Origin of the sequence: Pseudomonas reinekei (genome assembly GCF_001945365.1) — a bacterium.
In the GTDB taxonomy this organism is placed as follows: domain Bacteria; phylum Pseudomonadota; class Gammaproteobacteria; order Pseudomonadales; family Pseudomonadaceae; genus Aquipseudomonas; species Aquipseudomonas reinekei.
On the sequence record NZ_MSTQ01000014.1, the window covers coordinates 1 to 57671 of the forward strand.

The 57671-nt window shown below is 61.5% G+C and carries 27 protein-coding genes and 1 pseudogene; 15 read left to right on the forward strand and 13 right to left on the reverse strand.

What is annotated here, in order from left to right; all coding sequences use genetic code 11:
* Positions 1–1417 (reverse strand): annotated as a pseudogene (locus BVK86_RS20755) (type IV secretion protein Rhs); the annotation flags it as partial.
* Positions 1418–1661: 244 nt separating this feature from the next.
* On the opposite strand from BVK86_RS20755, the gene BVK86_RS20760 reads away from it, so the two are divergent.
* The 5 genes from BVK86_RS20760 to BVK86_RS20780 all read left to right on the forward strand — a co-directional run bounded on the left by BVK86_RS20760 (position 1662) and on the right by BVK86_RS20780 (position 27317).
* The gene (locus BVK86_RS20760; RefSeq protein WP_075948194.1) at positions 1662–2354 is read left to right on the forward strand and encodes an HAD-IA family hydrolase; all 693 of its coding nucleotides are present in this window, start codon (positions 1662–1664) and stop codon (positions 2352–2354) included.
* Between the two features lie 99 nt (positions 2355–2453).
* Positions 2454–3188, forward strand: a complete 735-nt coding sequence (locus BVK86_RS20765; RefSeq protein WP_075948195.1) for a thioesterase II family protein — start codon at positions 2454–2456, stop codon at positions 3186–3188.
* 243 nt (positions 3189–3431) lie between these two features.
* Positions 3432–14426: a non-ribosomal peptide synthetase gene (locus BVK86_RS20770; RefSeq protein WP_075948196.1), complete on the forward strand. Its 10995-nt coding sequence runs from the start codon at positions 3432–3434 to the stop codon at positions 14424–14426.
* Complete coding sequence (locus tag BVK86_RS20775; RefSeq protein WP_075948197.1) at positions 14426–26188, forward strand: amino acid adenylation domain-containing protein; 11763 nt, start codon at positions 14426–14428, stop codon at positions 26186–26188. The genes BVK86_RS20770 and BVK86_RS20775 overlap by 1 nt, the downstream gene beginning before the upstream one ends.
* A gap of 172 nt (positions 26189–26360) precedes the next feature.
* Positions 26361–27317 carry an alpha/beta hydrolase gene (locus BVK86_RS20780; protein WP_075948198.1) on the forward strand — a complete coding sequence of 319 codons (957 nt, stop codon included), beginning with the start codon at positions 26361–26363 and terminating at the stop codon, positions 27315–27317.
* Positions 27318–27897: 580 nt separating this feature from the next.
* On the opposite strand, the gene BVK86_RS20790 is transcribed toward BVK86_RS20780, so the two are convergent.
* The 5 genes from BVK86_RS20790 to pvdM form a co-directional block, all read right to left on the reverse strand.
* A complete protein-coding gene (locus BVK86_RS20790) occupies positions 27898–30375 on the reverse strand; it encodes a TonB-dependent siderophore receptor (RefSeq protein ID WP_075948200.1) in 2478 nt (825 codons plus the stop codon).
* Between the two features lie 239 nt (positions 30376–30614).
* Positions 30615–32264, reverse strand: coding sequence for a cyclic peptide export ABC transporter (locus BVK86_RS20795; RefSeq protein WP_075948201.1), 1650 nt, complete (start codon positions 32262–32264; stop codon positions 30615–30617).
* Positions 32265–32481: 217 nt separating this feature from the next.
* The gene (pvdO, locus tag BVK86_RS20800) at positions 32482–33360 is read right to left on the reverse strand and encodes a dihydropyoverdine dehydrogenase (RefSeq protein ID WP_075948202.1); all 879 of its coding nucleotides are present in this window, start codon (positions 33358–33360) and stop codon (positions 32482–32484) included.
* Positions 33361–33514: 154 nt separating this feature from the next.
* The gene (gene pvdN, locus BVK86_RS20805; RefSeq protein WP_075948305.1) at positions 33515–34795 is read right to left on the reverse strand and encodes a pyoverdine-tailoring periplasmic protein PvdN; all 1281 of its coding nucleotides are present in this window, start codon (positions 34793–34795) and stop codon (positions 33515–33517) included.
* Positions 34796–34824: 29 nt separating this feature from the next.
* Complete coding sequence (gene pvdM, locus BVK86_RS20810) at positions 34825–36174, reverse strand: pyoverdine-tailoring dipeptidase-like protein PvdM (protein WP_075948203.1); 1350 nt, start codon at positions 36172–36174, stop codon at positions 34825–34827.
* A 252-nt stretch (positions 36175–36426) separates the two neighbouring features.
* On the opposite strand from pvdM, the gene pvdP reads away from it, so the two are divergent.
* Positions 36427–38046, forward strand: coding sequence for a pyoverdine maturation tyrosinase PvdP (pvdP, locus tag BVK86_RS20815; RefSeq protein ID WP_075948204.1), 1620 nt, complete (start codon positions 36427–36429; stop codon positions 38044–38046).
* 60 nt (positions 38047–38106) lie between these two features.
* On the opposite strand, the gene BVK86_RS20820 is transcribed toward pvdP, so the two are convergent.
* Genes BVK86_RS20820 through BVK86_RS20830 form a run of 3 tightly spaced genes read right to left on the reverse strand, consistent with a single transcriptional unit; the run spans position 38107 to position 42655 of the window.
* Positions 38107–39501 (reverse strand): efflux transporter outer membrane subunit, encoded by a 1395-nt coding sequence (locus BVK86_RS20820; RefSeq protein WP_075948205.1) that lies wholly within the window; start codon positions 39499–39501, stop codon positions 38107–38109.
* A 7-nt stretch (positions 39502–39508) separates the two neighbouring features.
* The gene (locus tag BVK86_RS20825; protein WP_075948206.1) at positions 39509–41482 is read right to left on the reverse strand and encodes a MacB family efflux pump subunit; all 1974 of its coding nucleotides are present in this window, start codon (positions 41480–41482) and stop codon (positions 39509–39511) included.
* Complete coding sequence (locus BVK86_RS20830) at positions 41483–42655, reverse strand: efflux RND transporter periplasmic adaptor subunit (RefSeq protein ID WP_075948207.1); 1173 nt, start codon at positions 42653–42655, stop codon at positions 41483–41485.
* A gap of 274 nt (positions 42656–42929) precedes the next feature.
* Between BVK86_RS20830 and BVK86_RS20835 the strand changes: the two genes are divergently transcribed.
* The 7 genes from BVK86_RS20835 to BVK86_RS20865 all read left to right on the forward strand — a co-directional run bounded on the left by BVK86_RS20835 (position 42930) and on the right by BVK86_RS20865 (position 51864).
* On the forward strand, positions 42930–43412 hold the full coding sequence (locus BVK86_RS20835; protein WP_075948208.1) for a sigma-70 family RNA polymerase sigma factor: 483 nt from the start codon (positions 42930–42932) through the stop codon (positions 43410–43412).
* A 149-nt stretch (positions 43413–43561) separates the two neighbouring features.
* Positions 43562–44899: a lysine N(6)-hydroxylase/L-ornithine N(5)-oxygenase family protein gene (locus BVK86_RS20840; RefSeq protein ID WP_075948209.1), complete on the forward strand. Its 1338-nt coding sequence runs from the start codon at positions 43562–43564 to the stop codon at positions 44897–44899.
* Between the two features lie 262 nt (positions 44900–45161).
* On the forward strand, positions 45162–45575 hold the full coding sequence (locus tag BVK86_RS20845; protein WP_075948210.1) for a chemotaxis protein CheY: 414 nt from the start codon (positions 45162–45164) through the stop codon (positions 45573–45575).
* A gap of 110 nt (positions 45576–45685) precedes the next feature.
* Complete coding sequence (locus tag BVK86_RS20850; protein ID WP_075948211.1) at positions 45686–46312, forward strand: response regulator transcription factor; 627 nt, start codon at positions 45686–45688, stop codon at positions 46310–46312.
* Positions 46313–49558 carry a transporter substrate-binding domain-containing protein gene (locus tag BVK86_RS20855; protein WP_075948212.1) on the forward strand — a complete coding sequence of 1082 codons (3246 nt, stop codon included), beginning with the start codon at positions 46313–46315 and terminating at the stop codon, positions 49556–49558.
* Between the two features lie 239 nt (positions 49559–49797).
* Positions 49798–51240, forward strand: a complete 1443-nt coding sequence (locus BVK86_RS20860) for a mechanosensitive ion channel family protein (RefSeq protein WP_075948213.1) — start codon at positions 49798–49800, stop codon at positions 51238–51240.
* A 183-nt stretch (positions 51241–51423) separates the two neighbouring features.
* Positions 51424–51864 carry a carboxymuconolactone decarboxylase family protein gene (locus BVK86_RS20865; RefSeq protein ID WP_075948214.1) on the forward strand — a complete coding sequence of 147 codons (441 nt, stop codon included), beginning with the start codon at positions 51424–51426 and terminating at the stop codon, positions 51862–51864.
* A gap of 23 nt (positions 51865–51887) precedes the next feature.
* On the opposite strand, the gene BVK86_RS20870 is transcribed toward BVK86_RS20865, so the two are convergent.
* From BVK86_RS20870 to BVK86_RS20885, 4 genes are all read right to left on the reverse strand, one after another.
* Positions 51888–53480 carry a DHA2 family efflux MFS transporter permease subunit gene (locus BVK86_RS20870; protein WP_075948215.1) on the reverse strand — a complete coding sequence of 531 codons (1593 nt, stop codon included), beginning with the start codon at positions 53478–53480 and terminating at the stop codon, positions 51888–51890.
* Positions 53477–54598 carry an HlyD family secretion protein gene (locus BVK86_RS20875; protein ID WP_075948216.1) on the reverse strand — a complete coding sequence of 374 codons (1122 nt, stop codon included), beginning with the start codon at positions 54596–54598 and terminating at the stop codon, positions 53477–53479. The genes BVK86_RS20870 and BVK86_RS20875 overlap by 4 nt, the downstream gene beginning before the upstream one ends.
* A 205-nt stretch (positions 54599–54803) precedes the next feature.
* Entirely contained in the window at positions 54804–55058 is a 255-nt protein-coding gene (locus tag BVK86_RS20880) for a hypothetical protein (protein ID WP_075948217.1), read from the reverse strand.
* A gap of 37 nt (positions 55059–55095) precedes the next feature.
* Positions 55096–55458, reverse strand: a complete 363-nt coding sequence (locus BVK86_RS20885; protein WP_075948218.1) for a DUF6124 family protein — start codon at positions 55456–55458, stop codon at positions 55096–55098.
* Between the two features lie 408 nt (positions 55459–55866).
* Between BVK86_RS20885 and BVK86_RS20890 the strand changes: the two genes are divergently transcribed.
* Together BVK86_RS20890 and BVK86_RS20895 are read left to right on the forward strand one after the other, a co-directional pair.
* The gene (locus tag BVK86_RS20890) at positions 55867–56463 is read left to right on the forward strand and encodes a helix-turn-helix domain-containing protein (protein ID WP_075948219.1); all 597 of its coding nucleotides are present in this window, start codon (positions 55867–55869) and stop codon (positions 56461–56463) included.
* Positions 56456–57328, forward strand: coding sequence for a queuosine precursor transporter (locus BVK86_RS20895; RefSeq protein ID WP_075948220.1), 873 nt, complete (start codon positions 56456–56458; stop codon positions 57326–57328). Before BVK86_RS20890 ends, BVK86_RS20895 begins: the two co-directional genes overlap by 8 nt.
* Positions 57329–57671: the final 343 nt, after the last annotated feature.

The following is a 57671-nucleotide window of genomic DNA, read 5'->3' on the forward strand; positions in this document are numbered from 1 at the left end:
ATGGCAGCACACCATCCAGAAAACCATCGGTCAGGGTCAGCAGTTCTTCGCCGGTGACCAGCGACACCGGGCAGCCGTGGGTGGCAGTGCGCTCGGCGGAATCGGCGCTGTCGCCGTTGGGGTTTTTTGCCTGGGCCGGGGTATCGTCGAAGGGTTCATGCCGGCCCAGCCGTGTTTTTGCCTCGGACTTGCTCCGAGCAATCGCCAGCGGATTGTCCACCCGGACATCCGCCGCGCCTGCCTTGCTGATCTGCAACGAAACCGCGGGCGCAGGTCTCAACGCCGCGCTTTGCGCATTGATCAGCAACGGTTTGAGGGTGTTCGCGTGGGCGCTAAGGTCAGACCGGCCCGTCAATTGCGCCAAGCGTAAACTTGCCGCTGCCAGCCATCGTCGGGCGCGTTCGGACTTGATCTTGTTGAGCACCTTGGCGCTCATGCCTAACTTCAGGCCCGTAGGACCCAACAAGCGCACCAGCAGGAAACTGATCAGCAGCTCTGTACGAATTTCCGCTACGACTTCAGCCATGTACTGCGGCGGCAGCATTCGCAGCCAGCTGGTGAAAGCCGCCAGATGAATGAACACCAACGGTTCGTCGCTCAACACCAGCAGCACGTTGGCGATGGCTTCGGCCGAAGCGTTCAGGAGCTTTTGCAGTTCAGCTTCGGTCAGGTACGCAAGGAGCTTCGCGCTGTTGGCCTGCAGGTCGGAGATCAGGCCGTAGAGCTGCTTTACGTCATCCCACAAACCGTGAAGGGCGTTGTCGACACCCCGCCAATCCGCGCGTTGCAACATGCCATAGCGTTCAGTGAAATCCGCTTCGGCAAACCCGGCCCACAGCGGTTGAAACTCGCTGTTCCACTCGTTACGCAGCCAGCCTTCCAGCTCACTCAGCACGCCTTGATAGGAGTCGTAGAGCGCCGTGATGTGCGCGGTGGTGACGTTGGGATAGAAGGTGATGCGATAGCGATTGCCGCGCCAGCATTCGGGAATCTCCAGGATGCCGCCGAGGCCGATGGTTTTGTGGATGGGATCGCCAAATGTGGGACCGCTTCGGTCCTCTGTCAGTAGCGGTTCAAGCGTCACTGGCGTGTTGCCGATCGGCACGAAGCGCGCGGCTTCAAACAGATGCACCAGCGTCAGCGGACCGCTGGCGGGGCAGGTGGCGACGGTGGAACTGATGGGCGAAGTCGAATGCTTCGGCGCAGTGAGGCGCACGTCGTTGCCGACCTTGAACACTTGCTCGACATCCAGCGTCCCGCCGGACCAGAAGTTTTCCGCCCAGGTGTCATAGGAATTGAGGCTGAGGCGAAAATCGCTGAGCAGCGCTTCGATGTCCGGCTGCTGCGGGTTCAACGCCGCCATCACCAGCAAACCGATGGTGTTGTTCAGGGCTAGCAGCTTGTCGGGATCAAACATTCGCGCAATTTCGCCTGGTTGAATGGGCGAGAAACTGTGCGTTGGATCGGTCGAGAAAGAAGTCGGGAAAGGAGGTGTTTGCTGTAGGGCGAATCGCTAAACCATCGACGTCACTTCGTCATCGGGCGGGTTTTGCCCGTTGCTCTTGGGCTGCGGTGCTCGCTATGCTGCTGAAACCTTTAATCCATCACGGAGCCGGCCGCGCCTGAGCCGCCTGGATTTCGTTTAATACGGATCAGATGCGATGAATGCACCGCTGAAATTCGGCCCGATCAAGGCCGTGATTTTCGATATGGACGGCTTGTTGCTGGACACCGAGGGCATTTACACCGAAGTCACGGCAACGATTGCCGCTCGCTACGGGCGCACGTTCGACTGGAGCATCAAACAGAACATCATCGGTCGTGGGGCCGGTGACCTCGCGCGTTACGTGGTTGAGGCGCTTGATCTGCCGATCAGTGCCGAAGAGTTTCTGGTGATCCGCGAACCGCTCATGCGTGAGCGCTTTCCTACAGCGCAGGCGATGCCTGGCGCACAGCAGCTGGTTCGGCATCTGAAGGCTCACAACATCCCGATTGCAGTGGGCACCAGTTCTTCGAGCCTGTCGTTTGGTCAGAAAACCACGTTGCACCGCGACTGGTTCGCCTTGTTCGACTTCGTCGTGACTGCCGATGACCCGGAAGTGGGTGCGGCCAAGCCAGCCCCGGATATCTTCCTCACCGCCGCGCGGCGCCTGGGTATTGCCCCTGAGGATTGCCTGGTGTTCGAAGATTCACCGTTCGGCGTCACGGCGGCGAAAGCGGCAGGGATGACGGCGATTGCGATTCCGGATGCGGCCATGGCCGACGAAAAATACGCACACGCCGATGGCATTCTTCGTACGCTCAAAGCCTTCACGCCAAGCGCGTTTGGCCTGCCGGCGCTGGAGTGGGCCTGACGAAAGATGTGCTGAGCAAATGTCTTCTCATTTGATCGGCGACTAATTCAAGACGTACTTCATCCGTTCTCTTTACAGACAACTTTTGAGGTGCGTCCGGTGACCCCGCTGACATTGCTGTGCCTGCCTTACTCTGGCGCGAGCGCCATGGTCTACAGCCGCTGGCGGCGCAAGTTGCCGGAGTGGATCAAGTTGCAACCGGTGGATTTGCCGGGACGTGGCGCGCGTTACGGCGAGCCTTTGCACACCGACATGCGCCGCCTGGCGCTGCAACTGGCCCACGAACAAAAAGCCATGCTCAGGGCGCCTTATGCAGTGTTCGGCCATAGCCTGGGCGCATTACTGGCCTGCGAGATGGCCCATGCGTTTCGCTCGCTGGGCGTTCCGGAGCCGGTGGCGCTGTTCGCCTCGGGCACCGCCGCGCCGACCATGCGCCTGGACTACGACCGCGGTTTTGCCGATCCGAAAACCGATGCCGAACTGATCGAGCAGCTGCGCATCCTCAACGGCACCAGCGAGGAAGTGCTGGCCAACGAAGAGCTGATGAGCCTGACCCTGCCGATCCTGCGCGCCGACTTCCAGTTGTGCGGGCGCTTCGAGCCTGTCCAGCGCCCGCTGCTCAAATGCCCGGTGCACGTACTGGGCGGCAAGGCCGACCGCGCCACCAGCGAACAATTGATCGGCTGGAGCCAGGAAACCCACGGCAGCTTTTCCGTGGACATGTTCGCTGGCGGGCACTTCTTCATCCATGAACATGAAGCCAGGGTGCTGCGGGTGATCAAGGATCAGCTGGAGGTTCATCATCGGCGGCACGCCATGGTTGCTGTGGGATAACCCCATCTCAAATATCACTCAATCCCTGTGGGAGCGAGCCTGCTCGCGATAGCGGTGTGTCAGACAACATTGATGTCGACTGACACTGCCTCATCGCGAGCAGGCTCGCTCCCACAGTGGTTTTCAGCGTTCTGAAATCTCCCTTCTGATAGTTGTTCTCATTCGCTAATTTTTCCGGCCTGCATTCGTTTTATAGGGACGACGTGCCTTTGTGCTTCCCGCCACTGATCCGGATACCCAGAAATGAATGCTGAAGACTCCTTGAAACTTGCTCGCCGGTTTATCGGGTTGCCCTTGGAAAAGCGCCAGGTGTTCCTTGCGGCCTTGCACAAGGAGGGCGTTGATTTCGCGCGGTTTCCCATCCCTGCCGGCGTCGACGCCGAAGATCGCCAGGCGCTGTCGTACGCCCAGCAACGGATGTGGTTTCTCTGGCAAATGGACCCGCAAAGCGGCGCCTACAACTTGCCCGGTGCGGTGCGCCTGACCGGTCGTCTGAACCTGCCGGCGCTGGAACAGGCCTTCGCCAGCCTCGTGGCCCGTCACGAAACCCTTCGCACCGTGTTTGCGTCTCAGCCTGACGACACCTTGCTGCAAGTGCCGGCCTCGGCGCCGCTGGTGATCGAACACGTCGACTTCAGCGCCTTGCCCGCCAGCGAGCGCGAGCAGGCCGTGGCCCAGGCGGCCGAGCAGCAATCGGTGTTGCCGTTCGACCTGGGGACCGGGCCACTGCTGCGCGTCACCTTGCTCAAGCTCGCCGAGCAGGAACACGTGCTGCTATTGACCCTGCACCACATCGTGTCCGACGGCTGGTCGATGAACGTGCTGATCGACGAGTTCATCCGCTGCTACGACGCCTTCGATGCCGGTACGCCACCGCAGCTCTCGCCGTTGCCGATCCAGTACAGCGACTACGCCTTGTGGCAGCGTCGCTGGCTGGAGGCGGGCGAGCAGGCGCGGCAACTCGAATACTGGCAAGCGCAGTTGGGCGACGAGCATCCGGTGCTGGAACTGCCACTGGATCATCCGCGCCCGGCGATGCCGAGTTATCGCGGCACCCGCTACGAATTCGCGGTCGACGGGCAACTGGCCGAGCAACTGCGCGCCACCGCTCAGAAGCACAACGTGACTTTGTTCATGCTGCTGCTCGGCGCGTTCAACGTGCTGCTGCACCGTTACACGGGGCAGAACGACATCCGCGTCGGCGTGCCGATTGCCAACCGCAACCGCGGGGAAATCGAAGGACTGATCGGTTTCTTCGTCAACACCCAGGTGCTGCGCACGCAACTGGACGGCCAGACCCGCGTCGATGAGCTGCTGCGTCGCATCAAGGAAACCGCGCTGGGCGCCCAGGCCCATCAGGATCTGCCATTCGAGCGCCTGGTCGAAGCCTTGAAGCTGGAACGCAGCCTCAGTCACACGCCGCTGTTCCAGGTGATGTACAACCACCAGCCGCAGGTCGCGGACATTTCCACGGTGACCACGGCGTCCGGCCTGGCGCTGGGCATGATCGAGTGGCAAGGCCGAACCACCCAGTTCGACCTGACCCTCGATACTTACGACCTCAACACCCATGAGAAACGCGGCAAGCTGCACGCCGCGCTGACCTACGCCAACGACCTGTTCGACGCCACGACCATCGCGCGCATGGCGCAGCACTGGACGCATTTGCTGCAGGGCATGGTGAGCGATTCGCAGCAGCGCCTCAGTGACTTGCCGATGCTGGAGCAGGGCGAATATCAGCGCATCGTCCACGACTGGAACCGCGCCGATGACAGCTTCGCGCAGGATCTGTGCATTCATCAGTTGATCGGCCAGCAAGTGGCTGCGAGCCCTGATGCACTGGCCGTGACCTTCGCGGATACCCAACTGACTTACCGCGAACTCGACCGGCAAGCCAATCGCCTGGCGCACAAGCTGATCGAGCTGGGTGTCGGCCCGGAAGTGCGGGTCGGCGTAGCCATGCAGCGCTCCGAGCAACTGCTGGTGGCCTTGCTCGCGGTGCTCAAGGCTGGCGGCGCCTACGTGCCGCTGGACCCGGATTACCCGGCCGAGCGCATCGCCTACATGCTCGAAGACAGCTGCGCGCTGCTGCTGATTACGCAGCAGGAGGTCGCAGAGGCGTTGAATGTGAGCGCAGGCACCCAAGTCCTGCTGCTGGACGACATCCAGTCGCTCATCGCCTACCCGCCAAGCGCCCCGGTCACCCGCGTCACGCCGGACAACCTCGCCTACGTGATCTACACCTCCGGTTCCACCGGCAAGCCCAAGGGCGTGGCCATCGCCCATCGTAACGTGCTGGCGCTGATCGACTGGTCGAAATCGGTGTACAGCCGCGGCGACATTCAAGGCGTTCTGGCTTCTACATCGGTGTGCTTCGACCTGTCGGTGTGGGAGCTGTTCGTGACCCTGGCCAATGGCGGTTCGCTGATCATCGCCCGCAACGCCCTGGAGTTGCCGCAACTGCCGGCCCGGGATCAGGTGCGGTTAATCAACACCGTGCCCTCGGCGATCAATGCGCTGCACCGCGACGGGCAGATTCCTCCCGGCGTGCGCATCATCAACCTGGCCGGTGAACCACTCAAACAGAGCCTGGTTGACACGCTGTATCAGCAAGCGACCGTCGAGCACGTCTTCGACCTGTATGGCCCGTCGGAAGACACCACCTATTCGACCTGGACCCGCCGCGAAGCGGGAGGCCACGCCAACATCGGCCGCCCGCTCAAGCACACTGCCAGCTATCTGCTCGATGCCGACCTGCAACCGGTGCCGCAAGGCGTGTCCGCCGAGCTGTACCTCAGCGGTGCCGGGATCACCCGTGGTTACCTTGCACGCCCCGGCCTGACCGCTGAAAAATACGTCCCCAACCCTTTTTCCAGTACCGGCGAGCGCCTGTATCGCACCGGCGACCTGACCCGTTATCAGGCCGACGGCACCCTGCAATACGTGGGTCGCATCGACCATCAGGTCAAGGTCCGTGGCTTCCGCATCGAGCTCGGTGAAATCGAAGCGCGGCTGTTGCAGCAGGACGCGGTGCGCGAACTGGCGGTGCTGGCCCAGGACGGCGCCAGCGGCCAGCAGCTGGTGGCGTACATTGTGCCGAACGATTCGGCGCTGTTGGCCGATGCCGACGCGCAGGCCAACCTGCGGGAAGCTCTCAAAGGCGCGCTGCGTCAGCATTTGCCGGACTACATGGTCCCGGCGTTTTTGCTGTTTCTCGAACATCTGCCGCTGACGCCCAACGGCAAACTTGACCGCAAGGCCCTGCCGGCGATTGATGGCGCTACGCAACAATGCGAACACGTCGCGCCGCGCAGCGGCCTGGAAAAATCCCTCGCCGCGATCTGGCAAGACGTGCTGGCCGTCGACTGCATCGGTCTGGAAGACAACTTCTTCGAACTGGGCGGCGATTCCATCGTTTCGATGCAAGTGGTCAGCCGTGCGCGGCAGGCCGGGATCGTGCTCAGCCCCAAGGACCTGTTCCAGCACCAGACCATTCGCAGCCTCGCCCAAGCGGCGCGCACGGGCGGGCAATCGCAAATCGATCAAGGTCCGGCGGTGGGCGCGGTGGCGCTGGCGCCGGTGCAGCTGTGGTTTTTCGAACAGGCGATTCCTGAACGTCAGCACTGGAACCAGTCGCTGTTGCTGGTGCCCCGCGAGGCGTTGAACGTCGAGGCGCTGGAGCGAGCCCTGGAACAATTGCTGACCCAACACGACAGCCTGCGCCTGAGTTATGCACAGGCAGAAAACACCTGGCAGCAGACTTACGCCGCGCCGACCACGGAGTCGGTTTTGTGGCAGCGCCAGGCGCAAACGGTCGGGGAGCTGAAAACCTTGTGCGACGAGGCCCAGCGTAGCCTCGATTTGCACAACGGTCCGTTGCTGCGCGCAATGCGGGTGGCGATGGCCGACGGCTCGGAACGTTTGCTGCTGGTGATCCACCACCTGGCGGTGGACGGTGTTTCCTGGCGCGTACTGCTGGAAGATTTGCAGCACTTCTACACCGGCGGTACGGCGCAAGCGAAGACCAGCAGCTATCAGCGTTGGGTCGCACGCTTGCACGATCATCTACCAGCTTTCGAACACAACCTCGGCCACTGGCAGAGCCAGTTGCAAGACGCGCCAGACAACCTGCCGTGCGAGCGACCGAACGGTGCGCAGGAAAACCGCTTCGAGGAGAAACTCGAGCTCAAACTCGACACCGAGCAAACCCGCCAGCTGCTGCAACAGGCTCCGGCGGCTTACCGCACCCAGGTCAACGACCTGCTGCTGACCGCTCTGGCTCGTGCCGTTTGCCGCTGGAGCGGGCAGGGCAGCACGCTGATTCAGCTCGAAGGCCATGGCCGCGAAGACCTGTTCGATGACATCGACCTGACCCGCACCGTCGGCTGGTTCACCAGCCTGTTCCCGGTCAACCTGACACCCGCCGCCGACCTCGGCGCATCGATCAAATCCATCAAGGAGCAACTGCGCAACGTCCCGGACAAAGGCCTGGGCTACGGCGCGCTGCGTTACCTCGGCACAGCGCAGATTCGCACCGGACTGGCGGCGTTGCCGCAACCGCGCATCACCTTCAACTATCTGGGCCAGTTCGACCGTCAGTTCGATGAGGACGCGCTGTTCACGCCCTCCACAGAAGGTAGCGGCGTGGCGCAGGACCCATCGGCGCCGCTCGGCAACTGGCTGGTGGTCGAAGGTCAGGTTTACGGCGGCGAATTGTCCCTGAGCTGGGGGTTTAGCCGCGAGATGTTCGACACCGCGACCATTGAGCGCCTGGTCGATGAATACGCGCTGGAACTCCACGCGTTGATCGACCACTGCTGCACCCTTGAAGTGACGCGAGCCACGCCGTCGGACTTTGCATTGGCGCAGATCGATCAGGCGCAACTCGACGCGTTGCCGTTGGCGGTCTCGACGCTGGAAGACCTGTATCCACTGTCACCGATGCAGCAGGGCATGTTGTTCCACACCCTGCACGAGCCGCAGGTCGGCGCCTACATCAGCCAGTTGCGCCTGGACATCGGCGGTCTCGACACCGAGCGTTTCACCCGCGCCTGGCAGGCTGCGGTCGAGCGTCACGACATCCTGCGCAGCAGTTTCCACTGGCGGGGTCTTGATGTCGCGCATCAGGCGATTGCCCGTCAGGTGACCCTGCCGCTGCAAGTGCTTGAAGCCACCGACACCGATGCACTGGCCGATGCCGAACGGGCCAAAGGTTTCGAGCTGGGCCGCGCGCCGCTGTTCCGCTTGAAACTGGTACGTACCGGCGCTGACGCCTGGCACCTGATCTACACCAGCCATCACATCCTGATGGATGGCTGGAGCAACGCGCAGTTACTCGCCGAAGTGATCCAGCACTACGCCGCCGGGCAATCACGGCCGGCGCCGACGGGGCAGTACCGCGATTATCTGAGCTGGTTGCAACAGCAATCGGCCGTCGCTGGCGAGCACTTCTGGAGAGCCACACTGGCGCCGCTGCAAGCACCGACAATGCTGGCCGAAGCCCTGCGTCCGCCGGTCGGTGCGCAAGGCAGCGAGGAACTTCGCGTCGCCCTCGACTGCCCCGCCACCCGGCGTCTGGCCGAGTTCGCCCGCCAGCAAAAAGTTACCCTCAACACCGTGCTGCAAGCGGCGTGGAGCCTGTTGCTGCAACGCTACACCGGCCAGGATTGCGTGGTGTTCGGCGCCACCGTGGCCGGGCGTTCGGCACCGCTGCCGGGGATCGAAGCGCAACTGGGGCTGTTCATCAACACACTGCCGCTGGTGTGCTCGATGCGCCCGGACCAGAGCGTCAGCCAATGGCTGGGCGAGTTGCAACGTTTGAACCTGGCCCTGCGCGAATTCGAGCACGTGCCGCTGTACGACATTCAGGGGTGGGCGGGGTATCAGGGATCGTTGTTTGACAGTCTGCTGGTGTTCGAAAACTTCCCCGTCGCCGAAGCGCTGAAGCAGGGCGCGCCGGCCGGGTTGTCGTTCGGTAACCTGCACAACCACGAACGCACCCACTATCCGCTGACCCTTGGCGTCGAGCTGGGCGAAGCGCTGAGTTTCGATTTCAGCTACGACGCGGCGCGTTTCAGTGCGGCTCAGGTCGCGCAGCTTGCGGCCAATTTGCAGTACCTGCTGACGCAGTTCGTAGCCTCGCCCGAGGCTGCACTGGGCGGGTTGGAACTGCTCGATATCGAAGGCAAGCACGCGGTACTCGCCATCAGCCAACCGGCCACGGTCGAGTTATCCACACGTCTTTTGGTTCACGAGCGGATCGCCGAGCAAGCTGCCGCTACCCCCGATGCCCTGGCGTTGCAGGTCGACGGCCAGCGCCTGAGCTACGGCGAACTCAATGCCCAAGCCAATCGCCTGGCCCATCACCTGATCCACCACGGCGCCGGTCCCGGCAAGCGTGTCGGCCTGGCGCTGCGTCGAGGCCCGCAGTTGATTGCCAGTCTGCTGGCTGTCCTGAAAAGCGGCGCGGCCTATGTGCCGCTGGACCCGAAATACCCGAGCGAGCGCCTCGCCTACATGATCGAGGACAGCCGTCTCGATGTGCTGCTGTGCGAGTCCGGCCTGCTGCAAGACTTGCCGCTGCCGGTGCACCTGCGCCTGTTGGGCCCGGATGAAGCCGTCGGCTACTCCGACAGCAATCCGCCAAGCCACGCCGTGGCCGAAGACCTGGCCTACATCATCTACACCTCGGGCTCCACCGGTCAGCCCAAAGGCGTGGCCATCGATCACGGCGCGCTGCGTGAGTTCTGCCAGAGCGCTGCCGACTATTCGGTGCTGTCGGCCGATGACCGCGTGCTGCAGTTCGCGACCTTCAGCTTCGACGGTTTCGTCGAGCAGTGCTACCCGGCGCTTTGCGTCGGCGCGGCGTTGATCATGCGTGGCGATGACCTGTGGGACGCCGGCCGACTGGCTGCACAAATCGTCGACCAAGGCGTGACCGTGGCCGACTTGCCCGCCGCTTACTGGTTCCTGCTGGCCCGTGAATGCGCCAGCGGCGTGGTGCGCCACCTTGGCGATTTGCGCCAGGTGCACGTCGGTGGCGAGGTGATGTCGGTGGAAGGTTTGCGCCTGTGGCATCAGGCCGGTTTGAGTCACGTACGCCTGCTCAACACCTACGGCCCGACCGAAGCGACCGTGGTGTCCAGCGTGCATGAGTGCCAACTGCAAGATGCCAGCGATGCGTTCGGCATCCCGATTGGTCGCGCCATCGCCGGCCGAGCGCTGTATGTGCTGGACTCGGCCGGTCAGTTGCTGTCCGCCGATGGCGTCGGCGAGTTGTGCATTGGCGCCCCGGCTTGCCTGGCGCAACGCTATTTCGACCGTCCGGCGCTGACCGCCGAACGCTTCCTGCCGGACCCGTTCGCCCGTGAGCCGGGCGCACGCCTGTACCGCAGCGGCGACCTGGCGCGCTACAACGCCCGGGGTGATCTGGAATACGTCGGGCGTATCGATCATCAGGTAAAGATTCGGGGTTTCCGTATCGAAATGGGCGAGATCGAAGCCTGCCTGCAAGCCCGGGACGAGGTGCGCGAAGCCGCTGTCACCGCCCAGGACGGCACGCAACTGGTGGCGTACATCGTCGCCAGCGGCGTGGTGAATTCCGAGGCTGACTACGTTGAAGGTCTCAAGGCCGTTATGCGCCAAGCGCTGCCGGAATACATGGTGCCAAGCCATCTGATTCTGCTGGCGAAACTGCCGCTCAACAATAACGGCAAACTCGACCGCAAGGCCTTGCCACGCGCAGAAGGCGGCGCTGTACAACAGACGTTCGTCGCTCCACTGGAAGGGCTGGAATCGCAGCTGGCGCAGATCTGGCAGCACGTGCTGCAGGTTGAACAAGTGGGGCGTGACGACAACTTCTTCGAGTTGGGCGGCCACTCGTTGCGGGTGCTGCAAGTGATCTCGCGGGTGCGTCAGAAACTGAACATCGAACTGTCGGTCAGCAGCTTGTTTTCCGCTGCGAACCTGGCGCAATTCGCTTCCCGCGCAACACTGGCCGAAACCAGCGTGCAGCCAACACTGCAACGTGCGACGGAGGATCAACCGCGAGTGCTGTCCTACGCCCAGCAACGCCAATGGATTCTCTGGCAACTGGACCCGCAGAGCAGCGCCTACAACATCCCGGCCGCGCTGCGTCTCAAGGGGGTGTTGGACCGGGAGGCGCTGCGTCAGGCCTTCCTGCAATTGCAGGCCCGTCACGAAACCCTGCGCACGACTTTCGAACAGGACGGCCAGCAGGCGCGACCATGGGTGCACGCCGAACTGCCGTTGCAGTTGTGCGAGCGGCCAGTTACTGAGTCGTCGATCAACGATGCCGTGGCCGAAGAAATCGCCCAGCCGTTCGACCTGCGCAACGGTCCGCTGTGGCGCGCGTTGCTGCTGCAAGTCAGCGCCGAGGAGCATGTGCTGGTGCTGACCGTGCACCACATCGCCGCCGATGGCTGGTCGATGCAGGTCATGGTCGATGAGTTCAGCGCGCTGTATCAGGCCGCCATCGAGGGCCGCGCGGCCAGCCTCGACAACTTGCCGGTGGCTTACAGCGACTATGCACGCTGGCAGCGCGACTGGCTGGAGGCGGGCGAGGGCGCGCGGCAACTGGCGTGGTGGCGCACTCAACTGGACGGCAGCCAGGCACCGCTGGAACTGCCGAGTGAGCTGACCCGTCCGACTCGCCGTAGCGAGCGCGGGGCGAGTCTGTCGCTGAACGTGGATCGCGAACTGCTGGCCGGTTTGCGTCAGCGCGGACAAGAACAGCAAGTGACCCTGTTCATGCTGTTGCTGGCGACTTTCCAGACCTTGCTGCACCGTCAGAGCGGGCAGTCGCGCATCAGCGTCGGCGTGCCGAGTGCCGGCCGCTCGCGCCTGGAAACCGAAGGCCTGATCGGCTTCTTCATCAACACCCAGGTGCTGCGTGCCGAGATCGACGGCCAGCAACCGTTCAGCACCTTGCTGCAACAGGTCAAGCAAACCGCATTGTCGGCGCAGGCCCATCAGGACTTGCCGTTCGAGCAACTGGTCGATGCCTTGCAACCCGACCGCAGCCTCAATCACAGCCCGTTGTTCCAGGTGCTCTTCAACCACCAGCAGCCGTTGGGCGCGAGCGTCGAGCGGGTCGTTGCCGGTTTGCAGGTCGAGCGTATGCACTGGCAGCAGCACACCGCGCAATTCGATCTGGTGCTCGACACCCAGGAGCAGGGCGACACCCTGGACGCCAGCCTGAGCTACGCCACCGATCTGCACGACGAAGCCTCGATGCAGCGTTTCGCCGGGCAATGGTTGAACCTGCTGCGCGCCGTGGTCGCCGATCCGCACCAGCGCGTCGCCGAACTGCCGTTGCTGCAAGCGTCGCAGTACGACGGTTTGATCCGGCACTGGAACCCGGTGTTCCAGGCGCAAGCACCGTCGCCGACTTTGCCTCAACTGTTCGAAGCCCAGGCCGCGCAACGACCGAACGCGGTGGCCCTGGTCTACGAAGGTGAACAGCTGACCTACGCCGCACTCAACGCCCAGGCCAACCAACTGGCGCGCAAACTGCGCGAGCAGGGTGTCGGCCCGGAAGTGCGCGTCGGCATCGCCACCGAGCGGGCGATGCCGCTGGTGGTCGGTCTGCTGGCGATTCTCAAGGCCGGTGGCGCCTATGTGCCGCTCGACCCGCAATACCCGGCCGAGCGCTTGAGCTACATGATCGACGACAGCGGCATCGCGCTGCTGTTAACCCAATCTCACTTGATCGACGGTTTGCCGGCCCGCGATGGCGTGCAGGTGCTCGACCTGAGTTCGATGCAACTTGAGGCCTACAACGCCGACAACCTGACGCCGCAGGCGACGGCGGACAATCTTGCCTACGTGATCTACACCTCCGGTTCCACCGGACGCCCGAAAGGCGCATTGCTCAGCCACGGCAACGTCGGCCGCTTGCTGACGGCCACCGCTGGACAGTTCAACTTTGGCGCGGACGATGTCTGGACCCTGTTCCATTCCTACGCCTTCGATTTCTCGGTGTGGGAGCTGTTCGGTGCGCTGTGCACCGGCGGGCGCCTGGTGATCGTGCCGTATTACATCAGCCGCGAGCCGCAGCAATTCCACCGCTTGCTCTGCGATGAAGGCGTGACGGTGTTGAACCAGACCCCGACCGCGTTCCGGCAACTGCTGCCGATTGCCTGCGCCAGCCCGCGCAATATGGCGCTGCGCCAGGTGATCTTCGGCGGCGAGGCGCTGGAAGTGGCGAGCCTGCGTCCATGGTTCGAACGCTTCGGCGATCAGCAGCCAACGCTGGTGAACATGTACGGCATCACCGAAACCACGGTGCACGTGACCTACCGCGCCATTCGCCTGGCCGACCTCGATGGCAAGGCCCGGAGCCCGATTGGCCTGCCGATCCGCGACCTGCGCTGGTACTTGCTCGACAGCCAGTTGCAGCCGGTGCCGGTGGGTGTGGCGGGCGAGTTGTACATCGCCGGCGCCGGTCTGGCGCGGGGTTATCACGGGCGCTTCGACTTGACCGCCGAGCGCTTTGTGCCGAGCCCGTTCGATGCTGCCCAGCGCCTCTATCGCAGCGGCGACCTGGCGCGCCAGCGTGCCGACGGCAGCATCGACTACCTCGGGCGCATCGACCAGCAAGTGAAGATTCGCGGGTTCCGCATCGAACTGGGTGAAATCGAAGCCGCGCTGCTGGCGCAACCGGGCATACGCCAGGCGGTGCTGAGCGTGTATGCCGCCGACGTCGGGCCACAGTTGTGCGCCTATGTCGTCGCCGAACAACCCCCGCACGACCCGATCGCCTGGCGCGACAACCTGCGCGCCGCGCTCAAGGTCGACTTGCCGGATTACATGGTGCCGAGCCACTGGCTGCTGCTCGATGAACTGCCGCTGACCCGCAACGGCAAGCTCGACCGCAAGGCCTTGGCGCTGCCGGATGCCGAGGACTGGCAACGACCGTTCGAAGCCCCTGAAGGCGAACTCGAACAGCAACTGGCGGCGATCTGGGCCGACGTGCTGGGCGTGGCGCAGATCGGCCGTCGCGACAACTTCTTTGAATTGGGCGGGCACTCGCTGCTCGCCGCCCAGGCCAGTGCCCGCGTGGAACTGGAACTGGGCATCGAGCTGCCGCTGCGTGCGCTGTTCGAGAGCCACGACCTTCAGGCTTATGCCGCCACCGCCCGGCAACAAGCCCCGACTGACAACGATGCACGTCTGGAGGCGCTTGAGTCGCTTCTCGACGAGATGGAGACCAACTGATGGAACACACCACCGCCATGCGTATCGCCACGCGCTTCGCCGGCCTGCCCGCCGACAAGCGCGGTGAGTTTCTGACAAAAATGCAGGAGCAGGGTGTGAGCTTCGGCCAACTGCCGATTCCAGCCGCCGCCGAGCCGCAAGCAACCTTTGAGCTGTCCTACGCGCAGCAACGCCAATGGTTCCTCTGGCAGCTCGATCCACAGAGTTCGGCGTACAACATTCCAGCGGTGCTGCGCCTGCACGGTCGGCTAAATGTCGCGGCGCTGCAGCAGAGTTTCGATGTGTTGCTGGAGCGGCACCAGAGCCTGCGCAGCCGTTTCGTCGAGGATGACGGCCAGGTGCTGCAAACGCTGGCGGCGTTCACTTCGCTGTCCATCGAACAGCACGATTTGCGCGACGAGCCTGTCGCACAGCGCTTCGAAGCCGCGATGAAAAAGGTCGAGCAGCAGATCGCCCGGCTGTTCGACCTGCAGCACGGCCCGCTGCTGCGCGTCAGCCTGCTGCAACTGGATGCCGAGGACCACGTGCTGGTGCTGACCCTGCACCACATCGTCACCGATGGCTGGTCGATGGGTGTATTGGTCGAAGAATTTTCCCGCCTCTACGCCGCCCATTGCCAAGGGCAGAACGCTGCGCTGGAGGCGCTGCCGATCCAGTATTCGGATTACGCCGCATGGCAACGCCGCTGGATGGAAGCGGGTGAGCTGGAGCGTCAACTGAACTGGTGGCGCGAACAACTCGGCAGCGAACAACCACTGCTGGAACTGCCGACGGATCGCCCGCGCCCGGCACAACCAAGCCAACGCGGTGCGCGCCTGGATTTTGCCCTCGACGCGGATCTGTCCAGCGGTTTGATGGCTTTGGCCAAGCAGCGAGGCGTGACGCCGTTCATGTTGTTGCTCGCCAGTTTCCAGGCCTTGCTCTATCGCTACAGCGGTCAGGCTGATCTGCGTATCGGTGTGCCGATCGGCAATCGTAATCGCGCCGAATCCCGTGGCCTGATCGGCTTCTTCGTTAACACTCAGGTGATGCGCGCCAAACTCGACGGGCGCCTGCCGTTCAGTCAGTTGCTGGAACAAACCCGCGTCACTTCGCTGGGTGCCCAGGATTACCAGGACTTGCCGTTCGAGCGTCTGGTGCAGGCGTTGCAAGGCGAACGCAGCCTCAGCCACAGCCCGTTGTTCCAGGTGATGTTCAACCACCAGCAAGCCAGGCCGGCGGCGGTCAGCGGTTTGCTGGCGGGGCTGCGGGTCGAGGCGCTGAATGCCACAGCACAGACCACCCAGTTCGACCTGCAACTCGACACCCAGGAAGAGGGCGACAAACTGTTCGCCAGCCTGACCTACGCCACCGACCTGTTCGACGCCGAGCGCATCGAGCATCTGGCCCGGCATTGGCGCAACCTGTTGGCCGGGGTGCTGGCGAACCCGCAAACCCCGCTGGCCGAACTGCCGCTGCTGGATGCCGACGAGCGTCTGCGCATGCTCGATGACCTCAATGACACGGCGCAGGTCTATCCGGGCGAAGTTTGCGCGCAGCGACATTTCGAAGCGCGGGTGCGGGAAAATCCCCAGGCAACCGCGTTGGTGTTCCAGGGCGAATCCCTGAGTTATGCACAGCTGAACCTGCGCGCCAATCGCCTGGCCCATCACCTGCGCGCGCAAGGTGTCGGCCCGGACGTGATCGTCGGGATCGCTTGCGACCGTTCGTTCGAAATGGTCGTCGGCCTGTTGGCGATTCTCAAGGCTGGTGGCGCCTATGTGCCGCTGGACCCGGAGTATCCGCTGGATCGCCTGAGCGACATGATCGAAGACAGCGGCATTGCGCTGTTGCTGACCCAAGCGCATTTGCTGGCGCAACTGCCGACGCCGGACAGCGTGCGCACCTTGTGCCTGCATGCCGATGCCGATTGGCTCAGCGACCTGCCGGGCAGCGATCTGCCGAACCTTGCTGTGGCAGAAAACCTTGCCTACATGATCTACACCTCCGGGTCGACCGGTAAGCCCAAGGGCGCGGGCAACCGCCATGTGGCGTTGCACAACCGCATCGAGTGGATGCAGCAAGCCTACAACCTGCTGCCATCGGACCGCGTGCTGCAAAAGACGCCGTTCAGTTTCGACGTGTCGGTGTGGGAGTTTTTCTGGCCGTTGATGAAAGGCGCCACGCTGGTGATACCCGCACCGGGCGAGCATCGCGACCCGCAACGCCTCGCCGCATTGATCGTCGAGCAGTCGGTCACCACGCTGCACTTCGTGCCTTCGATGCTCTCGGCGTTCATCGGCGCTGACGAAGCACAGGCCTGCACCTCGCTGACCCGGATTATTTGCAGCGGTGAAGCGCTGCCGATGGAACTGCAACGCCAGACCCTGCGCAGCCTGCCGCAAGCCCAGCTGTACAACCTGTATGGCCCGACCGAAGCGGCCATCGACGTGACGCACTGGACCTGCGTGGAAGAAGGGCGCGACAGCGTGCCGATTGGTCGTCCGATCGCCAACCTGCGCACCTGCATCCTCGACGATGAACTGCAAGTATTGCCGCTGGGCGCGGTGGGCGAGTTGTACTTGGGCGGCATCGGTCTGGCCCGGGGTTATCACCGTCGTAGCGCATTGACTGCCGAGCGTTTCGTGGCCGATCCGTTCGGCAGCGGCGAGCGTTTGTACCGCACCGGCGACCTGGCGCGTTATCGCGCTGACGGCGCCATCGATTACTGCGGACGCATCGACCACCAAGTGAAGATCCGCGGCCTGCGCATCGAACTGGGGGAAATCGAAGTACGCCTGCAAGAACATGCCGACGTGCAGGACGCCGTGGTCCTGGCCCTCGACGGGCCGAGCGGCAAGCAACTGGTGGCCTACATCGTGCCGCAGGATCGCGCGTTGGTCGGCGCCGATGCCGACCGGCAAGGCGCGTGGCGCGAAACCCTGAAAAGCCATTTGCTCGGCAGCCTGCCGGATTACATGGTGCCGGCGCAGACCTTGCTGATTGAGCACATGCCGCTGAGCCCCAACGGCAAACTGGACCGCAAACGCCTGCCGGCGCCCACCGCTCAGGTCAGCCAGCGCGCATTCGAAGCTCCGCGCAGCGCCCATGAACAGGTGCTGGCACAGATCTGGCAGGACGTGCTGGGTATTGAACAGGTTGGGCGGCAGGACAACTTCTTCGAACTGGGCGGCGATTCGATCATCTCGATTCAAGTGGTCAGCCGCGCCCGTCGCGCCGGCCTGAGCCTGCAACCGCGCGACCTGTTCCAGCAGCAGACCCTGCAAGCCCTGGCTGCCGTGGTGAAAGAGCAGGCGGCACCGCTGGCGCAACAAGGTCCGGTGGATGGCGTGCAAACACTCACGCCGATCCAGCGCTGGTTCTTCGAAGAGCCGATCCCGCAACGCGCGCACTGGAACCAGGCGCTGTTGCTGACACCGCGCGAAACCCTCGAATTGCCGCGTCTGCAAGGCGCCTTGCAACGTGTGCTCAAGCAACACGATGCCTTGCGTTTGCGCTTCAGTCAGGTTGAAGGCCAATGGTCGGCGCGCTACGTCGGCGCCGACAGTGCCGACGTCATCGACATGCTCTGGACCGCTCGCGTCGCCTGCGATGCCTCGCTGGAAGCTGTGTGCGAAGAAGCCCAGCGCAGCCTCAGTCTGCAAGACGGGCCGCTGCTGCGGGTGGCGCTGATCGCCCGGGCCGATGGTTCGCAGCGTTTGCTGCTGGTGATCCACCATTTGGCGGTGGACGGGGTGTCGTGGCGGGTGTTGCTGGAGGATCTGCAGGCCGCCTATCAAGGTGAAGAACTGCCGCCGAAGAGCAGCGCTTTCCAGGCCTGGGCGGACAAGCTCGACGCTTACGCACGCTCTGAAACTGCCGCCAGCGAATTGAACGGGTGGCAAGCGCAACTCGCCGGGGCCAGCGATACACTGCCGGTGGCCAACCCGCAAGCGAGTCAGGCCGGGCATTTACGTCAAAGCGTGAGCATCGGCCTGGACCGCGAGCAGACCCGCCAATTGCTGCAACAAGCGCCGGCGATCTACCGCACCCAGGTCAACGACCTGCTGCTGACCGCATTGGCCCGTACGCTCAGCCGCTGGACTGGCCACCCATCGGCGCTGATTCAGCTCGAAGGTCATGGCCGCGAAGAACTGTTCGACGACATCGACCTGACCCGCACCGTCGGCTGGTTCTCCAGCCTGTTCCCCGTGCACCTGACACCGACCGCCGAGCTCGGTGCTTCGATCAAGGCCATCAAGCAACAACTGCGCGACATTCCCGGTAAAGGCCTGGGCTATGGCCTGTTGCGCTACATGGGCGATGCGGCCGCGCAAACGGCATTGGCCGCTTTGCCGCAGGCGCGGGTGACGTTCAACTATCTCGGCCAGTTCGACCAGAGCTTTGCCGAGGACGCACTGTTCACCCCGGCCAAGGAGTCCAGCGGCGCCGCGCAATCGACGGACGCGCCGCTGCCGAACTGGCTGTCGGTGGACGGCCAGGTCTATGGCGGCGAGCTGAAACTCGACTGGACCTTCAGCCGCGAATGCTTCGAACTGCGCGAGATTGAAGCCCTGGCCATCGATTTTCGCGCTGAACTGTTGGCGCTGATCGACCATTGCTTGAGCGACGGCGCTGGCGGTGTGACCCCGGTGGACTTTCCGCTGGCGCGCCTGAGCCAGGCGCAACTGGATGGGCTGCCGGTGCCACCGGCGCAGATCGAAGACGTCTATCCGCTGTCGCCGATGCAGGCCGGTTTGCTGTTCCACAGCCTCTACGAGTCGGCGTCCGGTGCGTACGTGAATCAACTGAGCGTCGAGGCCCGTGGCCTCGATGCCGAACATCTGGGCCGAGCGTGGCAAGCGGTGCTCGACAGCCACGCGATCCTGCGCAGCAGCTTCCACTTCCCGCAAGGTTTTGAAGCGCCGGTGCAATTGGTGCACCGCCATCTGCAATTGCCGCTGACCTGCCTGGACTGGCGCGGGTGCGACGATCAGGCACACGCGCTGGCGCAGTTGATCGACAGCGAACGCCTGCAACTCGATTCGACCCAAGCGCCGCTGATGCGCCTGACGCTGGTGCGTCTGGACGACGAGCGTCAGCAACTGATCTACACCCACCATCACCTGTTGCTCGACGGCTGGAGTAACTCGCTGTTGTTGAGCGAAGTTCTGCAGCGTTACGCCGGACAAGAAGTAAAAGCGCCCAGCGGACGTTTCGCCGACTACATCGGCTGGCTGCAACGTCAGGATGCCGACGCGGACGAGGCTTTCTGGCGCGGGCAACTGGCGACGCTGGACAACCCGACGCTGCTGGCCCAGAGCCTGGCCCATGTCGGGGTCAAGCATCCGTCGCAGGCGCAGTTTGCCGACCATCGCCAGACCTTCGATGTCGCCACCAGCAAACGCTTCAGCGACTTTGCCCGCCAGCAGAAAGTCACGCTCAACACCTTGGTGCAAGGTGCGTGGGTACTGCTGCTGCAACGCTACAGCGGCCAGCGCAGCGTAGCGTTTGGCGCGACTGTAGCGGGGCGTCCGGTGGACTTGCCGGGGGCCGAAAACCAGCTCGGTCTGTTCATCAACACCTTGCCGGTGATCAGCCGCCCGGACGCCGTGGAAAGCGTCGAGCAATGGCTGAGCCGTTTGCAGGCGCAGAACCTTGAACTGCGCGAACACGAATTCACCGCCCTCGGTGACATTCAGCGCTGGGCCGGGCGTGCCGGAGAGCCATTGTTCGACAGCCTGCTGGTGTTCGAAAACTTCCCGGTGGCCGAAGCCCTGCAACAAAGTGCGCCGGCCGGGTTGAGCTTCTCGATCCCGCAGAACCACGAACGCACCAACTTCCCGCTGACCCTGGCAGCCACCGCTGAAAATCAGCTGAGCCTGAACTGGAGCTACCAGTGCAGCCACTTCAGCAGCACCGCCATTGCGCGCATGAGTGAGCATCTGACCGCGTTGCTGATGGCGATGGTCGCCGCGCCTCAAGCGGCGTTGAGTGAACTCGACCTGCTCACCGCACCGGAGCGCGCCCAGCAATTGCTTGAGTGGAACCCGCCGTTCACCGTCGCGCAAAACCCGCTGTGCGTGCATCAATTGATCGAGGCCCAGGCCGTTGCCCGACCGGACGCCACGGCGCTGATCTTCAATGACGTGGCGCTGAGCTTCGACGAACTCAACCGCCGCGCCAACCGCTTGGCCCACCACTTGCGCGGGCGCGGTATAGGTCCGGAAGTGCGGGTTGGCCTGACCATGCAGCGTTCGCCGGACATGATCGTCGGCCTGCTGGCGATCCTCAAGGCGGGTGGCGCCTACGTGCCGCTCGACCCGGCGTACCCGGCTGAACGCCTGAGCTATCTGATGGACGACAGCGGGATTTCGCTGCTGATCAGCCAATCCTGGCTGCGGGAAAAACTGCCGTTGCCGCAGGGCCTGGCGGTGCTGGAAATTGACCGTGAACCGCTGGAACGGATGGCGGACAGTAACCCGGTCAACCTGACTTGCGGGGAAAACCTGGCTTATCTGATCTACACCTCGGGCTCGACCGGGCGGCCGAAAGGCGTGAGCGTGGCCCACGGCCCGCTGGCCATGCATTGCGTGTCGATCGGCGAGTTGTACGGTATGACCCCGGACGACCGCGAACTGCAATTCGCCTCGATCAGCTTCGACGGCGCCCACGAACGCTGGCTGACGCCGCTGGTGTTCGGCTCGGCGGTAATGCCGCGTGACGACGAACTGTGGAGCGTGGAACGCACCTGCGCCGAGATCGAAAAACACGGCATCACCATCGCCTGTTTCACCCCGAGTTACTTGGCGCAGATTGCCGATTACATGGGCGAAGCCGGGCGCGATCTGCCGATCCGATCCTATACGCCGTGCGGTGAAGGCATGGCCAAGCATGCGTTCGACGAGGTGCAGCAGGTCCTGCAACCCAAGCGCCTGATCAACGGCTACGGCCCGACCGAAACGGTGATCACGCCGCTGATCTGGCTGGCCTATCCGGATACCGAATTCGACTCGGCGTTCATGCCGATTGGCCGGCCGGTGGGCAACCGCAGCGCCTACATTCTGGACGGCGGCTTGCAGCCGTTGCCGGTGGGCGTAGCGGGTGAGTTGTACCTGGGCGGCGAAGGTGTGGCGCGGGGTTATCACCAAAGGCCGGACCTGACCGCCGAGCGTTTTGTGCCGGACCCCTTCGTGCCGGGGGCGCGTTTGTATCGCAGCGGCGACCTTGCACGGTTCCGCGCCGATGGCGTGGTGGAATACCTCGGCCGTATTGACCAGCAAGTGAAGATTCGCGGTTTCCGTATTGAACTCGGCGAAATCGAAGCGTGCCTGATGGAGCACGCAGGTGTGCGTGAGGCGTTCGTCATCGACCGCGACGGCCCGACCAGCCGCCAGTTGGTCGGCTATGTGGTGCCGCGCGATCCGCTGGCCGACGAACAGGACCTGCGTGACGCACTGACCGCGCACCTGCGCAGCCGCTTGCCGGCGCACATGTTACCGGCGCACCTGATGTGCCTGGCCGCGCTGCCGCTGACGCCGAACGGCAAGCTGGATCGTCAGGGCTTGCCGGCGCCAGAGGCCTCGCGTCAGAGTCACGATCAAGTGGCGGCTGCGACGCCCGCCGAGGCGCTATTGGTGGAGATCTGGCAGGAGCTGCTGGGCCTGGATTCGGTGGGCGTCACCGAGAATTTCTTTGAGCTGGGTGGTGATTCGATTATTTCCCTGCAAGCGGTCAGCCGTGCCGGGCAGCGCGGGTTGCTGTTCAGTCCCAAGCAACTGTTCGAGCAGCAGACCATCCGCGCACTCGCCACCGTGGCCAGCCACCGTGAAAATACACGGGTCCAAGCGCCGGGCGTCGAAGCTTTCGCCCTTGTGCCGCACATTGATCTGACGGCGCGTGAAGGGCTGCAAGACCTCTATCCGCTGTCGCCGATGCAGCAAGGCATGCTGTTCCATTGCCTCGATTCGCCGGAGCTCAACCCCTACGTCAACCAGTTAAGCGTGGCGGTCGACGGTTTGCAGGTGCCGCGTTTCCGTGCGGCGTGGCAGGCCTTGGTCGAGCGTCATGAAGTGCTGCGCGCGGCTTTCCGTTGGCGCGATGGCCTGGCCGATCCGCTGCAAGCGGTGTTCGCCGAAGTCGAGCTGCCGATCGAAGAGCTCGACTGGCGCGAGCGCAGCGACACTGAACAGGCGCTGAGCGAACTGGCAGCTGCCGAGCAGGCCAAGGGCTTCGACCTGAGCTGCCCGCCGCTGATGCGTTTTGTGCTGGTGCGCCTGGGCGAAGACCGCTACCAGATGATCTGGATCTACCACCACCTGCTGCTGGACGGCTGGAGTGCGTCGCGTCTGCTGGGCGAGATGCTGCGCCTGTACCACCACGACAGCCTGCCGGCGCTGACCGGTCGCTACGCCGACTACATCGGCTGGTTGCAACGTCAGGACGATGCGCAAGCCGAAGGCTTCTGGCGCGAGCGCCTGGCGTTGCTGGAGGCGCCGACCATTCTGGCCAAGGCCTCCGGTGCCGCAGGTTCCGGCCATGGCGTGTTGTACAGCGACCTCAACGCCGAGGCGACACGCAAGTTGCATAGCTTCGCCAAGCGTCAGCGCGTGACCCTCAACACCTTAGTGCAAGGCGCCTGGCTGTTGCTGTTGCAGCGCCATAGCGGACAGCGCAGCGTGGCCTTCGGTGCGACAGTGGCGGGGCGTCCGACCGGTTTGGCCGGTGCCCAGGAAATGCTCGGCCTGTTCATCAACACCTTGCCGGTGATCCAGACGCTCGACCCGCAACAACCGCTGGGCGAGTGGCTGCGCGAGTTGCAGGATTACAACCTGGCGGTGCGCGACTACGAACACACGCCATTGTCCGACGTCCAGCGCTGGGCCGGGCAGGGCGGTCAAGGCCTGTTCGACAGCATCATCGTGTTTGAAAACCATCCGGTGGACCGCGCCCTGCGCGGTGGCGAGGAAGGTGAGTTGCGCTTTGCCGACGTCGGCAGCGGCGGTGTCACCCACTTCCCGATGGACTTGATGGTCAGCGCCAACGATGAAGGCCTCGAAGTCGAATACTTGTACCTGCGTGATCGCTTCAGCGACGTCGAAGTGGAGCGCATTCGTGCTCAGCTTGAGGGTTTGTTGCGTGCTCTGCCTGAAGATGCCGACCGCCTGCTCGGCAACATCGGCCTGCCCGAAGCGCGTTTGAGCCTGCCGCAAGCGTCCACCGATAACGCTGATCTGTTGCTCGCGTTCAATCGGCACGTGCGCAATCAGCCGCAGAAAACCGCCTTGTTCTGCGAGGATCGAGAGGTCAGCTATGCCGATCTCGATGCACGAGCCAATGGCCTTGCACAAAAACTCATCGCTCGCGGCATCGGTGCCGAAAGCCTGGTGGCGGTGGCGCTGCCGCGTTCCGAACGGACCATTGTCGCGTTCCTCGCGGTCCTCAAGGCGGGCGCCGCGTATCTGCCGCTGGACCTCGCGTACCCGGCCGAACGACTGGCGTACATGCTCAGTGATTCGGCGGCGAGCCTGCTGCTGTGCGACAGCGATCTGGGTGAACGCCTGACATTGGCCGACAGCCCGCCGCGTTTGCTGCTCGATCAACTGACCGTGGTGGGCAGCAGCGAATGCCCTGTTGTTGAGCCGCTGCCGGGGCACTTGGCGTACCTGATCTACACCTCCGGCTCCACCGGACAACCGAAAGGCGTGGCCGTGTCGCGTGGCCCGATTGCCCGGCATTGCCGCGGCATCATCGACCTCTACGAACTGGCGCCGCGCAGCCGTGAATTGCACTTCATGTCGTTCGCCTTCGACGGTGCCCAGGAACGTTGGTTGAGCGTGATGCTGGCCGGTGGCAGCCTGGTGATTCGCGAGGACAGCTTGTGGACCCCCGAGCAAACCCTGGAAGTGCTGCATCGCCACAACGTCACCGTCGCCTGCTTCCCGCCGGCGTACCTGCAGCAGATGGCCGAAGTGGCCGAGCGCCTGGGCAATCCACCGGCGGTCGAGGTCTATTGCTTTGGTGGCGATGCGGTGCCGGACGCCAGTTTCGAACAGGTCAAGCGCGCCTTGCGTCCGCAGCGTCTGGTCAACGGTTACGGCCCGACCGAAACCGTGGTCACGCCGCTGCTGTGGCGTGCCGAGGCCAGCGAGACCTGCGCTGCGGCCTACGCGCCGATTGGTCGCGGCGTAGCGGGGCGCGGCTTGTACGTCCTCGATGCCGACCTCAACCCGTTGCCGGTGGGCGTCAGCGGTGAGCTGTACCTGGGCGGCGAATGCCTGGCGCGGGGTTATCACCAGCGTCCGGGCATGAGTGCCGAGCGCTTCATTCCCGATCCGTTCGAGGCCGGTGGCCGCATGTACCGCACCGGCGACCTGGTGCGCCAGCGTGAGTGCGGCCTGATCGACTACCTCGGTCGCCTCGACCAGCAAGTGAAGATCCGTGGTTTCCGCATCGAACCGGGCGAAATCGAAGCGCGTTTGCGCGAATGCGCAGGGGTGCAGGATGCCGCCGTGGTGGTGCTCGACACGCCGACCGGCAAACAGTTGGTCGGTTATGTGGTGGCTGGCGCTGCTGCCGGGCTGGATCGTTGCTTGAAGGTCGAGCTGCAAGCGCAAATGCCGGATTACATGGTGCCGGCGCGGATCCTGGTGCTGGAGCGTTTCCCGCTGTCGGCCAACGGCAAGCTCGACCGCCGCGCACTGCCGTCGCCGGAATGGACGCTGGGTGGTTTTCGCGCCCCGCGCAACGCACTGGAACAGGCGCTGACTGCCATCTGGCAAGACGTGCTCGGCGTGCCACAGGTGGGCATCGACGACAATTTCTTTGAACTCGGTGGCGACTCGCTGCAGGTGCTCAAAGTCATCTCGCGGGTGCGCAGTCAACCGCAACCGGGCTTCGAATTGAAGCTGCGGGATTTGATGCAGAAACCGTGTATCGCTGAACTCAGCGGTTATCAAGCAGCCGAGCCAGGGAAAGCGCCTGACCCATTGCTGGCGTTGAATGGCCGGGTCGCGAATGTCCCAGCGCTGTTTTGTCTGCACGCCGGGTTCGGCACGGTGTTCGACTACGAACCGCTGGCCCGGCGTCTGGAAGGTCGGCGTACGGTGTACGGCCTGCAATGCCGCATGCTGCTCGATCCGCAGTGGCAGGACGCGTCACTGCTGGCGATGGCCCAGGCTTACACCCAGCGGATTCGTGCGCAGCAGCCGCAAGGCCCGTATTACCTGCTGGGCTGGTCGTTGGGTGGTGCGTTGACGCAACTGGTCGCCCATGAACTGGAGGCCCAGGGGCAAGCGGTCGCGTTTGCCGGACTGGTCGACAGTTACGTGGCCGGCACAGCCGAGGCGGGTGACTGGCGCGAAGATTTGGCGGATTTCCTGAAGTTTGTCCTCGGTCAACCGTCTGAAGAAGCAGAGACGCTGATTGCCTCGAAAACCGTCGGCCTCAGCGAATGTGAAGGCGCAGCAGCGGTGATCGAAGCGGCGATGCACGGTTCCAATGACCACGCGGCGTTAGGCGCGAGCGAACTGACGCAGATCTTCGCCACTGGCGCATCGCTCAAGCAACTGGCGCTGGCGCAACGACAATTGCCGAAGGTGCAGGTGGCGGCGCATCGCTGGTGGGTGGCCGAACGTGATGACGAACGCCGGGTGTTCGAGGCACAGGTCGGCCAACACGGCATCGATCGCCTGGTGACGGGTGGACATTACGAATTGCTGCGCAGCGATGAGTTGCTGGATGAGCTGGAAGAGCTGTTGGAGCGCCGCATGGTCACTGCCTAAAAAGTAAGCGCGATGAATGACTTGTGGCGAGGGCGCTCGCTCCCGCTGGATTGCGCAGCAATCCCTCTATTGGGGCCGCTTCGCAGCCCAGCGGGAGCAAGCTCCCTCGCCACAGGTTCGTCGGTCGCTTCAAGATTGATTTTTGACCTCTTTGCGTAAAAGGACTCGTCCCATGGCTGTGTTGCCAGAACTTGAAGCTTTCCTCGAACTCGCCGAGTTCGGCCGCCTGACCGGTAAAAGTCGCGCGATGCACGAGCAGACCCCGCAACAGGCGCGGATCGACTTCGAAGCGTCCTCGACGTTTCTCGATGTGCCACTGGACAACATTGCTTGCGAGGATTTCACCATTGCCGCGCGGGACGGTCACAGCCTGGCGGCGCGGCTGTATCGCAACGGGCAGGCGGTCGACGGCCTGCAACCGGTGATGTTGTATTTCCACGGTGGCGGCTATGTGGTCGGCAGCCTCGATTCCCACGATGCGTTGTGCCGTCGTCTGGCGGCGCAAGGTGGTTTTGCCCTGTTGACCGTGGATTATCGACTGGCGCCGGAATGGCGTTTCCCGACCCCGGTGCAGGACGCGTGCGATGCCGGCAACTGGCTGGTGCGCGAAGGCGCGGCCCGTGGTCTGGACGCTTCACGGGTGGCACTGGCCGGTGACAGCGTCGGCGCGACCCTGGCCACCGTGTTGTCGTTGATGGCCGTGCGTGAACCCGAAGAACTGGCGCTGAAACCCAAGGCGCAATTGCTGGTGTACCCGGTCACCGACGCCACCACTTACCGCGCTTCCCATCGCGAATTTGCCGAAGGATACCTGCTGGAAACCCCGACCCTGGACTGGTTCTACGCCCACTACGGCCGCACCCCGGCAGACCTGGCGGACTGGCGCTGCTCACCGCTGCTGGCTGAAGACCTGTCCGGCATGGCCCCGGCGCTGGTGTACCTGGCCGGGCATGATCCACTGCACGACGAAGGCCTGGCCTATGCCGAACGCTTGCGCGCGGCCGGCAACGACGTGACCTTGCTCGAACAATCGGGCATGACCCACGACTTTTTGCGCATGGCGGGGTTGTTGAGTGAGGTGGAAGGGATTCATGTGGAAGTGGCGGGGTGGGTGCGTTCGCGGTTTTGAGCTGAATGAAAAAAACCGCCATGCCTTTGAAAGGGGATGGCGGTTTTTTTTGAGCTATCGTCCCGGCAAATACAGATAACGCGAAACCCTTGGAAGACGGCTTGCTGGCGATAGCGGCGTGTCAGGCACAGCGATGTCGTCTGAACGGCCGCCATCGCCAGCAAGCCGGCTCCTACAGGGGGAATGCGTGCGAGCTGGCGACCAGGCCGGCGGGCCCACGGAGCAGGACCGGAGCGAGGGCATGCCGAGCCTAGGCGAGGCACCGAACGAAAGGGGCAAGAGCCCTTTGGTTACTTTGGGGCTTTTCCAAAGTGACCCGCTGTAAGAGCGGAACCCTAAGCAGCCGTTACCTCAGCAATGGATATGTACACGCTCAAAAAATACCGAGACTCACACACCACCATCGCCAGCAAGCCGGTTCCTACAGGGGAATGCGTGCGAACGATTAAACAGGCGGCTTCTACCAGGGCGCGCGGTGGGGAACGCATCAACGAATATGCAGGTGCTTGATCGGGATATCGCGGGCAAAAAAAATGCCCGCCTCTCACGACACGGGCATTTTTCAGGTCAGCTCAACGGTTCAGAAATCGTACTTCGCCGTGAGTTGGAAGTTGCGCGGCTCGCCGTAGAAGGTGGTGCCGAAGTTGCCCAGGCCTGTCAGGTACTTCTTGTCGAAGACGTTGTAGGCGTTGGCGGTGAAGCTCAGGTGTTCGTCGTACTGATAGCGGGTCATCAGGTCCACGAGGGTGTAGCCGCCTTGTTTGAGTGACGTGCTGCCGCCTTCACCGTTGCCGACATTGGGGCTGTAGCTCTGACCGTAGAACGCGCTCTGCCAGCTCACACCGCCACCGACGGTGACCTGGTCCAGGGCGCCGGGCAGGCGGTAGGTGGTGAAGGTGCGTACGGTGTGTTCCGGTTTGGTGGTGGCCAGCGGGTAGCCGTAGATGCGTTCATGGTCCTGGTCGCGGGTCCGGGCATAGGTGTACCCGGCCGAAACGTTCCAGTCCTGTGCCAGTTCACCGGCCAGTTCCAGTTCAACACCATTGGTGGTGGCACCGTCGACAGCTCTGAAAATTCCGTCGCCGGTGACCTCATTAGTGCCGATCGACTCAGCAACGTTGTCCTGTTCGATGCGGAAAAAGGCCAGGCTGGCGTTCAGTTTGCCTTCGAAGTAGGCTGCTTTCAGACCGGTTTCGTAGGCGTCACCTTCAACCGGGTCCAGGGTCTTGCCATTGATGTCCTTGTTGATTTGTGGCTGGTAAATGTTGGTGTAGCTGGCGTACACCGAGTACGTATCGTCCAGGTCGTAGACCACGCCGGCGTAAGGCGTGACAACGCCGTGTTCCTTGTAGCTGGCCTGAGTATCGACCTGGCCGGTGCCCGGATAATAGGCGTAGTCCTCGTTGTACTTGAAGGTACTCACACGACCGCCAACGATGAACGACAGGTCGTCGGTCGGACGCAGGCGCGTGGCCAGGTAAGCGCCGTTCTGGCTTAGGGTGCGCTCGTACTTGCCGTTTTTCGGGAAGTCCGGCTTGGCCACATGGCCTTCCCAGTCAAAGATGTTACCCGTGACTTGGCCGAACGCGCTGGAATCGTAAGTCGCGCCAGTCTGACGCGAGTGGGAGGTCATGAAACCGGCCACCAGTTCATGCTCGCGTCCGCCCAGGCTGAACGGACCGGAGACGTTCACGTCAGCGGTGTTCTGCACACGATGGCCTTCCCAGCGGCCCCAGTAGAAGGACATGCCTTCGCCAGTGGCACGATCTGGAAAACCGCCGCTGGCCGAGGCCAGTTGGGTGTCGTGATCGGTGGTTTTCTGATCGAAGCTGGCCTTGAATTTCCAGCCGTTGGCCAGTGCCTGCTCCAGGGAGGCGAAGTAGGTGATGCTGTCGAAGTCACGACGGCTCCAGTCAGCACCCGGGTTGAAACTGCGGGTGAAATCGGTTCGGCCGCCATCGGCGAAGTACGCCGTGTTACCGGTCCAGGAACTGCCGCGCGGGGTGGCGCTGGACTTGTCGACGCCCACGGTCAGCAGAGTGTCGTCGGTCAGGTCGGCTTCGAGGATGCCGTAGTACAGGTCTTTCTTCTGGCTGTAGTGGTCGATGTACGAATCTTTGTCCTGCAGGGCGCCGACAAAGCGGCCGCGCACGGTGCCGGAGTCGTTGAGCGGGCCGGAAATGTCGCCTTCGGTGCGGTAGTTGTCCCACGAACCGACCGTGCCGCTGACCGACGCCTTGAATTCCTTGGTCGGCTTCTTGCGCACCAGGTTGACGGTGGCGGACGGATCGCCGGCACCGGTCATCAGCCCGGTCGCGCCCTTGATGACTTCGATGCGGTCGAGGCTGGCGGAGTCGTCGCTGTTGTTCGGGTTTTCCCCGTAGACACCGTCGTAAGGAATGTTCACGCCATCGTATTGATAGTTGGTGATGGCGAAGCCCCGGGCGGAAAACTCGGTACGGTCGCTGTCGTACTTCTGCGTCGTGACGCCGGGCGTGCTGCGCAGTGCGTCGGCAACGCTGGTGACGCCACGGTCGTCCATCTGCTGGCGGGTAACCACGGTCACCGATTGCGGCGTTTCGCGAATGGTCAGCGGCAGCTTGGTGGCGGTGGTGGTGGCGCCGGTGGTGTAGGAACCGGTGTCTTCGGTGGTCAGGCCCAGGGCCTGGCCGGAGATGGTGGTCGCGCCCAGTTGCAGGCTGGAAGAGCCGCCCGACATCAGCGTCACGCTGTTGCCGTTGATCTGGAACGAAATACCGGTGCCTTTAAGCAACTCGGCCAGCGCCTCGGAAGGCTCCAGCGAACCGGAGACCGCACGGGATTTCAGGCCGGCCACCTGGTCCGGGCTGTACAGGATTTGCAGGTTGGTCTGCATGCCCAATTGGGTCAGCGCGCTGGACAGCGGCTGAACCGGGATACTGACTTTTACAGGTGCAGCATTGGCCATCGAGCTCCCCAGCAAGGTGGCGGTCAGCAGCACGCTGGTCAGCAAGGTTCTATGCAAAGTCGGGCGCTGTACGGCCAGCGCGAGAGGTGTGCGGCGTGGAAGAGATCGCATTACTTGCCTGTGCTCCTGAAAAGTGTCGTGTAGAGTTTTTGTTAATGGGAATGATTATTAAGACGGGGCACTGACAGGAAACCGGAAAAATAATTTTCAGAGGGGCCAGCCCAGCGCAGAACCTGTGAGCGGTCTTGCCCGCGATAGCGGTGGCTCGATCGACATCCATGTTGAAAGTGATGGACCCATCGCGGGCAAGCCCGCTCCCACAGGTTCTGCGAAGGTCTCGAAAGGGGCGATCAGGCAGGCATCAGTTCGGTAACAACCCGGCCGCTTTCCATGCGCACCAGCTGGTCGGCGACATCGAAGTAACGGTCATCGTGGGAGATCACGATGATGGTCTTGCCCAGGCGCTTCAGGTCCGGCAGCAGCTCGGTGTAGAAAATCCGGCGGAAGGTCGGGTCCTGGTCGGCGGCCCATTCGTCGAACACCAGCACCGGGCGTTCTTCCAGCCAGGCATTGACCAGTGCCAGGCGTTTGCGCTGGCCGGTGGAAAGATCAGTGGTGGTGAAGTTGCCGTCCTTCACGCTGACCTTGTGCGCGATCTCCAGGCGTTGCAGGTAGTTGTTGGCATCTTCCGGGATCTGCGTGTCGCCCTGGACCACGTCGTCGAACAGGTAGTAGTCGGCGAAAATGGTGGTGAACAGCTGGCGATAGTCGTCGCGATTCTGTGCGTCGATGGCCTCGCCGTTGACGCGGATCTGCCCCTGCTGCGGGGTGTACAGGCCCAGCAGCAACTTGATCAGGGTGGTCTTGCCGCAACCGTTTTCGCCGACGATGAAGGTGATGTCGCCCTGTTTGATGGTCAGGTTGACCGGCCCCAACTGGAACGGCGCCGCACCGTCCACCGACGGGAAGGCGTAACGCACGTCCGCCAATTGCAGCGTGTGCACGGCGGGTTTGACGTGGCCTTGATCGCTGAGCAGCAGGTGCGGCTCAGGGGTGGAAAACTGCTCGGACAATTCGGCGATGCGGCGAAAGGCAATCTGCGCGCGGCTGACGATTGGCAGGGTACTGATCAAGTGTTCCAGCGGGCCTTTCATGTACAGCAGCACCAGCACGAAACCGCTCATGACGGTCTTGTCGGCGCTCGGCCAGAAGGTTTGCAAGGCCAGCGCCAGGCCGATGACCACGAAGAACAGCATCGAACCGAAGGTTTTGGCGATCACGAACGTGTTGATCGAACGGACCTGGGTGTCGCAAATGAATTCGGCGGTGCCCTTGATGCCCGAAGTGAACATGCGCTGGCGGCGTGGCCGGTGAATGCGCAGTTCCTTGGCGCCTTCGGCAATTGCGTTGTAGTGCTTCTGCAACTCGTCTTCGGCCTCACGGGCGGCCATGAAACCCTGCACGCCTTTGCTTTGCGCGTAGGCCTGGATCGCCGTGCCGATCAGGATCGCCGCGACCATGATCAGGAACAACGGCCACGACAGGATCGCCAGGTAGCCCATGCAACCCAGGGTCACGGTCACGGAAATCGCCAGCGGCGCGAAGGCGAAGGCGAAGTCGCTGATGGTGTCGACGTCGTGGGTCAGCACCGGGATCAGACGATGGCTGCGATAGCGCTCGATCTGTTCGATTGGCGCCGACAGGACTTTTTCACCCAACTGTTTACGCAGCTTGGCGATGATGTGCTGGCCGACATAGTTGGTGCCGATGTCGGAGCAGATCGAGCTGGCCAGCGCCAACAGACACAGGCCGGCGAAGAGCGCCACCACGCCCTGGGTCAGGCCGCTGTCGGAATGCAACGCGTTGTTGATGGTCGCCAGCAACACCGTGACGCTCAGGCCGCCGACCATACCCAGGAAGATGGACGCGGCGACGATCAGTCGAAAGGGTTTGAGCAGGGCGAACAATTCGCCGAGGGCGCCGCGTGTGGGCTGGGTCATGGAAGACAGTTCCTTGGGTCGTAAGGCAGATACCCAGTAGAACGTCTGGTCGAGGGGTTAATTTAGAAGCTTGGCGACTGGCGGTGAGGATGCTCACACTGCTGAACCCTGTGGGAGCCAGCCTGCTGGCGATAGCGGACTGTCAGGCGATATTTTAATCGACTGGAAGTCAGTCATCGCCAGCAGGCTGGCTCCCACAGGGGGAAAGTGGTGCGCCTTAGAAGTGGCGCACTACACGAAAGCCCATCCAGTCTCCACGCTCTTGCGGGTACTGGCTGTTGCGGTTGCCCGAGCGGGAGAACACCGGTGCTTCACCCCAGTCGTTGCCGCGGATGCGCACCGCTTCGCAGTTCGGTTCCAGCCAGGCGCTGCCGTCGGTGGGCGCGCCGATGTAGTTCGGGTGTTCGCAATCTTCGACCCATTCGTAGACGTTGCCGTGCATGTCGTACAGGCCAAAGGCATTGGGCGGGTAGCTGCCCACCGGCGAGGAGTAGCTGTAGCCGTCTGCCGGGCCGTAGGTGTTGGCGTGCCTGGCGATGCTGTATTGCTTGCCTTCATCGAACGGGAAGGGGAACGGCCCCTTGGTGCCGCCACGTGCGGCGTATTCGCGCTGGGCTTCGCTGACCATGCTGTATTTCTGCCCGGTTTTGTTCGACAGCCAGGCGACGTAGTTTTTGACGTCATCGAAGTTCATGCACACCGCCGGCTGGCGCGGGCTCTGTGGATAACGCGGCTTGCTGGCGATGCACTCGCGACCGGGGCGGGTATCGCCGTTGGCGATGGTCACACCGCTTTCCTTCACGTAGCTGTCCCACTCGCCGGCGGTGATCTGGAAACGGCTCATGGCGAAGGGCTTGGCGAAGGTCACATCATGCATCGGCCCTTCATCGGGCTCGCGGCCGACTTCGTCATCGGGCGTGCCCATGGTGAAGGTGCCGGCCGGCAGAACGACCATTTCCGGGCAGTGCTTGCAGTCCTTGAAGACCTTGCCCGGTGGCGGGGCCGTGGCGGCGCTGGCAGCAATGGGCAGCAGGCCGGCCATGAGGGCGGACAAGGCGATGGCCTTGAGCGGCAGAGTCAGCAGATCAGTGTTCATGGGTCATCTCGATCAAAGAAAAAAGCGGGTGTCGTACGAGGTCCAATGTGGGCGCGAGCCTGCTCGCGAAATCGGTCGAACCGGTAGCATCGATGATGGATGTGGCGGCCCCATCGCGAGCAGGCTCGCTCCCACAGGGTTCAGCGTCATGCCGTCATGCTGTTTTATTCAGCAGCGCCATGAGGCGGTCGATTTCGTGTTCGCTGTTGAGCAGGCCGGGGGCGATACGGATTACCGGGCCGGCGTCACGGTCGACCGAGTCGCAGACCACGCGGTTCTGCATCAGCCCCGCGGCGACTTTTTCGCAGTCCCTATCCTTGATCCGGAAGAACGTGAAACCGGCCGACAGCTGCGGACTGTGCGGGGTGACCAGTTCGATTCGTGGCTGTTCCAGCAGGCGATTCTTGGCATAGGTGTTGAGTTCGTGAATGCGCGCCTGAACGCCGGCCTTGCCCAGCACCAGGTGCAGCTTGAACGCTTCGTCCACCGCCCAGCGGTGTTCGAAACTGTGATAGCCGCCGGGGGTCATGAGGGTGGCGAAGTCGGTGGCTTCGCTGAAGGTCGGAATGATCGGTGTGACGTCCCTGACCTCGGCCGAACGCGCGCAAATGATCCCGGTGCCCCGGGGGCCGAACATCCATTTGTGGGTGCCAGCGATGAAAAAATCGCAATGCATGTCGGGGAAGTCCATGTTCTCGACGCCAAAGCCGTGCACGCCGTCGACCACATAAAGGATGCGGTCCTTTTCATCGCGCTGACGGTTCAGCGCTTCGACCAATTTGCCGATTTCACCGATCGGCAGTTTCACGCCACTGCCCGATTGCACCCAGGTCATGCCCAATACGCGGGTTTGCGGGCGGATGCCCTTGGTGATCGCGTCGAGTACTTCATCCACGGAAATGTCGCGACTGTTCTCGAACAGCTTGAGCTTGCGCACCTTTGTACCCTGGCGTTGCTGCCGGAATTCCAGGGTGTAGTGGGTGGAGTAGTGTTCGTGTTCGCTGACCAGGATTTCCTGCTCCGGGCGCACATGAATGCCGCCGTAGATCATCGCCAGGCCTTCGGTGGTGCTGCCGGTCAGCGCGATCTGCTCAGGCTTGGCGTTGAGATAACGCCCGGCCCAGACCCGCACGTTGTGCTCGCGTTTCTCGGTTTCCTGCAGGTCCCAGTCCATGGCGCGGCCGGGGTTGCGGTCGAGGTTGGCGCGGTGCATGTCGATCGCGTTACGCACCGGTGTCGGGTGCGAGGTCACCAGGAAATTGGCGAAGTGCAGGTAGTCCGGGTCCTGAGTGAACAGCTGGCGCAGTTGTGCCCATTGGCCCTTGGGCGACGGATGGGGATGGCTGGCCAGCGCCGGAAGATTCACGCCGGCAGTCAGTGGAAGACCGGCGGCGAGAATGCCGGCCTGCTTGAGGAATGAACGACGGTTGGTCATGGTTTCGACTTCGCTTGGCAAACGTGGCATCAGTTTCTGGCGACCGGTCGGGACGATTTCTCGACCTGGTCCCAGACCCGCAGGAAGTTGCCGCCCCAGAGCTTGGCGATGTCGGCCTCGCTGTAGCCGCGGCTGATCAGCTCGGCGGTGACATTGCGTGCTTCGCTGACATCCTTCCAGCCATCGATGCCACCGCCATCGTTGAAGTCGGAGCTGATGCCGACGTGATCGATACCGATTTTTTTTACCGCATAGTCAATCGCGTCGCCGTAATCCTTGAGGGTCGCCTTGGGTTCTTCGTCGACGATGGCGTAGAGCTGGCTGGCGTATTCGCCGAAGCGTTGCTCGGACCAGACGGTGATGATCGGGTCACCCGGCATCAGCGCCATCTCAAGACCTTGCAACGGTTGCAGATCGAAACGCGCACGCAGGGCGTTGAGTTTGTCCTGGGTGGCCTGGCTCAGGGGACGGATGTAGGTCGGGAAACCGACAATCTGCACCACACCGCCACTGTCCTTGATCAGCTGCATTTCGTGGTCGCTGAGGTTGCGCGGAATATCCACCAGCCCGCGCGGCGCCGAATGCGAGGCGACCATCGGCGTGCGGCTCAAGCGTGCGACTTGCTCCAGGGCCTTGGTCGACATCTGCGACACATCGATGATCACCCCCAAATCATTGAGGCGGTGCACCGCTTGTTTGCCGATGTCAGAGAGCCCGCCGAGGGCGTCCCGCGAATCGTTGAAGAACGGCAGTGGCCGCGACGAATCGGCCCAGGCGTTGTTGCCCACATAACTGAAGCCGAACATGCGCATGCCCCGCGCGGCCCATTTGTCCAGGGCGTTGAGGTCGTTGCCCAGGGGATAGGCGTTGAGCATGCTCATGAAAATCGCGAACTTGCCTTCGCCATGCAGGCGGCGGAAATCGTCGGGGGTGTAGGCGATGGCCACCTGATTGGGGAAGTCACGCACCAGCGTGGTGATGATCTTGTAGCGGGTTTCCTGCTCGAAGCGCGCTTCTTCGATGAAGCCGGCGGTGGGGCGGTGCGGCGCGTTGGGGCCGTTCCAGATTTCCGGCCAGCCGAAGATGGTCAGCGCTGCCCCCGACAGACGACCGCGCCCGGCTTTGACCAGGTCGAACTGGCCGCTGCCGTCCTTGTCGGCTTCGTTGCCGGCGGTACCGAAGTCCATCGGCACGGTGATGTGGCTGTCGAACGAGAGAAGGCGTTCATGCAGTTCATCGGCCTGTTTCATCACCTTGACCGGGTAACCGGGGTTGTCCTTGAACACGTAATCCCAGGCCGCGAAGCCGGCACCTGCGCTGATCGCCAGGGCCAGCGGCAGGCCGATGTAAAGAGCCTTTTTCGAACGTGGTTTTGTCATTGCCGTCTCAGTCAGGTTCGCCTTCGAGGTGCAGGCGCAGGGGCCTTTGCTATCTGGGGGGAACGAGCGGCGGAGCCGGAAATTTAGGTGTCTGTGCTGGCCTCTTCGCGAGCAGGCTCGCACACATTGAATCTTCGGTATTTGCAGAAATCCCTGTGGGAGCGAGCCTGCTCGCGAAGCTTTTAAATTTGTTGGGGCAACAAACGTTCTAGCTTGGATAAAGCCTGCTTCATGGCTGACACAGGTAGGGCAATGACGATTTCTCGACGAGGGTTCATGGCGGGTCTGGCGCTGACCAGCGCTGCCGTGCCTGGGGCTTTTTATGGGCATCGCGAATGGACGAAGCCGGACCCGACGATCACGCCGGGTGAGGCTTCATTCGATGTGGCGGATGTCGCCGGCCAGCGCTTGGCGGATACGCTGCGCGGTGTCTGGCAGATTCGTTTCGAGGGCCGTGACGCCGGGCTTGAGGGCTTGCCGCTGGACGGGCTGGAAGTGTTTCTCGACATCGGTCACAAAGGCCGTGGGCTGATCGGTCATCTCGACACGGCCGAACGTTTGCGTTCCAGCGAACAACCTCGCTACCGGGTGCTCGGCGATCTGGCCGGGGTCAAACCGGCGCCGTTGAGCTGGCGCCTGGTCAGTGCCAACGGGCGCTGTGATTACGAATTCAGCATGGCGCTGGACGAAGTCTGGGCCGGGTTCGGCAATGCCGGCAGCGGTTCGCTCAGCGGTCGCGTGCTGGATCTGGATCGGCCCTTGATGCTGACGGCGCAGGACAACCGTTTTGTCGCCGTGAAAAAAGTCTTTCCCGAAGCCCGCGAGCGCACCGGTCTGAATCCACCGTTGTTGGCATGGCTGACGTCTCAGGAGCATCGCCTGTTTCACCAGCTCTGGCATGCGTCACGGGACAAGTGGCACAGCTTGCCCGAAGACAAGCGCAGCGCCTTGCGCGGTATCGGCTGGCAGCCTGGCCCCCGGGACCAGGAGCGTGATGCCCGTGGCAAACGCAAGGATCGCAATGGCTCGGGCGTGGATTTTTTCTTCATGCACAGGCACATGCTCGGCACCGCGCGCTCACTGCAGGATTTGCCGTCGTGGACGCATTTCCCGCTGCCGCAACCTGAACTGGCCCGGGACCGCATCGGCTTCGCCAACTACTTCGACAACCATGACGGCACGGCGCTGCCGCCGACCTGGCTGGCCGAGGACGATGACGAGTACTCGCAATGGGTCAGCGACATCAAGACCGCCGAGACCTACCACAGCAATTTCCAGGTTTGGGAATCGCAGTATCGCGATCCGCGTTATTTGTCGAAGCTGACGCTGGGGCAGTTTGGCTCCGAGGTGGAGTTGGGCTTGCACGACTGGCTGCACATGCGCTGGGCCTCGGTGCCGCGTGATCCGTCCAATGGCCAGCCGGTGCCGTTCGCCCGCGCTCCGGCGGATTTTTCCGCGCGTTGGTATGCGCCGGAAAACGACTTTCTGGGTGACCCGTTTTCGTCCCATGTAAACCCGGTGTTCTGGCATTTTCATGGCTGGATCGATGATCGCCTGGAAGACTGGTTCCGCGCCCATGAGCGTTTTCATCCGGGGGAGGTCAGTCGGCTTGAGGTCAATGGCGTGCCGTGGTTTGCGCCGGGGCGCTGGGTCGAGATCGACGACCCGTGGCTCGGCCCGAGCACCCACGGTTGCAGCACCACGCCAGGGTTGCAGGCCGGCAAGTCGGTGGAAATGGACCCGGAAACCATGAAGCTGGCGCTGCGGATTACCTTTGGCGAGGATGACAAGAAACTCGCCGACCTGTTCCGCAAAGTGCCGCAACGGCCGTGGTATGCGCGGCATTTGAAGGCCAGGCAAAGTCAGGCCTGAGCAGCGCGTTATCGTTCGATCGCTGGCTTGCCAGCGATGGCGACCGGACAAGCACCGCAACTACAAAACCTGCCACTCCCCCCCAAGCGCCTTGTACAACGCAATGCTCGCCTGCATTCGCGACAACCGCAGCTGCACATTCAAGTCTTGCGCTGCATACAGCGTGCGCTGGGTCTCCAGCACCGTCAGCCAATCCTCTGCACCCGCCTCATAGCGACGCTGGGCAAGGTCGAACGCGGTTTGGGCCTGGTTCAGTTCTTCGCTTTGCCACCGCCGCTGTTCGTCCAGCCCGCGAATGCTGTTGAGCGCTTTTTCCACATCAGCGAAACCGTTGATGATCGCGCCACGATAGGTTTCCAGCAGTTCTTCCTGGCGGGCCGTGGCCTTGTCGCGCTCGGCGCCCAGGCGACCATTGTTGAACACCGGCGCGAGCAATCCGGCCGTGAGGTTGTAGAAGGGGCTGCGCAGAATGTCATTCGCGCGGTCGGCGCCGGAGCCGATTTCCGCGCTCAGGGTGACGGTCGGCAACATGGCAGCGCGGGCGACGGTGACGTCGGCCTGGGCCGCGGACAATTGCGCTTCGGCGCGGGCGATGTCCGGGCGGCGGCTGAGCAATTGGCTGGGCACGCCGGCATCGATGGCCGGCCATGACAACTGATCAAAGCGTTCCTGACCGAGTGCCAATTCCTGCACCGGACGACCGAGCAGGGTGGCGAGGCTGATCTGCGCATCCCTGGCCTGTTGCTGCACCAGCGGCAATTGCCGTTGCTGCGCCGCCACCAGGCTTTTCTGCTGCGCCAGTTCCAGCGCCGTTGCCGAGCCCGCGTCAAAACGCGTTTGCACCAGTTTCAAGGCATTCTGCGCGTTGGCCAGATTCAGTTCGGCAATGCGGCTCTGCTCTTGCAGCGACAATGTTTGTGCGTAGCCGCTGGCCACACCACTCAACAGCGTCAGCTCCACCGTGGCCTGATCAAACTCGCTGGCGCGCAGGGCAAATTGCGCACTGTCGCGGGAGGCGCGCTGGCCACCCCAGAAATCAATTTCGTAGCTGGCTGTGAGGTTGGCGTCAAAGTAGTCCACAGCCTTATTGCTACTGTCGGCATCTAGTTGGCTGTAACCGTCGCCGCGCAGCAGCTTCTGCCGGTTGGCGTTGAGCCCGGCCTTGACCTCCGGCAACTGCGAACCCCCGGCGACCACGGTTTCGGCCTGTGCCTGGCGCACCCGGGCGATGGCGGCGGCCAGGTCGTGGCTGCCGTCGCGGGCCTGCTCGATCAGGCGTCCCAGTTGCGGGCTGCCGAAGCGGTTCCACCATGGCTGGTTGTCGCGGGTGGCGCCGGCGGTGTGCGGCGATTGCCAGGCGGCGGGCGCCGTAATGCCGCTGTCCGGGCGCTGGGCAGGGCTGGCGCAGGCGCTGAGCAACAGGCACATGGTCAACAGGCTGAGTGGCGGCTTCATCAATCGATTATTCACTGGTAAGGGCCGTGACCGGGTCGAGTCGGGCAGCTTTGCGGGCCGGCATGAAGCCGAAGACAACACCGGTGACCAGGGCGCAGCCGAAGGCGCCCAGCACCGCTATCAGGGAGAACGCCACGGCGACTTCGCTGAGGATCAGCACGCCGCCGACGATCAGCGCCAGGGCAATCCCGGCAATCCCGCCGACCACCGACAGCATCACTGCTTCAGTCAGAAACTGACGCAGGATGTCTCGCTGGCGGGCGCCGGTGGCCATGCGGATACCGATCTCGCGGGTGCGCTCGCGCACGGTCATGAGCATGATGTTCATCACACCGATGCCGCCCACCAGCAGCGAAATAGCGGCGATCGAGCCAAGCATCAGCGACAGGGTATTTTGCGTGCGCGCTTCGGCCTGGATCATCGCCGCGTTGTTGGTCAGTTCGAAATCCTTCTTGCCGTTGTGCAGGCGCAGCATCAGTTGCTCGATGGCGTGTTCCGTCTCCTTGACCTTGCGCGCATCGGCGGCGGCAATGGCGACGTATTCCGGGTTGTACGTGCCGAACAAGCGCACGCTGGCGGCGGAGTAGGGGATGGCGATGCGGTCGTCGCTGTCGGAGTCGCCGGAGCTGGCGCCTTTTTCCGCCAGCACGCCGACCACCTGGAACGGCACGTTCTCGATCAGGATGTACTGGCCGATGGGGTTGGCCACGTCCTTGAGCAGTTTGGTGCGCACCTTATGACCGATCACCGCCACCGCTGCGGCATTCTGTTCATCGGCCTCGGTGAAGTAGCTGCCTTCGACCACCGGCCAGTTGAAGATCGCCGGGAAGTTGGTGTCGTTGCCACCGACGTAGCTCAAGTGGTCGAGATTGCCGAAGCGCACCCCGGCCTCCTGGCCGTTGACCGGCATGATGCGCATCACTTGCGGCAGGCTCGCCACCGCCTTGACTTCATCGAGGGTGACGATACCCAGCGGCGTTCGCGGGTTGGGCGACGAGCCGCTGAGGTAAATGATGTTGGAACCGAACGCGCCCATCTGCGCCATGACCTGGCGCTTGCTGCCTTCGCCAACGGCCAGCATCACCACCACCGAAGCCACGCCGATGATGATCCCCAGCAGGGTCAGCGCGGTGCGGAATTTGTTGATCCACATCACCCGCCAGGCGGCTTGCACGGCATCGACCAGTTCGCCTTTCCAGGCGCCTGTTGCTTCGGCGCCTTCGCTCAGGCGTTTGCGTAGATCGACGGCTTGAAGGGCGCCGGGGTGGGCCGGGTTTTGCGCGGCGGGGTTGTCCTGGACGCTGTCGCTGATGATCAGACCGTCGCGAATTTCGATGATGCGCTTGGCCCGGGTCGCCACTTCGCGGTCGTGGGTGATCAGAATGACGACGTGGCCCTGGCTCGCCAGTTCGTCGAGCAGCGCCATGACTTCCTTGCCGCTGTGGCTGTCAAGGGCGCCGGTGGGTTCGTCGGCGAGGATGATATGGCCACCGTTCATCAAGGCGCGGGCAATCGATACCCGTTGCTGTTGCCCACCGGACAGTTGGTGCGGGCGGTTGCCGGTGCGCGTGGCCAGGCCGAGACGGTCGAGCAGGGCGGCGGCGCGGGCGTGGCGCTCGGCGGCCGGCCAACCGGCGTAGATCGCCGGCATCTCGACGTTTTCCTGGGCCGAGCCGGAGGGAATCAGGTGATAACCCTGGAACACGAAACCGAACGCTTCACGGCGCAGCCAGGCCAGTTCGTCACTGTCGAGCGCCGCGACGTTTTCCCCGGCGAAGCGGTACTCGCCCGAGGTCGGGCGGTCGAGGCATCCGAGGATGTTCATCAGCGTCGACTTGCCTGAGCCGGAGGCACCGACGATCGCCACGAATTCTCCGGCATGGATCGACAAGTCAATGCCGCGCAACACGTGAACTTCAGGCGCGTCGCCACCGCCGTAGGCCTTGCGGATGTCCTGCAGTTCGATCAGGGGCGTTTGCATTCAACCGCCACTCCCGTCGGCTGGACCGATCAACAGGTGATCGCCTTCCTGCAAGCCGTCGAGGATCTGTACCCGCAGCCGGTCGCTGATGCCGGTGCGGACGTTGCGCTGTTCGATGCTGCCGTTTCTGGCCACCACTTGCGCGGTCTGGCGATCGGCCTGTGCGCCGGCTTGCAACGCCGCAATCGGCGCGGTGAGTACGTTTTGCGCCTGATCGGCGACGAAAAATACCTGGGTGGTCATTTCCGCCATCAACGCATTGTCGGCGTTATCGACGTCGAGCAGCACGGTGTACAACACCACGCGCGCGCTGCCGCTTTTGCTGGAACTGGCGGGGCTGCCACCGCCCTGACTGGTTTGATCCAGGGGCTTTGGCGGCACCGGCAAAATCTGCCGCACGGTGCTTTTCCAGCGCCGGGTGCCACCGCTGAGGGTAGTGAACCAGGCCGTCATGCCTGGTTTGACATGGCCGATATCGGCTTCCGAGACTTCGGCCCAGACCGTCATCGGCGACAGTTTGGCGATGCGCAGGATCAACGGGGTTTGCTGCTGGGCGTTGAGGGTCTGGCCTTCGCGAGCGTCGAGGGCGACCACGGTGCCGGCCATCGGCGCATAGATCCGCGTGTAACCGAGTTCGGCCTGATCGCTGCGCAGGCTGGCCTGGGCCTGGCGGATCTGTGCCTGGAACATGTCGATACGTGCCTGGGTGGCACGCAGTTCGGCCTGAGCGGTTTGCACATCTTCTTCGCGGGTGGCACCGCCGGCCTTGAGGTTCTGTTGGCGCTGGAATTTCTGCCGCGCCAGTTCATGCAACGCCCGTTGCTCTTCAAGCTGCGCCTTGAGGTTTTCGATGGAGAAGCGTCCGGCGTCGAGTTTGGCCTGTTGCGTGGACGGATCGATTTCCACCAGCAACTGGCCTTCCTTGACCCCGTCACCGACTTCCACATGGATCTTGTGGATTTGCCCCGAGGCCTGGGCACCGACGTCGACATAACGCCGAGGTTGCAGGGTGCCCAATGCCGTGACACTGCTTTCGATGTCGGCGCGAGTGACCTGCACAGTGGCGAACTGATCACGACCCGGCGGGATGATTTTCCAGGCTGCGACGGCAATAACGGGGATCAGGCTGAGTGCGACAAGCAGGGCGCGTCGGGTGTGACGGGGACGTTTCATGCAGTGTTCCGGCCAAAGGATTTCGGCCCGTCGTTCAGCGGCGGGAAGACGGGGAGCTGTCCTTTATACGTAGAAAGAAACCAATAATTTAAGCGGTGAGATAACTACGGTGGGTGCGAGCCCATGACTATTTGTCAGGCAATAGAAAGCAATGCTTTAAATCTATATGAGAATTACTATAAATTACGCAGCTCAAATTGCCACTATCGTGCCATTGCCTTCGGGGCGATGAGCAGGCTCAAGGACAGGTACCGCACCCGTGCGGACGGGAGTCATGTTGGAAAACTACTATCGAGAGCTGGTGTGTTTCCTGAACGCCAGGCTCGGCAACCGTCAGGTTGCCGAAGATGTGGTGCATGACGCTTATCTGCGGGTCCTGGAGCGCTCCAGCGACACGCCGATCGCGCAGCCGCGGGCATTCCTCTATCGGACTGCGCTGAACCTGGTGATCGACGACCATCGGCGCAATGCCCTGCGCCAGGTCGAATCGCTGGATGTGCTCGACAACGAAGAGCGCTATTTCACCCCGTCGCCCCTCAGCAGCCTCGATCATGGCCAGCGCCTGGACATGCTCCAGCGCGCGTTGGCGGAATTGCCAGCGCTGTGCCGCGAGAGTTTCCTGTTGCGCAAGATCGAAGGTTTGTCGCATCCGGAGATCGCCGATCAGTTGGGCATTTCCAAGGCCTTGGTCGAGAAACATATCGTCAATGCGATGAAGCATTGCCGGGTGCGCATGCTGCAATGGGATGCGCATTGATCGGCGTGCTTTGACGCCTTCTTGTTAAATTTTATTTCACTGTCCTCGTTCCTAATCAACAGACGACCTACTGTCCTGCTCCAGGCCGGTCAGGTCACTTAGGCTCTCCTTGCCCCGATGCCCCGGGGTTCATCCAGAGGACACTGGAAATGACACAGGCAATTGCATCGCCCATCGTTCACGACCTGATCGGCGTCGGTTTCGGCCCTTCGAACCTGGCGCTGGCCATCGCTTTGCAAGAGCGCGGGCCGATCCAGGGCGAGCTGGATGTGCTGTTTCTCGACAAGCAGGCCCACTACAGCTGGCACGGCAACACGTTGTCGACCCAGAGTGAGTTGCAGATTTCCTTCCTCAAGGACCTGGTGACCCTGCGCAACCCGACCAGCCCGTATTCGTTCGTCAATTACCTCAAGGCCCACGGGCGACTGGTGGATTTCATCAACCTGGGCACCTTCTATCCTTGCCGCATGGAGTACAACGACTACCTGCGCTGGGTCGCCGCTCAGTTCGAAAGCCAGAGCCGCTACGGCGAAGAAGTGCTGACCATCGAGCCGGTGGTGCACAACCAGCAGGTCGAAGCGCTACGGGTGATTTCCCGTGATTCGACCGGTCATCAGCATGTGCGCACCGCACGTTCGGTGGTGGTCAGCGCCGGCGGCACGCCGCGTATTCCCGAAGCGTTCAAGGCGCTGAACGATGACGGCCGGGTGTTCCACCATTCGCAGTACCTGGCGCAGATGGCCAGGCAACCGTGCGTGAATAATCAGCCAATGAGCATCGCGATCATCGGCGGCGGGCAGAGTGCGGCGGAAGCGTTCATCGACCTCAACGACAGCTTCCCGTCGGTGCAGGTCGACATGATCCTGCGCGGCTCGGCACTGAAACCGGCGGACGACAGCCCGTTCGTCAACCAAGTGTTCTCGCCGGAGTTCACTGATCTGGTGTTTCAGCAGGAGAGCAGCGAGCGTGAACGTCTGGTCAATGAGTACCACAACACCAACTACTCGGTGGTCGACATCGACCTGATCGAACGCATCTACGGGATCTTCTACCGTCAGAAAGTCTCGGGGCTTGTCCGACACGCGTTCCGCACCCTGACCACGATCGAGAAAGCCACCGCCACCGAGCGCGGTATCGAACTGGCGGTGCGCAACAACGCGACCGGCGAAATCACGGTTCGCCACTACGACGCGGTGGTGCTGGCCACCGGTTACGAGCGGCAGATGCACCGTCAATTGCTGGCGCCCCTGGAAGAGTACCTGGGTGATTTCGAGGTGGATCGCAACTACAAGCTGATCACCGACGAGCGCTGCACGGCCGGCATTTACATGCAGGGCTTCTGCCAGGCCAGCCATGGCTTGAGCGATACGCTGTTGTCGATCCTGCCGATCCGCGCCGATGAAATTGCCGGGTCGCTGTATGACCATGGCAAGCATCGCGGGCACAGTCGTTCGGTGGTGGATTTGTTGTTGGCCACTGCCAGCTGAGGCTTGGGGCGGCTTTGAGGCCGCCCTCGCCAGCAAGTCGGTTCCTGCACGGGATATCGACACGACGAATATCCCGTGCGGGAGCTGGCCTGGCGAGGGGGCCCTCAACAACGCCGCACATCCTGAGTTCTGACCCTGCCTGAAGATCCCCGCAACACACCCTCATAGAACAAGCGCGTTGGTATTTAGGAAAAATCCTACAGAAAGGGCGGTAGGTCTTCCGTAGTCTTGCGGCCTCAACAATCTGACCCGGGAGGCCACGTTGTCCAACAAGTCCACACGTATCCTGATCGCTGACGAACAACACTTCAATCGGCTGAGAATCGAACGCTGGTTCAATCAGCTCGGCTACTACCGGGTGGCACCGGTGCTGAACCTGGAGGAGCTGCTGACCCTGGTGGAGTACGGGAGCGAGCCCTTCGGTCTGTTGATCATCAACGCCTCCCTGGGACACGGAAAACTCGACTTGCTGGATTTCTGCCTCAATAACTGCCAGCTCGATCGCGTGATGATTTACGACGGCCAGCGCGCGCAACTGCCTGCGATCCCGGCCAGCGGGCAGCATAAGGTTCAAGTGAGTCATGCCTTGTTGCCGGATCTCGCCTCAATCCAGCGTCTGATGGCGCTCGTAGATCCACTGCGACCGTCTGTCGGCACTGTCATTTCTGTCAGGTAGTCCGGCCGCGCATTCCATGCAACAGTCTATGCGCAGCTGCTGCGTCTGATTCGGGCTTCGCTCGAAGGCTGTCAACGCTCGTTTGCCGTGTTTTTACCCAGGGAGTTGCCATGAAGTCAGTGCTGATTGTGGACGATCATCCGGTGATTCGTGGCGCAGTCAAAATCGTACTCAAGCTGGAGGGGTACAAACTCATCCACGAGGCTTCCAGCGGCAGTGAAGTCTTGCCGATGATCCGTGAGCACAAACCGGAACTGGTGATACTCGACCTGAACTTGCCGTTTCTCGACGGGCTGGATGTGTTGGAACGCATCAAGGCTGATGAGGTGAATTGTCGCGTGGTGGTCTTCACCTCCCAGGAACCGATGTTTTATCAGGATCGCTGCATGCGCGCCGGTGCCGCTGCCTATGTCGCCAAGAGCAATGACCTCGAGCACTTGCACAAGGCCGTGCACGCGGTGAAAGGGGGATACACCTACTTCACGCAACTCCCCACCAGTTCAGTATCGATGAGTACATTGCAGCGCAGCGAAAAACAGATGATCGACAAGCTGTCTGACCGGGAACTGACGATTTTCCAGCACCTGGCCCGCGGAATGAACAACAAGACCATCGCCGGCATCATGCACCTGAGCCACAAGACCGTCAGCACCTACAAAACCCGTTTGACTGAAAAGCTCAACGTGGAATCGTCCGTGCACCTTAGGGATCTTGCCCGGCGCAATCATTTGATCTGAATGAATACTTTACGGTGCCTGAACGACCTCAAAAACCTGCTGTTGCTAGGGCTCGGCCTATGGGCAAGTGTTGTCGGCGCCGAGCCGCAAACCCTGACACTGCTGGGGCGTTCCTTTATGGAAGGGGCGACCGCCGGACTGACGACGGCCGATGCACGCTGGCTGCAACAAAAGGGCCGGTTGGTGCTGGCAGTTTCTGCCCCGGACTATCCCCCCTTCGACATCACAGCGACAGGTTATGCGCTTGAAGGCGTGACGGCGGACTACGCCGGGCTGCTCAAGCAACTGTTGCAGGTGGAGGTCGAGGTTCAGCGTTATGCCTCGCGAGACGAGGCGATCCGGGCGCTCATGCAAGGCGCCGTCGATATGTTGGGCACCGCCAACAGCTATGAGGCGCAAGATCCGCGGCTACTGATGTCCAGCGCCTATGCGGTCGACCAGCCGGTTCTGGTGACCCGCACGGACTCGGCGCAAGCACTGGACCCGCAGCTGGCCGGCAAGCGCCTGGCGATGTTGTATCACTACCTGCCTGAACACGCTGTGCAACAGGTTTATCCCCGGGCGCAGGTCGAACTGTTCCCTTCGACTTTGGGAGCCGTGGGGGCGGTGGCCTTCGGTCAGGCCGATGTCTATCTGGGGGATGCGATCAGCGCCCATTACCTGATCAGCAAAAACTACCTGAACAACGTGCAACTGGCGGATTTTTCGCCTTTGGAATCCGGTCGCTTCGCCTTTGCCATCCCCCGCGACAACCCGACATTGCTGCGCATCGTCAACCAGGCACTGTCGGCGATAACGGCCAATGAGCAGATGAACATCCTGCGCCGCTGGGGCGCGAGCGGGGTGTCCATGCCGGGCACGCAATCGCTGCAACTGAGCGCGGCCGAACAACGCTGGCTCGACCGGCACCCGCGCGTCAGTGTGGCCATCAACGACAATATCCCGCCCATCACGTTCATCGACAGTGAGGGCAAGTATCGCGGTATCGGTGTTGATGTACTGGCGAAAATCAGTCTGCGCACCGGCTTGCAATTCGACATCCGGCCCATGCAGTCAGTGGCGCAGATGATGACGGCGATCAAAAGCGGTGAGGTCGACGTGCTGGCTGGCATAGGCCTCAGTTCCAGGCGTGAAGAGGACTTGATGTTCACCCGGGCGTTTCTGACCAGCCCCTCGGTGCTGGTCACGCGCGTGGCGCCGGACAGCCCGCGGACGCTGGATGATCTGGCCGGAAAAACCCTGGCGCTGACCCCGGGCAACATTGCCGGCGATTTCATCCGCCAATACTTCCCGCTGATCAGGTGCATCGATGCGCCTTTTTCGGCCGATGCCATGGAAATGGTCGCCCAAGGCAAGGCAGATGCCGGCATCAACTCCTTGATCAGCGCCCGTTACCTGATTTCCCGGCAATACCGTGATCGCCTGCAGGTCATCAGCACGGTGGGCGTCGACCCTGCGCGAAGCACGTTGGCGACCAGTCGTGATGCCACTCAATTGCATTCGATTCTGGACAAGGCATTGCTGAGTATTCCACCGGAAGAAATCGACGAACTGATACTCCCGTGGCGCAATGACTTGATGGTGGAACAGAGCTATTGGCTGCGTCATCGCCAGAGCATTTTCCAGGCGTTCGCAGTCGCTGGCGCCTTGCTTTTACTCGCGGTGGCCTGGATCGCCTGGCAGCGTCGGCAGATCCGCCAGCGCCAGCAATTACTGGCCCAATTGCAGGACGCCAAGGACGCCGCCGATGAGGCCAACCGGGCCAAGACCACGTTTCTGGCGACCATGAGCCATGAAATCCGTACGCCCATGAATGCCTTGCTGGGCATGCTGGAGCTGGCGACGAAGCGGGCAGACGAAGGCGTTACCGACCGCGCGGCCATCGAGGTGGCTTCGGATGCCGGGCAACAGTTGCTGGGGTTGATCGGCGACATTCTGGACATCGCGCGTATCGAGTCCGGGCATTTGTCGCTGACACCGGAACGGGCCAATTTGCGGCAACTGGTGGTCTCGGTGTGCCGGGTGTTTGAAGGCCTGGCGCAGCAAAAGAACTTGCGCTGGCGGGTCGAACTCGACGAACGCAGCGACTGCGATGTGCTGATCGACCCCACGCGTTTCAAGCAGGTGTTGTCCAATTTGTTGAGCAATGCGATCAAGTTCACCCCGGTGGGCGAGGTCAGCCTGACGCTACAGTTGGTGCCGACATCGTCCGAGCGCCTGACGCTCAGCCTGCGTATCGAAGACAGCGGGATCGGGATCAGTCGACTGGACCAGCAACGTTTGTTCAGTCCGTTCGTACAAGCCGGCAACAGTCAGCAGTCAGCTCGCCAGGGCTCCGGTCTTGGGCTGGTGATCAGCCGTACGTTGTGCGAAATGATGGGCGGTCGATTGCAACTCGACAGCGTTCTCGGGTGCGGTACGCGAGTGGACATCAGCCTGGAGTTGCTGCCATTGCCAGCGTTGCCCGCCCTTGAAGTGCGCGAGCATGACGATCCGTCACCTGGCCGAGCGTTGTTGATTCTGGTGGTCGACGATTACCCGGCCAATCGCTTGCTGCTTTCGCGGCAGTTGAGCTATCTGGGGCATCAAGTGCTGGAAGCGGAAGATGGCCGGCAGGGTTTCAAACTGTGGCTTGAGCACGAACTGGACCTCGTCATCACCGATTGCAACATGCCGGTTGCCAGTGGTTATGAACTGGCGGGTGCGATCCGCGATGAAGAACGCTTCCAGTGCGGAACGCCAATATTGATTCTGGGGTTTACCGCCAACGCACAGCCGGAGGAAAAGCTTCGCTGTATCGAGGCGGGCATGGACGACTGTCTGTTCAAGCCGATCCGGTTGGGTGACCTGAGCAGATGGTTGGCGGAACGGTTTGGACACCTGGCGGCCCGTGCGGTGGAGCAACGCTCGAGCAGCGAGTTCGACGTGAGCGGCTTGGCGAGCTATGTCGGAGCGGACAACGAATTGATCGCCGAACTGCTGCGCGATGTGGTGGCGACCAACCGTGATGACCGCGCGCGCCTGCTGCAGGCACACGGCACTGGCAACTACCCCGACTTGCGAGACCTGGCGCACCGCATCAAGGGCGGCGCGCAGATGGTCCGTGCGCAGGCGTTGGTGGCGTGTTGTGAACAACTGGAGCGTGCTTGCGCCGAGGGCCGCGCATCACTGATCGATGTTGCCGTCGAGCAGTTGCAACAGGCCATGACGCGGCTGGACCGCAGCCTCGAGGGGCGGTGCGATTAGTCCCGGTTCGGTGCGATGCCCTTGAGGCTGGTCAGGCGTTGTAAATAACTCCGATCAATAGTGGCAGCGAGCCTGCTCGCGTTAGCGGCCGGACAGTCACTGCAAAGGTGTCTGTTCTGTCGTCATTGCGAGCAGGCTCGCTCCCGCCGTGTTTTGTGTTGCTCTGTCGACATCAATTGCTCCTACACTGTGGCCAATGTGTGAGATCGTTCGTTCATTGTCCTCTCTGGAGTTGCTTGATGCTGTCGTTGATCGCTGAACACCCGCTGATCTGCGCCTTGGCCCTGATCCTGATCGATATGGTCATGTGGCGCTTGATCGACGCCAACCACTACAGCTGGAAACTGATGCTGCGGGTGGTGATTTTCTCGCTGTACAGCGTATTGCTGTTCAACGAAGGGCTGAACCCGATGGTGCCGGCGCCGTGGGTGGACAACATACCGCTGCACCTGGCGGCCACCGGTTTGCAGATCGCCTGGTGGTTGTTTGCCGCGCGTACGCTGACGGTGCTGATCGGCGCAGTGATGATGCAGCGGGTCGGACACACCGGACGATTGCTCCAGGACCTGCTCGGCGCGCTGATTTTCCTGATCGCGGTGATTGCCGCGCTGGCCTACGTCCTCGATCTTCCGGTCAAAGGCGTGTTGGCCACGTCCGGGGCCCTGGCGATCATTGTCGGCCTGGCCTTGCAAAGCACCCTCAGCGACGTGTTTTCCGGGATCGTGCTCAACACCACCAAACCTTACCAACTGGATGACTGGATCGCCATTGACGGCACCGAAGGCCGGGTGATCGATATCGATTGGCGCGCCACGCGACTGCAGACGTCCCAGGGCAGCATGATCGTGATTCCCAACTCGCTGGCGGCCAAGGCCAAAATCACCAATTTCAGTCGGCCCAGCGACATGTTCGGCGTTTCCATCAGTCTGCAGATCAGCCCCCATATTCGTCCGCAAATCGTAATAGACGCCCTTGAGCGGGCCATGCAAGGCTGCCGCATTCTGTTGAGTGCGCCCGGGCCGAAAGTGGCGCTCAAAAGCTCCAGCGCTGCTGGCGCGGACTATGAAATCAGCGGCTTCGTCGCCTCGATGAGCGAGAAGCGCACGGTGCGTAATCAGCTGTTCGACCTGGCGTATCGGCACTTGCAGGCGTCGGGGATCAATTTGCTGTCGAGCGTTGAGCCCAATCTGGGAAGCGATTCTCCACGGCCACGGGCGTTGCTCGACAGTTCGCCGATTTTCTCCACCTTGCGCGAGGAAGAGAAAGAAACCTTCAGCCAGAACATGGCCCTGCAAACCTTCCGCGCCGGCGAAACCATCCTGGCGGCGGGGGAGGTCAGTGATCATTTGTTCATCATCGAATCCGGCGTGGTGTCGGTGACGTTGAACGTCCACGGCACGCTCATCGAGACCGGGCGCATGGGACCTGGGGAAGTGATCGGCGAGGCGGGCATCCTCACCGACAGTTCGTCGGCCGCCGAATTTGCCGCAAAAACCTTTTGTGCGCTTTACCGCATTGAAAAGGACTACCTCAAACCGTGCCTGGCTGCCCGTCAGGACATCAACGATGCGATGAAAACCCTGTTGGATTTCCGCTTGCACAAGGTGCAGGCGCTGATTCAGGAAGAACCGGTGGTGGCGCGCAAGAAAGGGTTTTTGCAGTGGTTGCTCAAGCGGGCGTGAATGGCAGGCTTGGCGATCAATGGCCTGTGCGCGAATCGCGAGCAGGCTCGCTCCTGCAATGGCGTGCGGTCCATTGAATTCTTCATGCGCCAGTGGCCTCCTCGACTTTTCGCGTATTGGCTATTTGTTCAAATCCCTCTCGGTACTAACGTAGCTCTACACCCACTTGCCTTGGAGCACGCCATGCAACCGCGTCTCGATTTTTACGCCGCCAGCCCTGACGCCCTCAAAGCCATGATTGCCCTGGAGACCGCTGTCTCCAAGCTGCCGCTGGAAAAGCACCTGATCGAACTGGTGAAGCTGCGCGCCTCGCAAATCAACGGCTGCGCCTTCTGCATCGACCTGCATACCACCGACGCGATCAAGGGCGGCGAAACTACGCGTCGCCTGTTTGCCGTGACGGCCTGGCGTGAAGCGCCGTTCTTCACCGAGCGCGAACGCGCCGCTTTGTTGTGGACCGAGTCCCTGACCCAGCTCAGCCTGACCCACGCCCCGGATGAAGACTACGACGTGGTCGCGGCTCAGTTCAGCCCTAAGGAACTGGTCGACCTGACGGTTGCCATCAACGCCATCAACAGCTGGAACCGTCTGGCGGTAGGGTTCCGCAAAACCCCTCAGGCCTGATTTTCAGGGGCTGTGCCGGTGCCTCAATGGGCATCGGCACTCGGCGCGGCCGGTGGTTGCACCTTGCGCATCAAGGGCACCATGGCCGTGGCGATGATGAAGCAGACCATGATCATCAGAAACGCGTCGCCGTAGGTTTGCGTCTGCGCTTCGCGGTAGGTCAGCAGCCAGAGTTGATGCAGGCTGGCTGTCACCCCGACATCGCCGCTCTGACCCAGGGCGGCGAAATGGTGACCGACCTGGGACAGCCACTGGTTCAGCGCTTCGTTGGTGCTGTTGAGGTTTTCCGCCAGCCTCGTGAAGTGCAGGTTGGTACGGTCATTGAGAATGGTCGCGCACGCGGCGATGCCAATCGCCCCCCCCAGGTTGCGCATCAGGTTGAACAAACCTGACGCATGTTTGAGGCGCGCCGGCGCCAACCCACCTAATGTCAATGTCACCGCTGGCGGCACCGCCAGTTGCTGGGCAATCCCGCGCAAGGCTTGCGGGAGCATCAATTCCTTGGCCCCCCAGTCATGGGTGATCGGGCTGAAATCCCACATTGATAACGCGAACAGGCCAAGGCCGGTCATCATGATCCAGCGCAGATCGACGCGGTTGGCCAGGAAGGCGTACAGCGGAATCGCCATGATCTGGAACACACCTGTGGAGAAAACCGCCAGACCAATGTCCAGCGCGCCATAGCCGCGTACCCGACCAAGGAACAACGGTGTCAGGTAAATCGTGGCGAACAGGCCGATGCCGGTGACGAACGAAAAGAAACAGCCGAGGGCGAAGTTGCGATCCTTCAGGGCGCGCAGATCGACAATCGGATTGGCCACGTGCAGCGTCCGGCCGATAAACGCCAACCCCGACAGGCCGCTGATCCACGCCGTGGTGAGGATTGTGCTGTCGCTGAACCAGTTCCAGCGCGGGCCTTCTTCGAGGGTGTATTCCAGGCAGCCGAGAAACAGCGCCAGAAACACCATGCTTATATAGTCGGCGCCTTTGAGCAGCGACAGCTCCGGCTGATCGATCTTCACCAGTATCGGTACGGCCACCGCGACGAAAATACCGGGGACAAGGTTGATGTAGAACAGCCAGTGCCAGGACGAGATGTCGGTGATCCAGCCGCCAATCACCGGCCCCAGCGTCGGTGCCAGCGAAGCCACGGCGCCGATGGTCGCGGCGGCGATGACCCGCTGCTTGCCGGTGAAAAACACGAACGCCGTGGTGAACACCAGCGGGATCATCGAACCGCCGAGAAACCCTTGCAGCGCGCGGAAGGCGATCATGCTCTGGATGTTCCAGGCCGCGCCGCAGAGCAGGCTGGTCAGGGTAAAGCCCACGGCGGAAGCGCAGAACAGCCAGCGTGTGGAGAACACCCGTGAGAGCCAGCCGGACAGCGGGATCACGATGATTTCAGCGATCAGGTAACTGGTCTGCACCCAGGCGGTTTCGTCGGTGCCGGCGGACAGCCCGCCGCCAATGTCGCGCAGCGAAGCCGAAACAATCTGGATGTCCAGCAACGCAATGAACATGCCGATGCACATGCTGGCGAAAGCGAAGACTTTGGTGGCCGTCGCCATATTGGCAGCATCGAACGGTTGTGCCGGGGCGGCGAGGGTGCGGCTCATGGGGTGCTGGCTACGGCGGGTGCTTCAGGCTCCTTGCGCGTGTCCACTTCGGCGGTCACCGACAGCCCGGGACGCAGATGGCCGAGCACACTGTCGGCTGGATCAAGGTGAATCCGCACCGGCACCCGCTGGACGATTTTGGTGAAGTTGCCGGTGGCGTTCTCCGGTGGCAGCACGCTGAACTGCGAACCGCTGGCTGGCGCGAGGCTGTCGAGGTGGCCATGAAATGCCTGGCCCGATAGCACGTCGGCGTGAATGACCACGCGCTGGCCCGGCACCATGCGCGCCAGTTGGTCTTCCTTGAAGTTGGCATCGACCCACAACCCCCTGGATGGCACCACCGACAGCAATTGCGAACCGGCCTGGGCGTAGGCGCCAACCCGCGCGCGACGGTTGCCGATCACGCCATCCACCGGGGCGCGCAGTTCGGTGTAGCCGACGTTCAACTGTGCCAGGTCACGCTCGGCCTTCGCTTGAATCAATGCGGCGCGGGCTTGTTGTTTTTGAGTGGCAATGACGTTCAGTTGCTGTTGCGCCGCCAGCAACTCAGCCTGGGCGCGATTGCTCTGCGCCTGGGCGGTCTTGAACGTGGCGTTGGCCCGTTGCGCGCTTTCCACCGAGACGGCATTGGAGCTGACCAGTTTTTTGTAGCGCGCATCGTCATCGCGTGAGCGGGAGGTTTCGGCGCCGGCTGCATCGATGCCGGCGCGGGCCTGACCGATCACCGCCTGCTGCAGTTGTTCGGTGGCGTCGAGGTTGGCAAGCAGCGCTTCTTCGGCGGCTACCGCGCCTTCGGCCTTGGCCAGGTTGGCGCGGTAGTCACGGGCGTCGAGGCGGATCAGCACGTCGCCAGCCTTGACCTTCTGATTGTCGGTCACCAGCACTTCATCGATATAACCGGCAACCTTCGACCCGATCACCGTAACGTCGCCACCGATGTAGGCATCGTCGGTTTCCTCGATAAACCGGCCAGCTGTCCACCAATGTGCGGCGTAAACACCGACCAGTACCAAGGCAGCGATGCTTGCTGTCAGCAGCAGCAAGCGTTTGAGCCGAGGTGGTTGGGCGGTGGACACCGGAGCCGCCAGGTCGGATTCAATCGTGGGCATGCTGGTCATTGGAGACTACCTGTCGGAGCGGTTGCGTTTATGATGGATGTAATATGACGCAGGTAATATATCGTTGCAATTGCTTTCCGCTGCCGATGGTCGGGATCCCGAGTGATTTGGGAGAGGGAACCGAATAGGAGTCGCCGCCAGGCTGCGATTTTTTGCTCTTTGTCCAATATGGGCGCCTCACGGCGCCCTTCTTTTCGTGGATGCTTTAGGCCGAAAGCTGAGCCTGCAACCGCCGTCCAACGACGTCCATCAAATCGCAACCATCGCGCAGGGACGTTACCAGCACCCGTGCCAACTCGCTGTGAACGCCTTCGTTGGATGCAAAACTCTCCAGCAGTTGGGTCGCGGTGCGGATTCGGTAAGCCGCGGTTTCGTGCAGCACGTCCAACGGTGCTTCAGTGTCGATCACCAACGACGCGATAGTGCAGTTGATTCCAGTAACAGCCATGTATCGATCCATGACAGAAGACCTCCTTTGGGAAACAGAACACGATTGCTCACGATTGGGCAGTTGATGGTGCCTCGGGCATGTCTACAAGCGGCGCGATGTTATCCAGTGCCCGGTTGACCAACAGTTCGCCGAGCACGGCCAGCTGCTGAACGGCCAAAACTACATTCTGGCGCGAGCCCTCCATTTTGCACGCGAGATCGGTGGTGAGGACATTGATTGAAGCGAGAGTTTCGCAGGCGTGACAGAGCAAGCACTCCGTGTCGATATCCGAAACAACTGTAAAGACATGGCTTTCAGGATTGGCTCGGGTTGGACTGTTCACGCGTGCTTTGACGAGAGGGGAGGTAAGGCCGGAGAGTCTGGATCGATCAATGGCCTCTAAGGCAGCTTTGGGGGCGGTATTTTTCATGTCGGAGCTCCTTGCGAATTTAAGAAGTGTCAGTCCCTGCCGCCAGTCTTGGATTTGGTGAATGGCAGTGTGAGAGTTCACGGACTGCCAGATTTATTACCAGAAAATTCCAAATTATTAATCATAAAAGTGAACAGCTGTGTAATTAAATGATTCATGTTTAATTTTTTTCTTGAGGCTTCTATATTTCTGTAGGAGGTTTAATTGGTATGTTTATTTTTTCTGTAAGAAAGATCTTAGAGATGGGTGGGGTTTATCTGTAGGAAATTATGTGGCGGCGAAGGGGTTTGACGATTGTTTGGCGAGGTAGCAATATTGCTCGGAGCGCCGCAATCTAGGGTTTAGGGTGTTTCCAAAAAAAACACTCGTGTCGGTTTTTATTCGAAGTAATAATGTGGTAGTTGCATAATGCACAGGAAAGCAAAAACAGAAAGATTAAAAAGTAATATCAAGTATCTAATAAAGAGTCGTGGAGAGACGCGGTTGTCGCTCTGTAACTCCAGCGGTTTAACCAGGACCACCATTTACAATATTTTGGAAGGAAGGGTGGTTAATGTTCAGCAATCCACCATTCGCAAGATTTCTGATTTTTTTGGTGTGTCTTGCAAGGAAATTGAGAATGTCGACTTTGAGGAACGAGATTTTATAGAGGGCAGCTTCTCTCTGCAGGGAAATATGAATCCGGCTGCTGTTCCAATAATAAAAGAGAGCTTGCTTTTTCTGAATATCGACAAGCGAGTTGGTGAGCTGGCTGCTACCCACCCTCTTACCTATTATTTTGGACCCGCTTGTAATCTGATTGGTGTGCTTCTGGAAAATGAAATCACTGGAGTAAACGAGCCGGGAGATTTATTGATTGTAAATAAAGGTGAGGCCAGCAGTAGCGCAGAAAAATTAGTGTATGACAAGGTGGCAAAAAAAATGATTATAACGGCAGAGCTCTATTTTGATTCAGATGCTTTTCGCGTTGTAGGGGAGATAGTTGAGGAAAGATTTAATGGGTGACGGATTTGATAATAGAAAGTACAAGCTTTTAGGGTTTGAAAATAACAAGCGTCTCGCTGTGGTCATGATTGTTTCGACAGGTAAAGTTATCAAGATCAATTTGGGGTATTTGCTTAAAAGCGACATGATGGATGATTTGAGCAAGGTTGAAATAAAAGATATCTGTAGGAAATTTTATTCTGGAGGGTGTGCATTAACGGCCTATGAAATAAGTGATCGGCATGAAAGGTCGTGGATGACTTATGTTGCACTTAATTTGATGTTGTTTGCTCTTTATGTTTTTACCAATGTTTCTGCAGCAAAACTTGTTTATTTAGAATATTTTGATGTTGTTGTCACTCCGGGCGTATTTCTTTATCCGTTGACTTTTTTGATAGTTGATCTTTTGAATGAGTCGTATGGGCTTAGGCTTGCAAGGAGGGCGATATACTTTGCCTTTGCTAGTAATGCCTTTATTCTTGTTCTTCTCTCAATTACTGGGTATCTGCCGGGGTTGTCTGATTGGCAGTTGGATAAGCCGTATGGAGAAGTTGTTAGACATGTCTCATCCGCATTAGTAGCTTCGTCTGTGTCATTTCTTTTTTCTGAGTATGTAAACTCATATCTGCTCAGTAAAATAAAAGAGCTTACAAGTTCTAGGTTTCTATTTTTAAGGGTGTTTTTCAGTACTTTCTTTGCGGTGATAATAGATAGCTTTATTTTTTGCTTTATTGCGTTCTACGGCACTATGGAAGCTACGGGTATTTTGAATATCGTCTATGTCCAGATAGCTATAAAAATGTGCTTTGCTGTTTTTAATGTGTTGCCCGCGTACGGGGCGAGATCATTATTCAAGAAGTATGTGGTCGAGCATCCGGTGGCATAGAATGTTCTGAGTTGAACATTCAATGACACTGCTTTAACCATGAAAAAATCCTTCCTGAATGCTCAAAAAATTGCGATGCAAATCGCGGATTTTTTTAACGAAGCGCCAAAGTCCGTTCACAAAGCTTTCCAGCATATGCTCAGAGCCTTGTGACAATGCACATCCCGCTTCGCTCAATTCGACGCTCGTTGGTGAGTGAAAACATCAAGGCAAACTCAAAAGAGCGCAGCCTGCTGCAGCTTCCGCGTGTACCGCAAATCTAGGGCCTATCGGGTCAATTTAGCTGCCCAAGGCTGCGATCTTTTGATCCTGATTTCAACAAGTGAATAGGTCAATATGACCT

What these genes read in the sequence shown, in the direction of transcription:
- BVK86_RS20760 (WP_075948194.1), top strand. Translation starts at nt 1,662, where the DNA reads ATGAATGCACCGCTGAAATTCGGCCCGATCAAGGCCGTGATTTTCGAT.
- BVK86_RS20770 (WP_075948196.1), top strand. Translation starts at nt 3,432, where the DNA reads ATGAATGCTGAAGACTCCTTGAAACTTGCTCGCCGGTTTATCGGGTTG.
- BVK86_RS20775 (WP_075948197.1), top strand. Translation starts at nt 14,426, where the DNA reads ATGGAACACACCACCGCCATGCGTATCGCCACGCGCTTCGCCGGCCTG.
- BVK86_RS20780 (WP_075948198.1), top strand. Translation starts at nt 26,361, where the DNA reads ATGGCTGTGTTGCCAGAACTTGAAGCTTTCCTCGAACTCGCCGAGTTC.
- BVK86_RS20790 (WP_075948200.1), bottom strand. Translation starts at nt 30,375, where the DNA reads ATGCGATCTCTTCCACGCCGCACACCTCTCGCGCTGGCCGTACAGCGC.
- BVK86_RS20795 (WP_075948201.1), bottom strand. Translation starts at nt 32,264, where the DNA reads ATGACCCAGCCCACACGCGGCGCCCTCGGCGAATTGTTCGCCCTGCTC.
- pvdO (WP_075948202.1), bottom strand. Translation starts at nt 33,360, where the DNA reads ATGAACACTGATCTGCTGACTCTGCCGCTCAAGGCCATCGCCTTGTCC.
- pvdN (WP_075948305.1), bottom strand. Translation starts at nt 34,795, where the DNA reads ATGACCAACCGTCGTTCATTCCTCAAGCAGGCCGGCATTCTCGCCGCC.
- pvdM (WP_075948203.1), bottom strand. Translation starts at nt 36,174, where the DNA reads ATGACAAAACCACGTTCGAAAAAGGCTCTTTACATCGGCCTGCCGCTG.
- pvdP (WP_075948204.1), top strand. Translation starts at nt 36,427, where the DNA reads ATGACGATTTCTCGACGAGGGTTCATGGCGGGTCTGGCGCTGACCAGC.
- BVK86_RS20820 (WP_075948205.1), bottom strand. Translation starts at nt 39,501, where the DNA reads ATGAAGCCGCCACTCAGCCTGTTGACCATGTGCCTGTTGCTCAGCGCC.
- BVK86_RS20825 (WP_075948206.1), bottom strand. Translation starts at nt 41,482, where the DNA reads ATGCAAACGCCCCTGATCGAACTGCAGGACATCCGCAAGGCCTACGGC.
- BVK86_RS20830 (WP_075948207.1), bottom strand. Translation starts at nt 42,655, where the DNA reads ATGAAACGTCCCCGTCACACCCGACGCGCCCTGCTTGTCGCACTCAGC.
- BVK86_RS20835 (WP_075948208.1), top strand. Translation starts at nt 42,930, where the DNA reads ATGTTGGAAAACTACTATCGAGAGCTGGTGTGTTTCCTGAACGCCAGG.
- BVK86_RS20840 (WP_075948209.1), top strand. Translation starts at nt 43,562, where the DNA reads ATGACACAGGCAATTGCATCGCCCATCGTTCACGACCTGATCGGCGTC.
- BVK86_RS20850 (WP_075948211.1), top strand. Translation starts at nt 45,686, where the DNA reads ATGAAGTCAGTGCTGATTGTGGACGATCATCCGGTGATTCGTGGCGCA.
- BVK86_RS20855 (WP_075948212.1), top strand. Translation starts at nt 46,313, where the DNA reads ATGAATACTTTACGGTGCCTGAACGACCTCAAAAACCTGCTGTTGCTA.
- BVK86_RS20860 (WP_075948213.1), top strand. Translation starts at nt 49,798, where the DNA reads ATGCTGTCGTTGATCGCTGAACACCCGCTGATCTGCGCCTTGGCCCTG.
- BVK86_RS20865 (WP_075948214.1), top strand. Translation starts at nt 51,424, where the DNA reads ATGCAACCGCGTCTCGATTTTTACGCCGCCAGCCCTGACGCCCTCAAA.
- BVK86_RS20870 (WP_075948215.1), bottom strand. Translation starts at nt 53,480, where the DNA reads ATGAGCCGCACCCTCGCCGCCCCGGCACAACCGTTCGATGCTGCCAAT.
- BVK86_RS20875 (WP_075948216.1), bottom strand. Translation starts at nt 54,598, where the DNA reads ATGACCAGCATGCCCACGATTGAATCCGACCTGGCGGCTCCGGTGTCC.
- BVK86_RS20880 (WP_075948217.1), bottom strand. Translation starts at nt 55,058, where the DNA reads ATGGATCGATACATGGCTGTTACTGGAATCAACTGCACTATCGCGTCG.
- BVK86_RS20885 (WP_075948218.1), bottom strand. Translation starts at nt 55,458, where the DNA reads ATGAAAAATACCGCCCCCAAAGCTGCCTTAGAGGCCATTGATCGATCC.
- BVK86_RS20890 (WP_075948219.1), top strand. Translation starts at nt 55,867, where the DNA reads ATGCACAGGAAAGCAAAAACAGAAAGATTAAAAAGTAATATCAAGTAT.
- BVK86_RS20895 (WP_075948220.1), top strand. Translation starts at nt 56,456, where the DNA reads ATGGGTGACGGATTTGATAATAGAAAGTACAAGCTTTTAGGGTTTGAA.